At 63.0% G+C, this 57,671-nt stretch carries 48 protein-coding genes (2 of these 48 cut by a window edge); 31 read left to right on the forward strand and 17 right to left on the reverse strand.

All coding sequences use genetic code 11. From position 1 onward, the window contains the following. The 4 genes from radC to nadB form a co-directional block, all read left to right on the forward strand. On the forward strand, positions 1 to 731 hold the 3' portion of the coding sequence (gene radC, locus BPHYT_RS15625; protein ID WP_012434113.1) for a RadC family protein. Its footprint begins 49 nt before the window's first position; only the last 731 of its 780 coding nucleotides appear in the window; its start codon lies off the left edge, out of view; its stop codon occupies positions 729 to 731. A gap of 239 nt (positions 732 to 970) precedes the next feature. Then, positions 971 to 1,204, forward strand: coding sequence for a 50S ribosomal protein L28 (rpmB, locus tag BPHYT_RS15630; protein WP_012434114.1), 234 nt, complete (start codon positions 971 to 973; stop codon positions 1,202 to 1,204). A gap of 10 nt (positions 1,205 to 1,214) precedes the next feature. After that, a complete protein-coding gene (rpmG, locus tag BPHYT_RS15635) occupies positions 1,215 to 1,382 on the forward strand; it encodes a 50S ribosomal protein L33 (protein WP_007180630.1) in 168 nt (55 codons plus the stop codon). A 249-nt stretch (positions 1,383 to 1,631) separates the two neighbouring features. Continuing rightward, a complete protein-coding gene (gene nadB / locus BPHYT_RS15640; RefSeq protein WP_012434115.1) occupies positions 1,632 to 3,230 on the forward strand; it encodes an L-aspartate oxidase in 1,599 nt (532 codons plus the stop codon). Positions 3,231 to 3,321: 91 nt separating this feature from the next. On the opposite strand, the gene nadC is transcribed toward nadB, so the two are convergent. The 6 genes from nadC to purN all read right to left on the reverse strand — a co-directional run bounded on the left by nadC (position 3,322) and on the right by purN (position 10,230). After that, on the reverse strand, positions 3,322 to 4,221 hold the full coding sequence (nadC, locus tag BPHYT_RS15645) for a carboxylating nicotinate-nucleotide diphosphorylase (protein WP_012434116.1): 900 nt from the start codon (positions 4,219 to 4,221) through the stop codon (positions 3,322 to 3,324). Then, entirely contained in the window at positions 4,221 to 5,360 is a 1,140-nt protein-coding gene (nadA, locus tag BPHYT_RS15650) for a quinolinate synthase NadA (protein WP_012434117.1), read from the reverse strand. Before nadA ends, nadC begins: the two co-directional genes overlap by 1 nt. Before the next feature lie 130 nt (positions 5,361 to 5,490). Then, positions 5,491 to 6,687 carry a DesA family fatty acid desaturase gene (locus BPHYT_RS15655; RefSeq protein ID WP_012434118.1) on the reverse strand — a complete coding sequence of 399 codons (1,197 nt, stop codon included), beginning with the start codon at positions 6,685 to 6,687 and terminating at the stop codon, positions 5,491 to 5,493. A 202-nt stretch (positions 6,688 to 6,889) separates the two neighbouring features. After that, positions 6,890 to 8,245: a mechanosensitive ion channel family protein gene (locus tag BPHYT_RS15660; protein WP_012434119.1), complete on the reverse strand. Its 1,356-nt coding sequence runs from the start codon at positions 8,243 to 8,245 to the stop codon at positions 6,890 to 6,892. A 75-nt stretch (positions 8,246 to 8,320) separates the two neighbouring features. Beyond that, positions 8,321 to 9,580: an RsmB/NOP family class I SAM-dependent RNA methyltransferase gene (locus BPHYT_RS15665; RefSeq protein ID WP_012434120.1), complete on the reverse strand. Its 1,260-nt coding sequence runs from the start codon at positions 9,578 to 9,580 to the stop codon at positions 8,321 to 8,323. Further along, positions 9,577 to 10,230, reverse strand: coding sequence for a phosphoribosylglycinamide formyltransferase (purN, locus tag BPHYT_RS15670; RefSeq protein WP_012434121.1), 654 nt, complete (start codon positions 10,228 to 10,230; stop codon positions 9,577 to 9,579). Before purN ends, BPHYT_RS15665 begins: the two co-directional genes overlap by 4 nt. A 117-nt stretch (positions 10,231 to 10,347) precedes the next feature. Between purN and BPHYT_RS15675 the strand changes: the two genes are divergently transcribed. The 7 genes from BPHYT_RS15675 (at position 10,348) to BPHYT_RS15705 (ending at position 20,662) form a co-directional block, all read left to right on the forward strand. Next, on the forward strand, positions 10,348 to 11,343 hold the full coding sequence (locus tag BPHYT_RS15675) for a bifunctional riboflavin kinase/FAD synthetase (protein WP_012434122.1): 996 nt from the start codon (positions 10,348 to 10,350) through the stop codon (positions 11,341 to 11,343). A gap of 172 nt (positions 11,344 to 11,515) precedes the next feature. After that, a complete protein-coding gene (ileS, locus tag BPHYT_RS15680) occupies positions 11,516 to 14,353 on the forward strand; it encodes an isoleucine--tRNA ligase (protein ID WP_012434123.1) in 2,838 nt (945 codons plus the stop codon). Then, positions 14,353 to 14,871, forward strand: a complete 519-nt coding sequence (gene lspA, locus BPHYT_RS15685; RefSeq protein WP_012434124.1) for a signal peptidase II — start codon at positions 14,353 to 14,355, stop codon at positions 14,869 to 14,871. The genes ileS and lspA overlap by 1 nt, the downstream gene beginning before the upstream one ends. Before the next feature lie 111 nt (positions 14,872 to 14,982). Next, positions 14,983 to 16,197: a bifunctional phosphopantothenoylcysteine decarboxylase/phosphopantothenate--cysteine ligase CoaBC gene (coaBC, locus tag BPHYT_RS15690; RefSeq protein WP_012434125.1), complete on the forward strand. Its 1,215-nt coding sequence runs from the start codon at positions 14,983 to 14,985 to the stop codon at positions 16,195 to 16,197. Between the two features lie 75 nt (positions 16,198 to 16,272). Further along, entirely contained in the window at positions 16,273 to 17,292 is a 1,020-nt protein-coding gene (locus BPHYT_RS15695; RefSeq protein WP_012434126.1) for an LLM class flavin-dependent oxidoreductase, read from the forward strand. A 13-nt stretch (positions 17,293 to 17,305) separates the two neighbouring features. Beyond that, positions 17,306 to 17,752 (forward strand): dUTP diphosphatase, encoded by a 447-nt coding sequence (gene dut, locus BPHYT_RS15700; RefSeq protein ID WP_012434127.1) that lies wholly within the window; start codon positions 17,306 to 17,308, stop codon positions 17,750 to 17,752. A gap of 399 nt (positions 17,753 to 18,151) precedes the next feature. After that, complete coding sequence (locus BPHYT_RS15705) at positions 18,152 to 20,662, forward strand: hypothetical protein (protein ID WP_012434128.1); 2,511 nt, start codon at positions 18,152 to 18,154, stop codon at positions 20,660 to 20,662. A 66-nt stretch (positions 20,663 to 20,728) separates the two neighbouring features. Here the strand turns inward: BPHYT_RS15705 and clpA are convergent, their stop codons facing one another. Continuing rightward, positions 20,729 to 23,026: an ATP-dependent Clp protease ATP-binding subunit ClpA gene (clpA, locus tag BPHYT_RS15710; RefSeq protein ID WP_012434129.1), complete on the reverse strand. Its 2,298-nt coding sequence runs from the start codon at positions 23,024 to 23,026 to the stop codon at positions 20,729 to 20,731. Then, positions 23,023 to 23,337 carry an ATP-dependent Clp protease adapter ClpS gene (gene clpS, locus BPHYT_RS15715; RefSeq protein ID WP_012434130.1) on the reverse strand — a complete coding sequence of 105 codons (315 nt, stop codon included), beginning with the start codon at positions 23,335 to 23,337 and terminating at the stop codon, positions 23,023 to 23,025. The genes clpA and clpS overlap by 4 nt, the downstream gene beginning before the upstream one ends. Positions 23,338 to 23,885: 548 nt before the next feature. Here clpS and BPHYT_RS15720 point away from each other — a divergent pair. Continuing rightward, positions 23,886 to 24,092, forward strand: coding sequence for a cold-shock protein (locus BPHYT_RS15720; protein WP_007180614.1), 207 nt, complete (start codon positions 23,886 to 23,888; stop codon positions 24,090 to 24,092). Positions 24,093 to 24,289: 197 nt separating this feature from the next. On the opposite strand, the gene BPHYT_RS15725 is transcribed toward BPHYT_RS15720, so the two are convergent. Beyond that, a complete protein-coding gene (locus BPHYT_RS15725; RefSeq protein ID WP_012434131.1) occupies positions 24,290 to 25,105 on the reverse strand; it encodes a hypothetical protein in 816 nt (271 codons plus the stop codon). 301 nt (positions 25,106 to 25,406) lie between these two features. Further along, positions 25,407 to 26,663 (reverse strand): NADP-dependent isocitrate dehydrogenase, encoded by a 1,257-nt coding sequence (gene icd, locus BPHYT_RS15730; RefSeq protein WP_012434132.1) that lies wholly within the window; start codon positions 26,661 to 26,663, stop codon positions 25,407 to 25,409. Positions 26,664 to 26,978: 315 nt separating this feature from the next. On the opposite strand from icd, the gene BPHYT_RS15735 reads away from it, so the two are divergent. From BPHYT_RS15735 to BPHYT_RS15790, 12 genes are all read left to right on the forward strand, one after another. Beyond that, the gene (locus BPHYT_RS15735; protein WP_012434133.1) at positions 26,979 to 27,548 is read left to right on the forward strand and encodes a pseudouridine synthase; all 570 of its coding nucleotides are present in this window, start codon (positions 26,979 to 26,981) and stop codon (positions 27,546 to 27,548) included. Between the two features lie 456 nt (positions 27,549 to 28,004). Next, complete coding sequence (locus tag BPHYT_RS15740) at positions 28,005 to 28,199, forward strand: hypothetical protein (RefSeq protein ID WP_041758551.1); 195 nt, start codon at positions 28,005 to 28,007, stop codon at positions 28,197 to 28,199. Between the two features lie 145 nt (positions 28,200 to 28,344). Continuing rightward, entirely contained in the window at positions 28,345 to 28,863 is a 519-nt protein-coding gene (locus tag BPHYT_RS15745) for a DUF192 domain-containing protein (RefSeq protein WP_012434134.1), read from the forward strand. 330 nt (positions 28,864 to 29,193) lie between these two features. Next, positions 29,194 to 31,299 carry an elongation factor G gene (gene fusA / locus BPHYT_RS15750; protein WP_012434135.1) on the forward strand — a complete coding sequence of 702 codons (2,106 nt, stop codon included), beginning with the start codon at positions 29,194 to 29,196 and terminating at the stop codon, positions 31,297 to 31,299. A gap of 176 nt (positions 31,300 to 31,475) precedes the next feature. Next, positions 31,476 to 31,991: a cupin domain-containing protein gene (locus BPHYT_RS15755; RefSeq protein WP_012434136.1), complete on the forward strand. Its 516-nt coding sequence runs from the start codon at positions 31,476 to 31,478 to the stop codon at positions 31,989 to 31,991. Between the two features lie 18 nt (positions 31,992 to 32,009). Then, a complete protein-coding gene (locus BPHYT_RS15760) occupies positions 32,010 to 33,029 on the forward strand; it encodes a HoxN/HupN/NixA family nickel/cobalt transporter (protein WP_012434137.1) in 1,020 nt (339 codons plus the stop codon). Positions 33,030 to 33,345: 316 nt separating this feature from the next. Beyond that, the gene (locus tag BPHYT_RS15765) at positions 33,346 to 35,010 is read left to right on the forward strand and encodes an ABC transporter substrate-binding protein (protein WP_012434138.1); all 1,665 of its coding nucleotides are present in this window, start codon (positions 33,346 to 33,348) and stop codon (positions 35,008 to 35,010) included. Between the two features lie 44 nt (positions 35,011 to 35,054). After that, entirely contained in the window at positions 35,055 to 36,065 is a 1,011-nt protein-coding gene (locus tag BPHYT_RS15770) for an ABC transporter permease (RefSeq protein WP_012434139.1), read from the forward strand. Beyond that, on the forward strand, positions 36,062 to 36,928 hold the full coding sequence (locus BPHYT_RS15775) for an ABC transporter permease (protein WP_012434140.1): 867 nt from the start codon (positions 36,062 to 36,064) through the stop codon (positions 36,926 to 36,928). The genes BPHYT_RS15770 and BPHYT_RS15775 overlap by 4 nt, the downstream gene beginning before the upstream one ends. Next, positions 36,925 to 39,108 (forward strand): ABC transporter ATP-binding protein, encoded by a 2,184-nt coding sequence (locus tag BPHYT_RS15780; protein WP_012434141.1) that lies wholly within the window; start codon positions 36,925 to 36,927, stop codon positions 39,106 to 39,108. Before BPHYT_RS15775 ends, BPHYT_RS15780 begins: the two co-directional genes overlap by 4 nt. A gap of 441 nt (positions 39,109 to 39,549) precedes the next feature. Beyond that, positions 39,550 to 40,410 carry a hypothetical protein gene (locus BPHYT_RS38705; RefSeq protein ID WP_012434142.1) on the forward strand — a complete coding sequence of 287 codons (861 nt, stop codon included), beginning with the start codon at positions 39,550 to 39,552 and terminating at the stop codon, positions 40,408 to 40,410. Positions 40,411 to 40,757: 347 nt separating this feature from the next. Then, positions 40,758 to 41,237, forward strand: coding sequence for a Rap1a/Tai family immunity protein (locus BPHYT_RS15790; RefSeq protein ID WP_012434143.1), 480 nt, complete (start codon positions 40,758 to 40,760; stop codon positions 41,235 to 41,237). 15 nt (positions 41,238 to 41,252) lie between these two features. Here the strand turns inward: BPHYT_RS15790 and BPHYT_RS15795 are convergent, their stop codons facing one another. Beyond that, positions 41,253 to 42,098, reverse strand: a complete 846-nt coding sequence (locus tag BPHYT_RS15795) for an aldo/keto reductase (RefSeq protein WP_012434144.1) — start codon at positions 42,096 to 42,098, stop codon at positions 41,253 to 41,255. A 191-nt stretch (positions 42,099 to 42,289) separates the two neighbouring features. Between BPHYT_RS15795 and BPHYT_RS15800 the strand changes: the two genes are divergently transcribed. Beyond that, entirely contained in the window at positions 42,290 to 43,036 is a 747-nt protein-coding gene (locus BPHYT_RS15800; RefSeq protein ID WP_012434145.1) for a GntR family transcriptional regulator, read from the forward strand. A 91-nt stretch (positions 43,037 to 43,127) separates the two neighbouring features. On the opposite strand, the gene BPHYT_RS15805 is transcribed toward BPHYT_RS15800, so the two are convergent. Continuing rightward, positions 43,128 to 44,519, reverse strand: a complete 1,392-nt coding sequence (locus BPHYT_RS15805; protein WP_041759030.1) for a CoA transferase — start codon at positions 44,517 to 44,519, stop codon at positions 43,128 to 43,130. Positions 44,520 to 44,644: 125 nt separating this feature from the next. Between BPHYT_RS15805 and BPHYT_RS15810 the strand changes: the two genes are divergently transcribed. Next, a complete protein-coding gene (locus BPHYT_RS15810; protein WP_012434147.1) occupies positions 44,645 to 45,886 on the forward strand; it encodes a citrate/2-methylcitrate synthase in 1,242 nt (413 codons plus the stop codon). Between the two features lie 37 nt (positions 45,887 to 45,923). Here BPHYT_RS15810 and BPHYT_RS15815 read toward each other — a convergent pair whose 3' ends face one another. Then, positions 45,924 to 46,229, reverse strand: a complete 306-nt coding sequence (locus BPHYT_RS15815; protein WP_012434148.1) for a DUF2917 domain-containing protein — start codon at positions 46,227 to 46,229, stop codon at positions 45,924 to 45,926. A 189-nt stretch (positions 46,230 to 46,418) separates the two neighbouring features. Between BPHYT_RS15815 and BPHYT_RS15820 the strand changes: the two genes are divergently transcribed. From BPHYT_RS15820 to BPHYT_RS15830, 3 genes are all read left to right on the forward strand, one after another. Then, a complete protein-coding gene (locus BPHYT_RS15820) occupies positions 46,419 to 47,837 on the forward strand; it encodes an aminotransferase-like domain-containing protein (RefSeq protein WP_012434149.1) in 1,419 nt (472 codons plus the stop codon). A gap of 148 nt (positions 47,838 to 47,985) precedes the next feature. Further along, the gene (gene mdtD, locus BPHYT_RS15825) at positions 47,986 to 49,371 is read left to right on the forward strand and encodes a multidrug transporter subunit MdtD (RefSeq protein WP_238535660.1); all 1,386 of its coding nucleotides are present in this window, start codon (positions 47,986 to 47,988) and stop codon (positions 49,369 to 49,371) included. Between the two features lie 252 nt (positions 49,372 to 49,623). Beyond that, on the forward strand, positions 49,624 to 50,898 hold the full coding sequence (locus tag BPHYT_RS15830) for an EAL domain-containing protein (protein ID WP_041759031.1): 1,275 nt from the start codon (positions 49,624 to 49,626) through the stop codon (positions 50,896 to 50,898). Here the strand turns inward: BPHYT_RS15830 and BPHYT_RS15835 are convergent. After that, positions 50,854 to 51,840 (reverse strand): sigma-70 family RNA polymerase sigma factor, encoded by a 987-nt coding sequence (locus BPHYT_RS15835; protein ID WP_012434152.1) that lies wholly within the window; start codon positions 51,838 to 51,840, stop codon positions 50,854 to 50,856. The two genes, BPHYT_RS15830 and BPHYT_RS15835, sit on opposite strands and share 45 nt — an antisense overlap. A 295-nt stretch (positions 51,841 to 52,135) precedes the next feature. Here BPHYT_RS15835 and clpP point away from each other — a divergent pair, with 295 nt between their 5' ends. Then, a complete protein-coding gene (gene clpP, locus BPHYT_RS15840) occupies positions 52,136 to 52,783 on the forward strand; it encodes an ATP-dependent Clp endopeptidase proteolytic subunit ClpP (protein WP_012434153.1) in 648 nt (215 codons plus the stop codon). A 243-nt stretch (positions 52,784 to 53,026) separates the two neighbouring features. Continuing rightward, the gene (locus tag BPHYT_RS15845; RefSeq protein ID WP_012434154.1) at positions 53,027 to 54,463 is read left to right on the forward strand and encodes an NYN domain-containing protein; all 1,437 of its coding nucleotides are present in this window, start codon (positions 53,027 to 53,029) and stop codon (positions 54,461 to 54,463) included. Between the two features lie 109 nt (positions 54,464 to 54,572). Here the strand turns inward: BPHYT_RS15845 and BPHYT_RS15850 are convergent, their stop codons facing one another. The 3 genes from BPHYT_RS15850 to BPHYT_RS15860 all read right to left on the reverse strand — a co-directional run. Further along, positions 54,573 to 56,363, reverse strand: coding sequence for a hypothetical protein (locus BPHYT_RS15850; protein ID WP_012434155.1), 1,791 nt, complete (start codon positions 56,361 to 56,363; stop codon positions 54,573 to 54,575). A 260-nt stretch (positions 56,364 to 56,623) separates the two neighbouring features. Further along, the gene (locus BPHYT_RS15855; protein ID WP_041759032.1) at positions 56,624 to 57,199 is read right to left on the reverse strand and encodes a YMGG-like glycine zipper-containing protein; all 576 of its coding nucleotides are present in this window, start codon (positions 57,197 to 57,199) and stop codon (positions 56,624 to 56,626) included. A gap of 391 nt (positions 57,200 to 57,590) precedes the next feature. Then, positions 57,591 to 57,671, reverse strand: partial view of a superoxide dismutase gene (locus tag BPHYT_RS15860; protein WP_012434157.1) — the end only. Its footprint extends 498 nt past the window's final position; the window shows 81 of its 579 coding nt (coding positions 499-579); the start codon falls outside the window, past its right edge; the stop codon is at positions 57,591 to 57,593.

The raw sequence follows: 57,671 nt of genomic DNA on the forward strand, positions 1-57,671 counted from the left end.
CCGGCGAGTCGCCGCCGTCCAACGCGACGGCTTGCGGCGAACTTGCGCCCTCGCCGCTGTTGCGGGGCAAATGGCTTAAAGACGACATGCCGCGCGAGCGGTTGCTGAGGCAAGGGCCCGGCGTGCTGTCGGATACCGAGATGATCGTGTTGATACTTGGGTCCGGCCTGCCCGGTCACGACGTCTTCAGCGTCGCGCGCGAGTTGCTGGACCGCTTCGGCTCGCTGCGCGCCATGCTCGACGCGACCTACACGGATTTCGACGGCCTGCGCGGCATCGGCCCGGCGAAAAAAGCGCAACTGCTCGCCATCATGGAAATGGCGCGACGTTCGTTAGTCGACAAGCTGCGTTCGCGCTCGCTGCTGAATTCACCTGAAGCCGTGGAAAATTACCTGCGTTTGCGGATCGGCGGCCGTCCACTGGAGGTTTTCGTATCGCTCTTCCTCGACGCGCGGCATCGATTGATACACTGCGAGGAAAGCGCGCAAGGCACACTCACGCGCATGGCCGTGTATCCGCGCGAAATCGTGCGGCGCGCACTGAGCCTGAATGCGGCCAGCCTGATCGTCGCGCACAATCACCCGTCTGGCGCGGTCCAGCCGAGCGCAAGCGACTGCCGTCTGACGCATACGCTGCGCGACGCCCTGACACTGATCGACGTGCAACTGGTCGATCATCTGGTGGTCGGCGTCGACAGCGTTTACTCGTTTGCGCGCGCCGGCTGGCCGTGAGACGGCACGAACCGGAGTCGCGCAGACATTGCGCCGGGTCTGGCATCGCAAATAAGGTTTGATTTTGCGGCTTTTTTTCCGCTATAATTCCGGTTTGCCTATTTCCAACCCCCTGTTCCGAAGCCACCAAGGCGTTCCGGAAAGGAAACGTGTCTAGAGTTGTCACAAGCTCAGCGCGAGTCTTTTCGGGAAACTTTCACGGCGTTCGAACTCAGAATTAGCGTATTAGGAGTGCTCTCATGGCACGCGTATGCCAAGTAACTGGGAAAGCGCCGATGAGCGGCAACAACGTTTCCCACGCGAACAACAAAACCAAGCGCCGGTTCCTGCCGAACCTGCAAAGCCGCCGTATCTGGGTGGAAAGCGAAAACCGTTTCGTGCGTCTGCGCATTTCGAACGCCGGTCTGCGCTTGATTGACAAGAACGGCATCGACTCCGTGCTCGCAGATCTGCGCGCACGCGGCGAAGCCTAAGGAGTAAATCATGGCAAAAGGCGCACGCGACAAGATCAAGTTGGAATCGACCGCAGGCACGGGTCACTTCTATACGACGACGAAGAACAAACGCAACATGCCGGAAAAGATGCTGATCAAGAAGTTTGATCCGGTCGTCCGTAAGCACGTTGAGTACAAGGAAACCAAGATTAAATAAATCTTGGCTCCAGCCTGACGAAGGCAAAAGACATGCAAAAAAAGCCTCGCATTCGTGCGAGGCTTTTTTGCTTTCAGCGCGTGTTTGTTTTTCGCTCCAGCGTTTCTGTTGCTACCTATTCGCCAACGCGAACAGTCTTATGTCGTTCAGCCAGCTTTCCCTCATCCGTCGCGGCGCGTATCCTTTCTCGTTTTAGCGGCGAGCGAATGCACGCCGTCATCGCAAAACGAAAAGACGGAGATGTAGGCAATGGAATTCGATGTGGCGATTGTCGGTAGCGGTCTGGCTGGGTTGAGCGTCGCGCTCAATCTGGCGGAGACTCGTCGTGTTGCGGTGGTCGCCAAGCGATCCATGACCGAAGGCGCAAGCGACTGGGCGCAAGGCGGCATCGCAGCAGTTCTCGATTCGGCAGACAGCATCGAAAATCACGTACGCGATACGCTGATCGCCGGCGGCGGTCTTTGCGACGAGGCGGCCACGCGCTTCATCGTCGAACATGGGCGTGCGGCGATCGAATGGTTGATCGCGCAAGGCGTGCCGTTCACCAAAGACGACGCCGCCGAGCTTGGCTTCCACCTCACACGCGAAGGCGGTCACAGTCATCGCCGGATCATTCACGCGGCGGACGCAACGGGCCATGCCGTGGTGGCCACGCTCAGTGAGCGAGTGCGCCGTCACCCGAACATTACGCTGCTCGAAGATCACTACGCCATCGACCTGATCACGTCCGACCGCCTCGGTTTGCCCGGTCGACGTTGTCACGGCCTGTACGCGCTAGATCTGCAAAGCGGGCGCACGGTGACGATCGAGGCACCGCATACCGTGCTCGCCACCGGCGGCGCCGGCAAGGTCTATCTTTACACTACGAATCCCGACACCGCGACCGGCGACGGCATCGCGATGGCGTGGCGGGCCGGTTGCCGCGTGTCGAATATGGAGTTCATCCAGTTCCATCCGACCTGTCTGTTCCATCCGTATGCGAAGTCATTTCTGATCTCGGAAGCAGTGCGCGGCGAAGGCGGCATTCTCAAACTGCCGGACGGCACGCGCTTCATGCCGAATCACGACGAACGCGCCGAACTCGCGCCGCGCGACATCGTCGCGCGGGCGATCGACTTCGAAATCAAGAAGCGCGGCATCGACTGTGTGTATCTCGACATTAGCCATCAACCGCCTGAATTCCTGCGCGAACACTTCCCGACGATTCTGGCGCGCTGCCAGGAATTCGGCATCGACATCACCAAAGAAGGGATTCCGGTCGTGCCTGCCGCGCACTACACGTGCGGCGGCGTCGTCACCGATCTGGCGGGCCGCACGGATCTCGCAGGCCTCTATGCGGTCGGCGAAACGTCATGCACGGGCCTGCATGGTGCGAACCGGTTGGCCAGCAATTCGTTGCTCGAGTGCCTGGTGATTGGGCGCTCCGCGGCGCAGGCCATCGAAGAAGAAGGGTTTAGCGCCTCCGTCCACGCCCCGCTGCCGGACTGGGATGAAAGCCGCGTGTCCGATCCCGACGAAGAAGTCGTGGTCGCGCACAACTGGGACGAACTGCGCCGCCTGATGTGGAATTACGTCGGTATCGTACGGACCGACAAGCGGCTCGCGCGAGCGAAGCACCGGCTCGCCCTGCTGCGCGACGAGATCCACGAGTACTACGCGAACTTCAAGGTGAGCCGCGATCTGCTCGAATTGCGCAATCTGGTCGACGTGGCTTCGCTGATCGTCGAAGGCGCCCGTTCGCGGCGCGAGAGCCGCGGCCTGCACTTCAGCCGCGACTGGCCGACGACCTTGCCCAAGGCGCTGCCGACCGTGCTCTCGCCGGAGCATGTGCGCAACCGCAACGTGTGATCGAGACAGGTGAAAACGAAAAGGCCATCGCCGAAATGATCCGGCGATGGCCTTTCGTCCGATTGGACGTGACTGATTGCGGGCTTGAGCGTCAGACGATTCGCATCGAGTAATCCGTTGCGCGCACGTCTTTCGTCAGCGCACCGATCGACACGCGATCGACGCCCGTTTCCGCAATCGTGCGCACCGTGTCGAAGTTCACACCGCCCGACACTTCCAGCACTGCTCGCCCCGCTGTGATGCGCACCGCGTCGCGCATGGCATCGAATGAGAAATTGTCCAACAGAACGGATTGCGCGCGATGAGCCAGCGCCGTTTCCAACTGATCGAGCGTCTCGACTTCGATCTGGATGGACACGCCCGCATTCAGCGCCAGCGCTGCGTCCATTGCCGCGCCCACACCACCGGCCGCGGCAATGTGGTTTTCCTTGATGAGAATGCCGTCGTATAGCGCAAGCCGTTGGTTCGCCCCGCCACCCACGCGCACCGCGTACTTCTGCGCGAGCCGCAAGCCCGGCAAGGTTTTGCGCGTGTCGAGAATGCGTGTTCGCGTATGCGCGACGGCATCGACATAGCGACGCGTCGCGCTCGCCACGCCCGACAGCAATTGCAGGAAGTTCAGCGCGTTGCGTTCCGCGGTCAATAAGGCGCGAACGGGGCCGCGCATTTCACAGACCGTTGTGTCGGCCGTCATCCGCTCGCCCTCGCGATAACGCCACTTAACTTCGATACGCGGATCGACCTGGCGCATGACCGCTTCGAACCACGGCACGCCGCACAGCACCGCATCTTCGCGCACGATGATGCGTGCCTCGCGCACATCGTCCGCCGGAACGAGGCGACCAGTCTGGTCGCCTGCGCCGATGTCTTCGGCCAGTGCGTCGGTTACGTTGCGCGTCAGCGCGGCGTCGAATGCCGTGCCGTATTGGGCGTAAATTTCAGCGAACAGCGGCGACACCGCTTCCAGCTTGTTGCCTTCTGGCGCGCCCATTAAGCCGCCCCCACGTTCGAATAGAGTTGCGTGTCGCGCGCGAGATCGCCGCTTGCCTGCACGCGCTTCTTGTGACGTGCCGCGAAGTCCAGCATCCGGTCGATCGGCAGGCGCGCACGCTCGCCGATTGCACGATCGACGAAAATTTCGTTGTGCCCGCGCTCGAGCACATCGGCCAGGTTCGCGAGACCGTTCATCGCCATCCACGGACAATGCGCGCAGCTCTTGCAGGTTGCGCTGTTGCCGGCCGTCGGCGCGGCTATCAAGGTTTTGCCGGGCGCCGCGAGCTGCATCTTGTGCAGAATGCCGAGATCGGTCGCCACGATGAAATGCGTCGCGTCGAGTTTTTGCGCCGCGTCGATCAATTGCGTGGTCGACCCCACCACGTCCGCTTGCGCGACCACATTAGCCGGCGACTCCGGATGCACCAACACTTTCGCGCCGGGATATTCGGCGCGCAGCAGATCGAGTTCGATACCTTTGAACTCGTCGTGCACCAGACACGAACCTTGCCACAGCAGCATGTCCGCGCCGGTTTTGTTCTGGATATAGCTGCCGAGGTGCCGGTCCGGCGCCCAGATGATCTTTTCGCCGCGCGCGTGCAGATCGGCAACGATCTCCAGGCCGATCGACGACGTCACCATCCAGTCCGCGCGCGCCTTCACCGCCGCACTCGTGTTCGCGTACACGACCACCGTGCGGTCCGGGTGCGCGTCGCAGAAAGCCGAGAACTCATCGACCGGGCAGCCGAGATCGAGCGAACAGGTCGCATCGAGATCCGGCATCAGAATGCGCTTGTCCGGGCTGAGGATTTTTGCCGTCTCTCCCATGAAGCGCACGCCCGCGACGACTAGCGTTTGCGCCGCGTGATCGCGCCCGAAGCGCGCCATTTCCAGCGAGTCGGCCACGCAGCCGCCGGTCTCGTCGGCCAGTTCCTGCAATTCCGCATCGACATAATAGTGCGCAACGAGCACCGCTTTCTCGCGTTCGAGCAATGCGCGGATACGTGCCTTCAGCGCCACCTTCTCTTCCGCCGACGGCATGTCGGGCACCTTCGCCCACGCCTGCCCGATGCCGCAGGTCGTGCCCTGGGCCTGTGGCCGGTCGTATTCGACGGTCCTGATCGCCTGCTGATCCATGATCTCCTCTGCCTTCGCTCTGCCGCCGCGGACTGTCAATCGAATGTCGTTGCAGTTTCCGCGGCCCAAAAAGCAAAACCCCGCCAACGCGGGGTTTTGTGACGTACAGAGATTTTAATGGATTTCGCGGTCAGGCATAACGACGCAGTCGCATCGCAAACTCTTGCAGCGCTTTAATACCGCTCTGCTCAGCGCGATGACACCAATCTTGCAACTGGATCAGCAACTGGTCGCGCGATGCATTCGAGCGCTCCCACATGGCAGCGAGCTCATTGCGCATGTCGATGTAAGTCTTGAGCTTCTGACTGTTCGCGAAGATTTGCGGCAGCTGGCGTTTCTGCGGCTCGTCGAGACCCGCCTCTTCCTTGTGGAACCAGCTACGCGCGCCGCGCATGACCTGGTACTTCTCGCGCGCGCCGACTTCCTTCAAATGCGCCAGTTCCTGACGATAGGCGCGCTTGAGCGCCTTACCGTAACGCGCCATCACTTCGTAGCGGTTGGCCAGCACGGCTTGCAGCGTGTCCTGATCGAGCACCAGCTTGCCGGTGGTCAGACGCGGCGTGGGCGCCACCTTCTTCACCTTGGCCAGACGGAATGCCGACATGATCCGGATGTACATCCAGCCGATATCGAACTCGTACCACTTGTTTGACAGCTTGGCCGACGTTGCATACGTGTGATGATTGTTATGCAGCTCTTCACCGCCGATGATGATGCCCCACGGGAAGATGTTGGTGCTCGCATCCGACGAGTTGAAGTTGCGATAGCCCCAGAAGTGCGCCAGGCCGTTGACCACGCCGGCGGCCCAGAACGGGATCCACACCATTTGCACGGCCCAGATGGTCAGACCGACGACGCCGAACAACGCGACGTTCAGCACCATCATCAGGCTCACGCCGAGGATCGGGTACTTGGTGTAGACGTTGCGCTCCATCCAGTCGTTCGGCGTGCCGTGACTGAACTTGCGCATGGTTTCTTCGTTTTTCGCTTCGACGCGATACAGTTCCGCGCCTTCGAGCAGCACCTTCCAGATGCCGCGCGTCTGCGGGCTGTGCGGATCTTCTTCGGTCTCGCACTTGGCGTGGTGCTTACGGTGAATCGCGGCCCACTGGCCGGTCAACATGCCCGTGGTCATCCACAGCCAGAAACGGAAAAAATGACTGACGACCGGATGCAGCTCCAGCGCACGGTGCGCCTGGCAGCGATGCAGATAGACCGTCACGCCGATGATCGTGATGTGCGTCGCGATCGCCGTGTACAGCACAAGTTGCCACCACGAGAAGTGCAGCAGACCGTGGGCAAGGAAGTCGAGCAAAGAATTCAACAAGGCAATTTACCTGTGGAACGAGAGACACGAGACATACGCAAAATGCGCATGTCAAGAAAGTGAAAGCATACAGCGGGATTGGACGACATTCTACTTGAAGCGTTCCAAGTGTTTGTAACAAATAGGGATTTTTTGTGCGGGATCATCAGCGGGACCGCGCCGAATGCCTGAGTGAGACCTGTTGGCGCGCTCAAAGTGCCCGTCAGCGGGCGCTGTCGGACGGCTTGACTGCCGATGCGGTCATTGTTACCGGTTGCGGCATCACCTCGCTGACGTTGCCGACGATCCGCACTTCGCGTTGCGCGAATGGAATCGTGATGTCGTGTTCGGAGAACAAACGCCAGATATTGCGGTTCACAGCCGAGCGCACGCCCGAAGTGCCGGTGGCCGCGTCCTCGATCCAGAAGCCCAGTTCGAGGTTGATACCGTCCGCGCCGAAACCCGCAAGATAAGCTGTCGGCGCCGGTTCCTGCAGCACCCGCGGTACGCCCTGCGCGGCTTCGGCAAGCAACGTCATGGCCTGCTCGACGTCGGACGTATAGGCGACCTGTACGGCCGCCTTCGCGTGACCACGCGTCAGATAAGACGACTGGTTCTGCACCACGTCCGTAATCAGTTTTTCGTTCGGAATCAGCGTTTCGATGCCGTCCAGCCCGCGTACAACCGTGTAGCGCGTACGAATCTGCGTGACCATGCCCTGCAGGCCGCCCACGCTGATCGTGTCGCCGATACGCAGCGAGCGGTCGATCAGGATGATGAAGCCTGACACATAGTTGCTCGCGATCTTCTGCAGGCCGAAGCCGAGCCCGACACCCAGCGCGCCGCCGAACACGCCCAGCACGGTGATATCGATGCCGACCAGCGACAGGCTGATCAGCACCGCCGCCAGCACGAACGCCGCCCGGCCGACCCGCGCCACCACGACCTTCAGGTTGGCGTCGAGCGTCTTCGAGCGCATCAGGCGGTCTTCGAAGGTGGAGCCGAGCCACATTGCGACGATCATCGTCACGCACACCCATAGCAGACCCGAAATAAGCGAGAGCAGCGTCAGATGCGCGTTGGCGACGCTGAAATGCACGCCGGCCATCCACGCGATCACGTCGTCCTGAATGCCCATCACCGTGAGCACCATGCCGACCCAGACCACCAGCGAGACGATTTTCTCGACGAGGAAAAGCAGCGGATGAGTCTCGCCGTCGTGGCTGAAAACCCGTCGCGCGAGGAAAAACACGATGTAAATCAAGCCGATGCCGAAGAGCGGCACCAAAGCCAGGTCGAGCAGCGCCGTGTGCATGAACTGGCCGGTGATCGACCGCGCAAGCCACACGAGGACCGCGCCGACCAGCGGAAAGAACGCGCGATTCAGGCTTTCCGCGCCGAAACGCAGCGTCTGGTAACGCGTCTGCCGGCGCAGATCCAGCGCGCGGCGCAACACGCGCGCGAGCAGCCACGCGATCGCGAGCGTCGCGACCAGCACGCCGACCTGCCACAGCATCACGGGCTGGCCGAAGTCGCGCGTGAGGTCGCTGAACATATGTGGGAAGAGGCGGTTTTGCATGATGTCGCCGCAATCGCCGGCGCACGGACAGATTCGTGAATCAAACCCGCGCGCGCCGGCAACAGCCTGTTGCGCTTAGCTCTGGCGTTCCAGCACGGCGGCGAAGAAGCCGTCGGTTGCGTGGCGATGCGGCCACAGCGAAAGGTAATCGCCCATTTCCAGATCGATGCGCTGCTCGGCCAGCACGTCGCGCGCGGGCACCAGAGCGAAATCGGGATGGTCGGCGAGGAATTGCTGCACCACCGCTTCGTTTTCCGCCTCCAGAATCGAGCAGGTGGCGTAGACGAGACGGCCGCCCTTCTTCACCAGTCGCGCCGCGCTGGCGAGAATCGACGCCTGCTTCGGCGCCAGTTCGGCGACCGATTCCGGCGACTGGCGCCACTTCAGGTCCGGGTTACGGCGCAGCGTGCCCAAGCCGCTGCACGGCGCGTCGACCAGCACGCGGTCGATCTTGCCGGCAAGCCGCTTGATCTTGGCGTCGTGTTCACTGTCGATCAGCACCGGGTTCACGTTCGACAAACCGCTGCGCGCAAGCCGCGGCTTCAGCTTGGCGAGACGCCGCTCGGAGATGTCGAAGGCGTACAACCGGCCGGTGGAGCGCATTGCGGCGCCCAGCGCCAGCGTCTTGCCGCCCGCGCCCGCGCAGAAGTCGACGATCATCTCGCCGCGCTTGGGCGCGACCAGCGAGCACAGCAACTGGCTGCCTTCGTCCTGCACTTCGACCCAGCCGTGCTGGAACGCGTCGAGCTTGGTGAGCGGCGGCTTGCCGACCACACGCACGCCGAACGGCGCGAACGGCGTCGCGCCGCCCTCGATACCGGCCTTCGACAGCGCGTTCAGCACGTCGTCGCGGCTCGCCTTGATCGGGTTCGCGCGCAGATCCAGCGGCGCCGGGTAATTCAGCGCCGCGGCCAGTTGCGCCAGTTCCGCGGCGTCGAAACGCTTTGAGAGCGCCTGATAGATCCAGTCAGGCAGATTCAGGCGAATCCGCAACGGCAAGCTTTCCGGGTCGATCTTCGACACGTGTTCGAGCCAGCTCAACTCCTGTTCCGACACGAACGGCTTGAGCGCGTTACGCCCCGCCGTCTGCATCAAGCCGAGCAACGCCATGCGGCGCGCCGGGCTGCCGGCGCCGCCTTCGGCCAGATGGGCGAATTCCATCCGGCGGCGCAGCACCGCGAAAACGGCCTCGGCAATCACACCGCGCTCGCCGTGCCCGAGCTTCGGATGCGCGCGGAAGAAACGGCTGGTGGTGGCATCGGCCGGGCCGGTAAGTTTTAGGACTTCGGCCAGCAAAGTCTCAGTTTGTCCAATCAGAAAACCATGCAATCTCATGCGCCCTCTCCGGCGGTGTGACCGGCAAAGAGCCATTGCGGCTCCGGCGGCGTAAGCGTGACACGCAGGCCATCCAGAGCAAGACGCCCTTCGACGAACCAGCGCACCGCGCGTGGATAAATAATGTGTTCGGTTGCCAGCACGCGTTCGGCGAGCATGGCGGGGGTGTCGCCTGTTTCGACGGGAACCGCCGCTTGCGCGACGATCGGCCCGTGATCGAGCTGCGAGGTGACAAAATGCACGGACGCGCCGTGCAGCCGCACGCCCGCGTCGAGCGCCTGCTGATGGGTTTTCAGGCCCGGAAAGCTCGGCAGCAGGGACGGATGCACGTTCAGCATGCGCCCGGCGTAATGATCGACGAAACCGGCTGTCAGCACCCGCATGAATCCAGCGAGCACCACCAGGTCGGGCGCGAAACTATCGATTTCTTTGGCGAGCGCGGCGTCGAAGCTGTCGCGGTCAGGAAACTGGCGGTGGTCGACCACCGCCGTGGCAATGCCGTGCGACGCCGCGAACGCAAGGCCCGCGGCGTCGGGACGGTTGGCAATCACGGCGGCGACTCGCGCCGGCCAGGCCTCGTTCGAGCACGCTCGAACGATGGCTTCCATGTTGCTTCCCCGTCCGGAAATCAGGATGACGAGTTTTTTCATCCGCGGATTTTATCATTCGGGAACACCGAAACCGCGACGCGCCGCCGTCCACTGCGCTGAACGTTTATAATCGCTTGTTTTGCGGCACCCCGCCCGCTCCACCTCAAACCCGCTATCGTGAGAGTCTTCCGCGGTCTTCCCAATGCTGAAAGCCGTGCGCCCTGCGCACTGACCATCGGCAACTTCGACGGTGTCCACCGCGGCCATCAGGCTTTGCTCGCCCACGTGCGCGCGGCTGCCGACGCGCGCGGCCTGCCCGTCTGCGTGATGACCTTCGAGCCGCACCCGCGCGAGTTCTTCAATCCGGCCGGCGCGCCGCCGCGCATCGCCATGCTGCGCGACAAGCTCGAGGCGCTGCGCACCAACGGCGTCGACCGGGTGGTGGTCGAGCACTTCAATCACACGTTCGCGAGCCAGTCGCCGGACACGTTCGTCGAACGGATCATCGTCAACGGGCTGCATGCGCGCTGGGTGATGATCGGCGACGACTTCCGCTACGGCGCGAAACGCGCGGGCGATTTCGACTCGCTCAAGGCCGCGGGGCAGCAATACGGTTTCGAAGTCGAGCAGATGGCCACGGTGGCCGATCCGTCGGGCGCGCGCATTTCCAGCTCGGGCGTGCGCGCCGCGCTGGTGGCGGGCGACCTGGACTCGGCACGCGCCGCGCTGGGCCGCGACTATCTGATCAGCGGCCACGTCGTGCACGGCATGAAGCTCGGCCGCGATCTCGGTTTCCCCACGCTCAATCTGGCGATTGCCCACAAGCGGCCTGCGCTCTCGGGAATTTTCGTGGTGCGCGTGCACGGCGTAGCGGACGAACCGTTGCCCGGCGTCGCGAGCCTCGGTCTGCGTCCTACGGTAGACGACTCCGGCCGCGTGCTGCTCGAAGTTCACCTGCTCGACTGGCACGGCGACGCGTATGGCAAACTCGTGCGCGTCGAATTCCTGAAGAAGCTGCGCGACGAGGAAAAGTACGTCGACCTCGAAACGCTGACCGCCGCCATCGCGCGCGACGTCGCCAACGCCCGCGCGTGGTTCGCGGCAGTTGGCGCCGGCACGCCGGGTAGCCGTTCCACGGGCTTCGCCACCTCGGCCACTGATCGAATTAGATAGCCGCCGTGGTCCATGCAAGCGTGCTGAACGCCGCGTGTGTGGACCCTCGCCGCGCGCATCGAAGGGCGTCCGTGGATCACGCGACATGCCTGCCGGGCGCGCCCAACGCCCTCGCGCATCGTGCGCATTCCGCGCGCTACCGCGCATAGAAAGAATTCACCGCGACCTCATCATGAGCAATAAGAAAGCCGATTCGAAACCGCAGTCACGCTACCCGGTCAACCTGCTCGACACGCCGTTCCCGATGCGCGGCGACCTGCCCAAGCGCGAGCCGCAATGGGTCAAGGAATGGCAGGAGCGCAAGGTCTACGAAACGATCCGCGCCGCCTCCAAGGGCCGCAAGAAGTTCATCCTGCACGACGGCCCGCCGTATGCGAACGGTGACATCCACCTCGGCCACGCGGTGAACAAGATCCTCAAGGACATGATCGTCAAGGCGCGCAATCTGGCGGGCTTCGACGCGGTCTATGTGCCGGGCTGGGATTGCCACGGCATGCCGATCGAAATCCAGATCGAAAAGCAATTCGGCAAGTCGCTGCCGGCCGCTGAAGTCATGCAGAAGGCGCGCGCCTACGCGACCGAACAGATCGAGAAGCAGAAGGTCGGCTTCCGGCGTCTTGGCGTGCTCGGCGACTGGGACAATCCGTACAAGACCATGAACTTCACGAACGAAGCCGGCGAAATCCGCGCGCTCGCGAAGATCATGGAGAAAGGCTACGTGTTCCGCGGCCTGAAGCCGGTGAACTGGTGCTTCGACTGCGGCTCGGCGCTCGCCGAAGCGGAAGTCGAATACAAGGACAAGACCGATCCGACCATCGACGTGCTGTTCAGCTTCGCCGAGCCGGAAAAGACGGCGCAGGCGTTCGGTTTGAGTGCGCTGCCGCGCGAGGAAGGCGGCATCGTGATCTGGACCACCACGCCGTGGACCATCCCCGCCAACCAGGCGCTGAACCTGCATCCGGAAATCGTCTATGCGCTGGTCGACACGCCGCGCGGCCTGCTGATCCTCGCTGAAGAGCGCGTTGAAGCGTGCCTGAAGCTGTACGGCCTCGAAGGCACGATCGTCGCCACCGCGCCGGGCGCGAAGCTCGTCAACGTGCGCTTCAACCACCCGCTCGCGTCCGCGCATCCGGGCTACAAGCGCACGGCGCCGGTCTTTCTCGGCGACTACGTGACGACCGAAACGGGCACGGGCATCGTGCACTCGTCGCCGGCGTACGGCGTGGAAGACTTCGTGTCGTGCAAGGCGCACGGCATGGCCGACTCGGACATCATCAATCCGGTGATGGGCGACGGCCGCTATATCGAATCGCTCGCGCTGTTCGGCGGCCTGTCGATCTGGGCGGCCAACCCGCAGATCGTCGAAGCGCTGCAAGGCGCCGGCTCGCTGATGCGCACCGAGAAGTACACGCACAGCTACATGCACTGCTGGCGCCACAAGACGCCGATCATCTACCGCGCGACCTCGCAATGGTTCGCCGGCATGGACGTGAAGCCTAACGATACCGACAAGACGCTGCGCGAAACCGCGCTTGAAGGCATCGAGAACACCGCCTTCTATCCGGCGTGGGGCAAGCAGCGCCTGTTCAGCATGATCGCCAACCGCCCGGACTGGACGCTGTCGCGCCAACGCCAATGGGGCGTGCCGATGGCGTTCTTCGTGCACAAGGAAACCGGCGAACTGCATCCGCGTACGCTGGAGTTGCTTGAAGAAGTCGCGCAACGCGTGGAAAAGGCCGGCATCGAAGCATGGCAAACGCTCGACCCGCGTGAATTGCTCGGCGACGACGCCAACATGTACGAAAAGAACCGCGACACGCTCGACGTCTGGTTCGACTCAGGCACCACGCATTGGCACGTGCTGCGCGGCTCACACAAAGACGAGCTGCAATTCCCTGCCGACCTGTATCTGGAAGGCTCGGACCAGCATCGCGGCTGGTTCCACTCGTCGCTGTTGACCGCCTCGATGCTCGACGGCCGTCCGCCGTACAACGCGCTGCTCACGCACGGCTTCACCGTGGACGGCGAAGGCCGCAAGATGAGCAAGTCGCTCGGCAACGGTATCGACCCACATGAAGTGGCGAACCGCCTCGGCGCGGAAATCATCCGCCTGTGGATCGCGTCGACCGATTATTCGGGTGAACTGGCGATCTCGGAAGAAATCCTGAAGCGTGTGACGGAAGGCTATCGCCGTATCCGCAACACGCTGCGCTTCCTGCTCGCGAATCTGTCGGACTTCGACTTCGCGCAACACGCGCGTCCGGTCGAAGACTGGCTCGAGATCGATCGCTATGCGGTGGCGCTGTCGACGAATCTGCAGAACGATATCCTCTCGCACTACGACAAGTACGAATTCCACCCGGTGGTCGCCAAGCTGCAGACGTTCTGCTCGGAAGACCTCGGCGGCTTCTATCTGGACGTGCTGAAGGACCGTCTGTACACCACGGCTGCGGACTCCGTCGCGCGCCGCTCGGCGCAGACCGCGCTGTATCACATCGCGCACGGCCTGCTGCGTCTGATGGCGCCGTTCCTGTCGTTCACCGCCGAAGAAGCGTGGAAGATCTTCCAGCCGAATAGCGAAACGATCTTCACCGAGACGTATCACGCGTTCCCGGCCGTGCCGGACGCCGGCGCGCTGCTCGACAAATGGACGCTCCTGCGCGCCGCGCGCAGCGACGTGACCAAGGCGCTGGAAGAAGCGCGCGTCGCGAACCTGATCGGTTCGTCTTTGCAGGCGGAAGTGGAAATCCGCGCGAGCGGCGCGCGCTACGACGCGCTCACAAGCCTCGGCGACGATCTGAAGTTCGTGCTGATCACGTCGGCTGCAACGGTCGTGAAGGTGGATAGCGAAGCCGAGGAAGCGGTCGAAGTCATTGCTTCGAAGTATCTGAAGTGCGAACGCTGCTGGCACTATCGCGCGGACGTCGGCGCGAACGCCGAACACCCCACGCTGTGCGACCGCTGCTTCAGCAATCTGTTCGGCAACGGTGAAATCAGGAGCGCGGCATAATGGCCAGAACCATGTCGAAAACCGCGCCAAAAACATCTGCTGCAAACGGGTCGCTGGCGCCCTGGCTGGGCGTCGCACTGATCGTCATCCTGTTCGATCAGTTGACGAAAATCGCGGTGCAGAAAGTGTTCGCCTACGGTGTCGCGCATGAGGTCACGTCGTTTTTCAACCTGATCCTCGTGTACAACCGCGGCGCGGCATTCAGCTTCCTCGCCATGGCGGGCGGCTGGCAACGCTGGGCGTTCACCGCGCTCGGCGTGGTGGCCGCGCTCGTGATCTGCTATCTGCTCAAGCGTCACGGCGGGCAGAAAATGTTCTGCACGGCGCTCGCGCTGATTCTCGGCGGCGCGCTCGGCAACGTGATCGACCGGCTCGCGTATGGCCACGTGATCGACTTCCTCGATTTCCACCTGCGCACGTGGCACTGGCCGGCGTTCAATCTCGCCGACAGCGCGATTACGGTCGGCGCGGTGCTGCTGGTGCTCGACGAGTTGCGCCGCGTGCGCGGTTCGCGCTAACGGCCCACGCTGACTGCGCGCTGACGTTAGCGCGCAAGTATGCTTTGAAAGACGCGGCGGCGGGGACGCAATGCCTCGCTGCCCGCCATCACGCTTTGTCGGAGGCTTTCGTTGGCAACCGCAGAACTCGCAGGAAAACACCTCGTCCTCGGCATGACGGGCGGCATTGCCTGCTACAAGATCGCCGAACTCACGCGTCTGTTGACCAAGGCCGGCGCGACCGTGCAGGTCGTCATGACCGAAGCGGCCACGCAGTTCATCACCCCCGTCACCATGCAGGCGCTCTCGGGCCGCCCGGTCTACACGAGCCAGTGGGACGGGCGCGTGCCGAACAACATGGCGCACATCGATCTGTCGCGTGAAGCGGATGCGATCGTGATCGCGCCCGCCTCGACCGACTTCCTCGCCAAACTCGCGCACGGCATGGCCGACGATTTGCTGTCCACGTTGTGTGTCGCCCGCGATTGTCCGCTGCTGGTGGTGCCGGCCATGAACCGGCAGATGTGGCAGAACCCGGCCACGCAACGCAACGTCGCGCAAGTGCGCGCGGACGGCATCGAAGTACTCGGGCCCGATTCCGGCCCGCAAGCGTGCGGCGAAGTCGGCGACGGCCGCATGCTCGAAGCGGCCGCCACTTACGAAGCGATCGCCTCGTTCTTCGCGCCGAAAATTCTCGCCGGCAAGCGTGTGCTGCTGACCGCCGGGCCAACGTTCGAACCGCTCGACCCGGTACGCGGCATCACCAACCGCTCCAGCGGCAAGATGGGCTTTGCGCTGGCGCGCGCCGCGCAGCAGGCGGGCGCCGAGGTGCATTTGATCGCCGGTCCCGTCGCGCTCGAAACGCCGTGGGGCGTTTTCCGTCAGGACGTGCAGACCGCGCAGCAGATGCATGACGCGGTGATGCGCTCGGTCGCGGACGCCGACATATTCATCGGCGTGGCCGCAGTGGCCGACTGGCGTGTCGATCACGCCAGCGAGCACAAGATCAAGAAGACTGCGGAGCGTGCGCTGCCCACGTTTTCCTTCGTTGAAAATCCGGACATTCTGGCCTCGGTGGCGAAGCTGCCGCATCCGCCGTTCACGGTCGGCTTTGCCGCCGAAAGCGGCGATCTGGAAGTTCACGGCGAAGAAAAACGCGTGCGCAAAAACGTGCCGCTTCTGATCGGCAATCTCGGCCCGCTGACCTTCGGCCTCGACGATAACGAAGTGATCCTGTTCGAAGCAGGCGGCGCGACGAAGCTGCCACGCGCCGACAAGCAGACGCTCGCGCGCGCGCTGATCGCGGAGATCGCGAAGCGTCTGCCCGACACAAGTCTGATTCGCTGAGCGATTCCGGCAGCCGCTTGAATGCGGTCGCCGTGGGTCGCGTTGGCGAAGGGAATCATCTGGAGCGGTACTGACATGACGCGACTCTCCGTACTCGATCAAACGCCCGTGATTGCCGGGCACTCGGTGGCGGATGCGATTGCCGCCACGGTCGAACTCGCGCAACTCGCCGACGACCTCGGCTACACGCGTTACTGGTGCGCCGAGCATCACGGCTTGCGCGGCGTGTCGAACCCTTGCCCCGAGGTGATGCTGGCGCGCCTCGGCAGCGTGACCCGACACATCCGACTCGGTTCCGGCGGCGTGATGTTGCCGTACTACAGCCCGTTCAAGGTCGCCGAGCAATTTATGATGCTCGAAGCGCTGTTCCCCAATCGCATCGACCTGGGCGTGGGACGCGCGCCCGGCGGCGACATGCGCACGGCGCAAGCCGTCGCTGCCGGAGCCTATAATCGCGGCGATATTTTTCCGCAGCAAGTGGCCGATCTGCTTGGGCTGATACACGGCACCTTGCCCGCCGATCACATTGCGAGCGGCGTGCTGCTGCAGCCGCAAATCGATACGCGTCCACAGGTTTGGATGCTCGGGTCGAGCGAATTCGGCGGCTTGCTGGCGGCGCAGCTCGGCATTCCCTTCGCGTTTGCGCACTTCATCAACGCGCATTTCGGGCATCAGGTCGCGCAGGCGTATCGCGAGCGCTTTAAGGCCGGCCAGGACATTCAACAAGCGTATCTGGCGGCCGCCGTATTCGTGATTTGCGCCGACACCGAACAGGAAGCGGCCGATCTGGAAAAAGCCGTCGATCTGCGCCGCGTGCAAATGGCCTACGGCCTGAACGAACCGATCCCGACGATCGAACAGGGCGTCGCGCAGGAATACGGCGAGCGCGAGCGTCTGGTGATCGACCGCGAAAAGCCGCGCAGCATCATCGGCACCCCGGAAACGGTCACTGAGCGCTTGCATGCCTTGCAGCAACAGTTCGACGCCGACGAACTGATCGTGCTCACCGTAGCGGGCAGCTACCGCGCCCGTCTGCGCTCCTATGAACTTCTCGCCGAAGCGTTCCAGCTCGAACGCCCGGCCTCCACTTCTTAACCTTCGAACCTGCATGAAACTCGACCTGAAGATTCTCGACGCGCGCATGCGCGATCAGCTCCCGGCTTACGCCACCACCGGCAGCGCGGGCCTCGACCTGCGCGCGTGCCTCGACGAAGCGTTGACGTTGAAGCCCGGCGAAACCGCTCTGGTGCCGACGGGTCTGGCGATTCACGTCGGCGATGCGGGCTATGCCGCGCTGATTCTGCCGCGCTCGGGCCTGGGACATAAGCATGGAATCGTGCTGGGTAATCTGGTCGGCCTGATCGATTCCGATTACCAAGGTCAACTGATGATTTCGACATGGAACCGTGGCGAGACCACGTTCGTGTTGAATCCGATGGAACGTCTTGCGCAACTGGTAATCGTGCCGGTCGTGCAAGCGGAGTTCAATATCGTCGACGATTTTGAAACCAGCGATCGCGGCGCCGGTGGCTTTGGCAGCACAGGCAAGCATTAAGTCCGTCACGTTTGCCTAAAACCGTGCTGAATAAGCTTAAATCAGCACGGTTCTCTCCCCCTCACATATCCCTCGCGCCTTTCGCGAGCGGCAGATTAAATTCGGACTTGTCCCATTTTGACATGACCACCCTCCACCTATAAATCAATCAACACCACTAACGATTCAGTCGGCCTAAAAAATTAATCGACATTCGGCCGTCGTATTGCTCGCCTTTCCCACTCTTATCCACGCAAACGCAGGAGGCTAAAGACCGAAATCACATTCTTATATCAGACCTGTTATTTAGGCATACGTATTAGTTTTAACGTATTGCTGATAATCACCCGTCCGGACAGAACTCTTTTTTAGCCCATGCGGGCGCTCGATGTTCGCCGGTCTACGCTGAATGGAGCTTGTATGAAGATCAAATATGATGCGATCGTTGGTTCAGGCGCTAACGAATGGTATGGCACGATCATCGTTTCCAACCTGCGCTATGAAGACGGTAGCGCGGTCGCCGTCAACCAGTTCCTCGAGTTCAACTTTCGCTCGCCGGCCAATCTGGACGCCACGGCTATCCAGCCGTCGTTCAGCACATGGGTCATCGACGCCATCACCGCGGACGCAACGCAGATCGGCGACGGCACCTTCGATGTCACTGCCATGATCCGCTACACGACCAGCTATACGATGCAGCCGGCCGACCAGATTACGATCGGCGTGAACGGCGATCTCTTGACCGACCCGCAAACCTGGCTCGATTCATTTGTGTTCGCCGCCGACCAGGCGCCGGCCATCAGCGGGACGGTGTCCGTAACTTGTGCGCCCGCGCCGGATCCGGCGCTAGCCGGCATTGCGCCCGTGCTCACCCTCACGCGAGGGGACGCGGGCGTCATGATGCCGCTTGGCTATGGGGCCACTGACAGCATCGCCGTCGACCAGGGGACCTACGCGGTGACGGGCGACAGTGTCAACACAAGCGATCAGACGGTCATAGCGCCGCTCGTGATCGACCGCAACACGATCGACGTCGTGGCCGGCGCGACGGCCACGCTCGGGGTGACATTCGCTCCCGTCGAATACTATTGCGCACTTGATATTTCGATCGGGTCGCTGTCAGGGTTGTCGACCGAAACGCTCAACGTCACATTGACCGACAGCACGACAGGCGAAACGCTGGCCGTATTCGCCACGACGACCAACCACGTCACTTCCTTGCGCAAGCTGCCGCCATCGGGCATGGCACGTGTGTCGATTCAGAACGTCGCACTCGACAATGTCGACTATTCGTTCAACGTTCCGCTTGTCACGCTGACGAACGCATTGCAGACCGTAGCCATCGACAATTCCATGGTGAAGACGGAAAACGTCGACACCACGGGCTATACCAGGGTCGCGATCAATGTCACCGCCGACGATCCACTCGACCGGCAGCTCCCGTTGCGTCTGATTGGCGGCAGCATGAACTATCTGCAGAACGTCACGGCAACGTCGCAACAGACCGCTTTCTCGGCCCTGGTTCAACCGGGCGACTACACCGTAGTGGCCAACGATTTCCTCGACACCAGCGTCGTCTACGCCGTCGAAACGCCATCGCTTTTGAGCGTGCCAGCCAGCGGCGGCGCTGAACTCGACGTGACGATCGAGGCATCGGCCAATCTCAGTGTGCGCGGCTTTCCCGCCTACCTGTGCTTCGGCGGCTGTGCCAACCTGACGCCGTCCAATCAGGTGGACTTCGCTGCGGCACGCGCGACCTCGGTCTTCGACTATGCCGGCACCGACGGCGCCGGCGATTCAACCGTCTATCTGACCGACGACCCGCAAACCCGAGCGACCATCACGCTCGCGCGCACCGTCGAAACCCAACTGGGCAACATTCAACCCGTCTTGCCGGTCATGGTGTCGTACACATGCAATCTTTCGCTCGGCGACACGCCCACCATCCTCGCCAACGCCGACGCTCACGCGCACAGTTTTTCCAACTACATCCTGGCGCTCAACATCGCGATGGAGGCCGTCGACACCGAGCACCCCGTCCCCGCGGGCTTTATCGTGAACCCAGACTTTCTGGGCGCTTGCCAGCAAGCCAACTACGGAGCGACCTACCCGATGCCCGTGCGCGGACCGCTACAGCAAGCACTCGACCGCTGGTCGATCACGGCCGCCATTCCTGCCGACGTCAGCGAGACCATTGCGGGCTATGTGCTCGCGGTGAACTGGCTGACGCGCACGGTGGCGCCCAGCGTGACCTTCGGCTGGCAGATCAATCTTTGGGGTGTCGGCTTCTCGGAATGGATCTACGCGGACGACATCGATCCCGCCGAGATGGCTCAACAGACTGCGGACTATGTGACGAGCCTCGGCGTCTACAACGCACCCTACGCGCCCGACTTCCTGGCGATCGATCGCTACGAAGCCGACGACTTCACGCAACGCGCCTACGTGAACGGCTACTGCTACGGCCCACGCGAATGGGACCGCTACTTCGATTTCTGCAAGGCAGTCAGCCGCGCGCTCAAATTGCCGGTGATGCCATGGCAGATGCCCGCGAGCCGCATTCCGAACACGACCGACCCGGTCGCGACGAATTTCGACTCTCAACATTGGGGCACGGGCGGGAGTTGTCTGCTCGGCGATCCTGCAATCGGCTCCGACTACCACAACGTGCATCCCGCCATTCTCGCGCTGCAGTTCCCGGAAGCGTTCCAGCAGAGCATGGGTGCTACGGCCGAGGACATGTTCATCCGCTCCGAACCATTCGACGTGTCGAGCCCTCTGTACGCCGACTTCCCGTTGCGAGGCATCTTCACCGTGCTGCTCGGCGGTGGCGCAACGACGGGCATCGTTTCCGCAATCGGTAATCCTGAGCCCTGGGCAAGACAGAAACTGAACGCCTACATGAACAAGCCGATCACGTTCGATCAATAACGTCGGCTCAAAAAAAACGGCGTGGACCTGGCCCACGCCGTTTTTTGTCAATACTACCGCGTACGCTTACTCGATTTCCACCGCTTCCGGATTCGGATTGCGCGGCGCCGGATGTTCGTCGAAGGTCAATTGCACCTTGTCTTCGGCATCCACGTCGACCGACACGCGGCCGCCGTTCATCAGCTTGCCGAACAGCAGTTCGTCGGCCAGTGCACGACGGATCGTGTCCTGGATCAAACGCTGCATCGGCCGGGCGCCCATCAACGGATCGAAACCGTGCTTGGCGAGATGCTTGCGCAGCGCGTCGGTGAAGAGCGCATCGACCTTCTTCTCGTGCAACTGATCTTCCAGCTGCATGAGGAACTTGTCGACCACGCGCATGATGATTTCTTCATCGAGCGAACGGAAGCTGATCGTTGCGTCCAGACGGTTACGGAACTCAGGCGTGAACATGCGCTTGATGTCGACCATTTCGTCGCCGGTTTCCCGACGATTCGTGAAGCCGATCACCGACTTGCCCATTGCCTCGGCGCCCGCATTCGTCGTCATGATGATGATGACGTTGCGGAAATCCGCCTTGCGGCCGTTGTTGTCCGTCAGCGTGCCATGGTCCATGACCTGCAGCAGCACGTTGTAGATGTCCGGATGCGCTTTCTCGATTTCGTCGAGCAGCAGCACGCAATGCGGCTTCTTCGTGACAGCTTCGGTCAGCAGACCGCCCTGGTCGAAACCGACATAGCCCGGCGGCGCACCGATCAAACGGCTGACCGCATGACGTTCCATGTATTCCGACATGTCGAAGCGGATCAGCTCGATACCCAGCGTGAACGCCAGTTGCTTCGCCACTTCGGTCTTGCCGACACCGGTCGGACCGGAGAACAGGAACGCGCCGATCGGCTTGTCCAGCTTGCCGAGACCCGCACGCGCCATCTTGATCGCGGCGGACAGCGCGTCGATTGCTGGGTCTTGCCCGAACACCACGCTCTTCAGATCGCGATCCAGCGTTTGCAGCTTGCTGCGATCGTCTTGCGACACACTTTGCGGCGGGACGCGAGCGATCTTCGAGATGATTTCCTCGATCTCGTTCTTGCCGATGGTCTTCTTCTGCTTCGACTTCGGCAGGATGCGTTGCGCCGCGCCCGCTTCGTCGATCACGTCGATCGCCTTGTCCGGCAAATGACGATCCGTGATGAAGCGTGCCGACAACTCAGCCGCCGCCGACAGCGCGCCCGACGAATACTTCACGCCGTGATGCTCTTCGAAACGCGACTTCAGGCCACGCAGGATCGCCACCGTCTGTTCGACGGTCGGCTCGGTCACGTCGACCTTCTGGAAACGGCGCGACAACGCCGCGTCTTTTTCGAAGATGCCGCGATATTCCGTGAACGTGGTCGCGCCGATGCACTTCAGCGTGCCCGACGACAACGCTGGCTTGAGCAGGTTCGACGCGTCCAGCGTGCCGCCCGACGCAGCGCCTGCGCCGATCAGCGTATGAATTTCGTCGATGAACAGAATCGCGTGCGGACGTTCCTTCAATTCCTTGAGGACCGTCTTCAGACGCTGTTCGAAGTCGCCGCGATATTTAGTGCCGGCGAGCAGCGCGCCCATGTCGAGCGAATACACCTGGGCATCCGCGAGAATGTCCGGCACTTCGCCGCGCGTAATGCGCCAAGCGAGACCTTCGGCGATCGCCGTCTTGCCGACGCCCGCCTCGCCGACTAGCAGCGGATTGTTCTTACGGCGGCGGCACAGTACCTGGACCACACGCTCGACTTCCGACTCGCGTCCGATCAGCGGATCGATGCGGCCGTCTTTCGCCATCTGGTTCAGATTCTGGGTGAACTGCGCGAGCGGGGTTTCCTTCTGCGCGGCGGCTTCGTCGGACTCGGCATTCGCGTCGCTCGCTTTCGCGGCGTCCGTGCTGCTCGTCTTGGCGATGCCGTGCGAGATGAAATTCACCACGTCCAGACGCGTCACGCCCTGCTGTTGCAGGTAGTACACCGCATGCGAATCCTTCTCGCCGAAGATCGCCACCAGCACGTTCGCGCCGGTCACTTCCTTCTTGCCATTCGAGGTGGACTGAACATGCATGATCGCGCGCTGGATCACACGCTGGAAACCCAGCGTGGGCTGCGTGTCGACGTCGTCCGTGCCAGGCACGGTCGGCGTGTTGTCATGAATGAAGTTGCGCAGGTTCTGGCGCAGATCCTCGATATTGGCCGCGCATGCACGCAACACCTCCGCGGCCGTTGGGTTGTCCAACAGTGCCAGCAAAAGATGTTCGACCGTTATGAACTCGTGCCGCGCCTGGCGTGCTTCCATGAACGCCATGTGCAGGCTGACTTCCAGTTCCTGGGCAATCATGCTTCCTCCATCACACACTGCAGCGGATGCCCGGCCTGCCGTGCGTGGGTAACGACTTGCTCGACTTTGGTCGACGCGATGTCCCGCGTATAGACCCCACAAACTCCCCTGCCCTCGCGATGCACCTTCAACATTACCTGTGTTGCGGTTTCACGATCTTTATTGAAATATTCCTGCACGACCATCACGACAAATTCCATTGGCGTGAAGTCGTCATTCAGCAGCACCACCTTGTACATGGATGGCGGCTTGAGCTTTTTCTCCTGCCGCTCCAGTACGGTGCCGTCCTGCTTGTCCGGGATAATCGCCATACACCCATTCTAAACAACTAGGACAGGCCCGCAATCCTGTCAAAACCCGGCAACCTGCCGGTGAGCCCGTTCGCTACCGCCTGATGGGGATTACCCGCCATGGGTGCGTTAAATCGACGAGCCGATTGCGGAGCCGGCCCCTATCCTGTGATGCCTTGCGGTCGTGTTGCACCGCAGTCGGATCGAGTATCGCACAACCTGCCTTAACTGGCTGACGGCTCGCCCGGCCCCAACTTGAGCGGTGCGCGCCGCAGAACAGCATGTGAGTCGATTATGCGACTTTTCAAGACGGCCCGCTTGCGCAACCGCACATAACGAAAGCGGGAAAAACCCTGGAAATGGCCTGTTTGCAACGTCACAACTGCGTCTCAAAATTTTCTTGACACCCGAATAAAGAGCCTCAACAATCAAGCTGGCACTTTTTTCACTGCGCCATAATTTCGAAAAAATGCCGATGGTGAGCTTGTGAGGAGGGAGCGGCTGCATCGCGCGGTCGTCGAGCTTTTCGAGGGCTCGTGGTAGTGACATGAGTTACAGGGGAAGTTGGAATGGCAACTGGTACGGTCAAATGGTTCAATGACGCAAAAGGTTTCGGATTCATCACGCCTGACGAAGGTGGTGAGGATCTGTTTGCACACTTCTCGGCCATCCAGATGAATGGGTTCAAGACCCTGAAGGAAGGCCAAAAGGTGACCTTCGAGGTCGTGCAAGGCCCGAAAGGCAAACAGGCATCGAACATCCAGGCACCTGCCTGATACTGCTCGATACCCGTCCTTTGAAACCCGGCTTCGTGCCGGGTTTCTTTTTTTGGACGTCAGTATCTAGTCGTGCTGATTGAACGTGCGTCCCACATATCGGGCGGAACTCCGGTTCAATGCCGGCTTCCGGTTTTGCGATGATGGCCGTGCACCGTTTTCGCTCCAGACGTCGGCGGGCAGCACGGGCGCCACGCCTATGCGGCGGTATGGCGCATCATCGTGCGCTGCAGTTCCAGGCTTCGGGCGACATCGCCTTCATACACGGCAATGCCCTGGTGTGTCAGGTTCGAACGGGCGTCGATCGCCGGCGTGATGCCGATGCTCGCCACCAGTCGGCAGAACCAGTAGTCCTCGGACAGGTACACCCGCGTCTCGGGATCGATGCCGGTGTCGAAAAACGCATAGAAAAAGTCAGCCGCCTTGCCCTCGTCGAATTCCGGGCGGCCGACAAAGCGCGAGCGGCAATGCAACTCCGGATACTCCCGAATCAGCTTGAGAAACACTTCACGCCGGATCAGCATGAAGCCCGTCGGCGCATCGAGCGCGTCGAGGAATCCGTCCGCGTCCGGTTCGAGCGTGTCGGAGCGCGCCACGGCCGGATACGACGCGTGCATGGTCCGGAAGTCCGCGCGCGTCGAACCGGCCGGCAGCGGCTGCGCGAGACCCGCGGCGGGCCAGCCATCGTTCTTCATCGGATAGACGCCGGCCACGACCGGACGGTTCGCCCGCAGAAGGCGCACGACATCCTCGCCCTTGAAACCGATATCGCTATCGATCCACATGAGATGCGTAAAGCGATCGTCGGCGAGAAACTCCGCGACCATGGTGTTGCGGGCGCGCGTGATGAGACTGTCGAAACTGTTGAAGTTCACGCGCACGCCGAAGCCGTATTGCTGCGCCAGATCGTGGAGATCCAGAAGCCCGAGCGCGTAGCCGGTGGTGACGACGGCGCCATAGCTCGGCGCGGCGACATAGACATTCGCGACGATGGGTGTGAGGTTCGTATTCATCGTTATTGTGTTTGCATGCAGTGACGCGGCCGAGGCTCGGATCAGGTTGTACGAGCCTCGCGCCGGGCGAGCGGCGCTCGCTGCGGCGTAACTTAACCGACGCCGCAACGCAGGCATCTCAATAACGGTTCGCAATGCCTATCACGCTCGTGCGGCCGCGCCGGCGAAGCGATAGCGCGTTTTTTTTCGGTGTCGCGATGCGTCCGAACTAGCGACATTCCGCACGCCCAAAACAAACAACCCCGGCCGCTTCTCAGCGCCGGGGTTGCGGATACGGCCTGCGTCAGTTCAACGCAATCAGTCACATGTTTTCGATCAGCACCTGGCCAAAGCCCGAGCACGACACCTGCGTCGCGCCTTCCATCAGGCGCGCGAAGTCGTAGGTAACGCGCTTTTGCAGAATCGATTTTTCCATCGACTTGATGATCAGGTCCGCTGCCTCGGTCCAGCCGAGATGGCGCAGCATCATTTCCGCCGAGAGAATCTCCGAACCCGGATTCACGTAGTCCTTGCCGGCGTACTTCGGTGCCGTGCCGTGCGTGGCTTCGAACATCGCGACCGAATCCGACATGTTCGCGCCCGGCGCGATGCCGATACCGCCGACCTGCGCGGCCAACGCATCCGACACATAGTCGCCATTCAGGTTGAGCGTGGCGATCACGTCGTACTCCGCCGGACGCAGCAGGATCTGCTGCAGGAACGCGTCGGCGATCACATCCTTCAGGACGATGTCGCCACCGGTCTTGGGATTCTTGATCTTCATCCACGGGCCGCCGTCGATCAGTTCCGCGGCGAACTCTTTTTGCGCCAGCGCATAACCGTAGTCGCGGAACGCGCCTTCGGTGAACTTCATGATGTTGCCCTTGTGCACCAGCGTGACCGAGCGGCGTTCGTTGTCGATCGCGTATTGAATCGCTTTGCGCACCAGACGCTCCGTGCCTTCACGCGACACCGGCTTGATGCCGATCCCCGAAGTATCCGGAAAGCGGATTTTCTTCACGCCCATTTCTTCGCGCAGGAACTTGATGACCTTCTTCGCCTGTTCCGATTCGGCCGGCCATTCGATACCGGCGTAGATGTCTTCCGAGTTCTCGCGGAAGATCACCATGTTGGTCTTCTCCGGCTCACGCACCGGCGAAGGCACGCCCTTGAAATACTGCACCGGACGCAAACACACGTACAGGTCCAGCTCCTGGCGCAGCGCGACGTTCAGCGAGCGGATGCCGCCGCCGACCGGCGTGGTGAGCGGCCCCTTGATCGACACGACGTATTCCTTGAGCACCTGCAGCGTCTCTTCCGGCAGCCACACGTCCGGGCCATACACCTTGGTCGATTTCTCGCCGGCGTAGATTTCCATCCAGTGGATTTTCTTTTTGCCGGCGTACGCTTTTTCGACCGCGGCGTCCACGACCTTGATCATGACCGGCGTGATGTCGAGGCCGGTGCCGTCGCCTTCGATATACGGAATGATCGGCTGATCGGACACGTTGAGCGAGAAATCGGCGTTGACGGTGATCTTGTCACCACCGGTCGGAACCTTGATGTGCTGATACGGCATGATCGGACTCCAGTGAAGGCTGTGCTGAAAGCTGATGGGGAGACTGCGAAATGGGGCGCTCCTCGCTACGCGCAATGCCGGACGACTGCAAGCGGCCTGGCCGCTATTCTAGCCCACGCGGCGGCCGCTCCGAGGCGGCAACGGCTCGGGGTTTTCCAACATGGACGAATGCGGAACGGTGAGGCACAAGTCTTATGTCTTATATAAGACTAAAGGTATCTGGCCGCGCATTTTGCTTTATTATCCTGCCATTTACGGTCAGCCCGGTGCCCTTGGCGCATTCGCAGGCCTCGCTACGCCCTTCTTCTTTTTCCTATGCACCTTCTCGCTCTGAACAAACCGTTCGGCACCATCTGTCAGTTCTCGCCCCACGAGACGCGCGCGTCGCTGGCCGACTGGGTCAAGGTGCCCGACGTGTACCCCGCGGGCCGGCTCGACTCCGACAGCGAAGGCCTGCTGCTTCTCACCGACGACGGCGCATTGCAAGCGCGTATCGCCGAGCCGCGTCACAAGCTGGTCAAACGTTACTGGGCGCAAGTGGAAGGCGCCGTCGATGCGGCCACGCTGAAAAAGCTTGCGCGCGGCGTCGATCTCGGCGACTACGTGACGCGGCCTTGCCGCGCGGAATATGTCGAGCCGACGGACGCGCTCTGGACACGCACGCCGCCGATCCGTTTCCGCGCCGCGATACCGACCACATGGATCGAGCTATCGATCACCGAAGGCAAGAACCGCCAGGTGCGTCGCATGACTGCCGCGGTGGGGTTCCCGACGCTGCGCTTAGTACGTGTCGGCATCGGCGCGCTCGACATTTTTTCGCTGGGGCTGCAACCGGGAGAGAGCGTCGAATTGTCACCGAAGGCGCCGTGGGAAGGCATCGCCTGATCATCCGCACACACGCGTCGATTGACGACCGAATCCATAACACGCCGGCGATTCACGTCGCCAAAAAGTTAAGCTAACTCGTTGTATCCGCAAACAAAAGAGCGCGTGAAACTAGTGTGAAAACGCGTGAAACAAATACATGCGCGCGTACGCCGCAGTCTCTCATTCGCGCCAACGCAAGCGCATATAACTTTTCCACAAAATTCACGTCAACCGGCGCGCGAGCTCAGGCGTTATTCGACGCAGATGCCGCCTAAAGCTGTCCGGCATTCAGCCTTAAGGGCCTTTGTGCAAGCCGCTTTTGCGGTAGGTGCGGGCAGTCTGAGCGCTAAAGCAGACGCGTCGAAAAATTTGTCGATGCGGATGTCAACCGAAAGGTGGATGGCACGTTTACCGACATGACTCTACATATAACCGGGTCATTTGGTTAATTAACTAAAGCTGAGGATTCACAAAATGAACAAACTGATCGCCGCTCTGGTCGCTGGTCTCTTCGCAACGGCAGCATTCGCACAAGCTTCGGCACCGGCAGCAGCTTCGGCAGCTCCGATGGCAGCAGCTTCGTCGGCAAAGAAGACCACGAAGCACGCTCACAAGAAGTCGCACAAGAAGGCAGCAGCAGCAGCTGCAGCTTCGGGCGCTTCGGAGTAAGTTTGTTGTAAAAACGCAGTCAAGAACTAGCTTCATTGCCGTTCTTACGGCGTTGAAAGGCAGATCACCGCAAGGCGATCTGCCTTTTTGTTTTTGACGCGCTCGCGTAACATTCGCGGGTTAATTTCCAGCAAGGAGTCATGCCGTGCGATTTTCCATGCGCTCGTTGATTGCGCGTTTCGCTGTTGCCGTTGCACTGCCGCTCGCCGCACTGTCCGCATCGATCACATTGGTCGCTACCACCGCTGCACCTGCGCATGCGCAGCAGATGCCGGCCGGCGCCAAACAGCCTGGCGAGTTTCCCCGCGCGAAGCTGACCGCGGGCATGTTCGTGATCGACGCCGCCGTCGCCGCGAACGACGCGGATCGCGAGCAGGGCCTGATGTATCGCACGAATCTCGCACCGAACGAAGGCATGCTGTTTGTCTTCGGCGAAAATGCCGTGCATTGCTTCTGGATGAAGAACACGCTGATCCCGCTGTCGATCGCGTTCATGCGCGCCGACGGCACGGTCACCGACATCGACGAGATGCAGGCCGAGACCACCAACAATCACTGCCCGAAGAACAACGGCGTGTATGCGTTGGAGATGAGCAAAGGCTGGTTCACGTCGAAGGGCATCAAACCGGGGATGAAGATTCAGGGTCTGCCGGCCGCGCAATAAGTCGCCAGGTCGCGGGCCGGCACTGCCGCTTCGCTCCACCGCTTGCCAGGAGCCGTCGTCTCGTTTCGAGGCGACGGCTCTTTTCTTTTCTGCGCCGCCGCATCTGACCGCGCGATATGCGCGCCTCGCGATGCAACGACCCAACGACGCGCGCGGCGCCGGCAGCCGAAGCCTTGCCAGCACGCCTTCCCGTCCGGCTGGCAAGATTCCTGCAAAAGACGGGCCGACGCGCTATCCTAGTAATCTTAGTAAAGCAGCACCCAGGCTCCCCGGGCAGCACAGACTGCCGCCCGGCAAGCGTTTCAGGCGCGCCATTCCAAGGAGGTTCACGTGCCCCGCAAGACTCCCATCGAGCGCTACCGGAATATCGGCATCAGCGCTCACATCGATGCCGGCAAAACCACCACCACTGAACGCATCCTGTTCTACACCGGCGTGACCCACAAGATCGGCGAGGTTCACGACGGTGCGGCAACGATGGACTGGATGGAACAGGAGCAGGAGCGCGGCATCACCATCACGTCGGCGGCCACCACCGCTTTCTGGAAGGGCATGGCCGGCAACTATCCGGAACACCGGATCAACATCATCGACACCCCCGGACACGTCGACTTCACGATTGAAGTGGAGCGCTCCATGCGCGTGCTCGACGGCGCGTGCATGGTGTACGACTCGGTCGGCGGCGTGCAGCCGCAGTCGGAAACCGTGTGGCGTCAGGCGAACAAATACAAGGTGCCGCGCATTGCGTTCGTCAACAAGATGGACCGCGTGGGCGCGGATTTCTTCCGCGTGCAGCGGCAAATCGGTGATCGCCTGAAGGGCAACGCCGTGCCGATCCAGATTCCGGTCGGCGCGGAAGATCATTTCCAGGGCGTGGTCGATCTGGTCAAGATGAAGGCGATTTACTGGGACGAAGAAAACCAGGGCATCAAGTTCGAATACCGTGATATTCCGCCGGAACTCGCGGCGACCGCGAAGGAATGGCACGACAAAATGGTCGAGGCCGCGGCTGAGGCGAACGAGGAATTGCTCGACAAATACCTCGGTGGCGAGACGCTGACCGAAGAGGAAATCAAGTACGGCATTCGCACGCGCTGCATCGCCAACGAAATCGTGCCGATGCTGTGCGGCAGCGCGTTCAAGAACAAGGGCGTGCAAGCCATGCTCGACGCGGTGATCGACTATCTGCCCTCGCCGGTCGACGTGCCCGCCATTACCGGCCACGATGAATACGACAAGGAAATCGAGCGCCATCCGACCGACACCGATCCGTTCTCGGCGCTCGCCTTCAAGATCATGACCGACCCGTTCGTCGGCCAGTTGATCTTCTTCCGCGTCTATTCCGGCGTGGTGAATTCGGGAGACACGGTCTACAACGCGGTCAAGGAAAAGAAGGAACGCCTTGGCCGGATCTTGCAGATGCACGCGAACGAGCGCAAGGAAATCAAGGAAGTCTACGCGGGCGACATCGCCGCGGCCGTCGGCCTGAAAGAAGCGACCACGGGCGATACGCTGTGCGATCCGAACAACGTGATCATCCTCGAAAGAATGATCTTCCCGGAGCCGGTGATCTCGCAGGCTGTCGAGCCGAAGACCAAGGTCGACCAGGAAAAGATGGGCATCGCGCTGAACCGTCTTGCCCAGGAAGATCCGTCGTTCCGCGTGCAGACGGATGAAGAATCCGGCCAGACGATCATCTCGGGCATGGGCGAGTTGCACCTGGAAATTCTGGTCGATCGCATGAAGCGCGAGTTCGGCGTCGAGGCAACCGTCGGCAAGCCGCAAGTCGCGTATCGCGAGACGGTGCGCAACAAGGTCGAAGATGTGGAAGGCAAGTTCGTCAAGCAGTCGGGTGGCCGCGGTCAGTACGGCCACGCGGTGATCACGCTGGAGCCGGCGCCGCAAGGCAAGGGTTACGAATTCGTCGATGCGATCAAGGGCGGCGTGATTCCACGCGAATACATTCCGGCAGTCGACAAGGGCATCGTCGAAACGCTGAAGGCCGGCGTGCTGGCCGGTTATCCGGTGGTGGATGTGAAGGTGACGCTGACCTTCGGTTCGTACCACGACGTCGACTCGAACGAAAACGCGTTCCGCATGGCCGGCTCGATGGCCTTCAAGGAAGCGATGCGCAAAGCCAAGCCTGTGCTGCTCGAACCGATGATGGCCGTCGAGGTGGAAACGCCGGAAGACTTCATGGGCAACGTGATGGGCGACCTGTCCAGCCGTCGCGGCATGGTGCAAGGCATGGAAGACATCGCCGGCGGCGGCGGCAAGCTGGTGCGCGCCGAAGTGCCGCTCGCGGAGATGTTCGGCTACTCCACGTCGCTGCGCTCCGCGACGCAGGGCCGCGCGACCTATACGATGGAGTTCAAGCATTACGCGGAAACGCCGAGCAACGTCGCTGAAGCCGTGATCAACGCGAAGCACAAGTAAGCACCACGCTGAAGGCAGCACACGCCAACGGCAAGAAGCCCGTCCCCTGTGGACGGGCTTTTTTTCATCCGCTGCGCCGCACACAGGGCTTCTTCACACGCACGTTTTTGAACATGCAAAAATGCCGGACGGCGCCGTGCCGAACGCCGGGACTCTCGCCCTCGAGGAGACACATCATGAGCCAGGATCACGAACACCCGCATTACAAGGACGTGCCGCCGGCTGCGCCGGTCGATTGGCGCGAGCACGGCGTGAAGGTCATCAAAGGCGATCAGCTCGATACCAACACCGCGCAGACGCCGGGCATGAATCGCGCGGCCGCGATCAACGCCGCGCGCGTCGGCGCGCAGAAAATCTGGGCCGGCACCGTCACGATCCATCCGAATGCGAAGACCGGCGCGCATCATCACGGCGCGCTCGAAAGCGTGATCTACGTGGTGCGCGGCCAGGCGCGCATGCGCTGGGGCGAGCATCTGGAGTTCACCGCCGAAGCCGGCCCCGGCGATTTCATTTTCGTGCCGCCGTATGTGCCGCATCAGGAAATCAACGCGAGTACGGACGACCCGCTCGAATGCGTGCTGGTGCGCAGCGACAACGAAGCGGTGGTGGTCAATCTAAACATCGACGCGGTGGAACAGCCCGAAACGGTGTTCTGGGTCGATCCGATTCACAAGCATCCGCACGATCACTAACTTTTGCCCACGCGACTCATGACGCCGACCGCTTCCCTGCGCCCACGCCTATTCACGCTGTACGCCGTGCTGATCGCCGCCAATCTCGGCGCGTGGGCGTGGGCGCTGATCGCGTTTCGCCACTACCCGCTGCTGCTCGGCACCGCGCTGCTCGCGTACGGCTTTGGCTTGCGTCATGCGGTCGACGCCGATCACATCGCGGCGATCGACGCCGTCACGCGCAAGCTCATGCAAACCGGCAAGCGTCCGCTCGGCGTCGGGCTATCGTTTTCGCTGGGGCATTCGACAATCGTGATTCTCGCGACAATCGGCATCGCGTGGACCGCGCATTCGCTGCACGGCCGTTTCGAGACGTTCAAAGCCGTCGGCGGCACGATCGGCACGCTTGTCTCCGCGAGCTTTCTGCTGATGCTGGCCGCCGTCAACCTCGTGATTCTGCGCGACGTGTGGCGCCGCTATCGGCACGTCCAACGCGGTGGCGAACTGCCCGCTCACACGCCGGACTCGATTGCGCCCGCCGGTCTGTTGTCGCGCGCGCTGCGACCGCTCTTCAGGCTCGTGACGAAAAGCTGGCACATGTACCCCGTCGGCGTGCTGTTCGGACTCGGCTTCGACACCGCGACCGAAATCGGCCTGCTGGCGATTGCCGCGTCCGAAGCCGGCAAAGGTCTGCCGCTCTATTCGATCCTCGTATTCCCCGCGCTCTTTACCGCCGGCATGACATTGGTGGATTCGACCGACAACGTGCTGATGGTCCACGCCTACGGCTGGGCCATGGACGACCCGAAACGCAAGCTCTACTACAACGCGAGCATCACGTTCGTCTCCGCGGTGGTGGCGATCGTGATCGGCGGCGTCGAGGCGCTCGGTCTGCTGTCGGACAAACTCGGCTTGAACGGCGGCGTATGGAATGCGGTGGCCAGCGTGAACGAGCGCTTCGGTGCGTTGGGCTATGGCATCGTCGCGATGTTCATGGCGTGCTGGATCGGCTCGGTGCTGTTCCACCGCTGGCGGCGCCCGGACGCGGTCGCGCGGTAAATCCAACACCCTGGCGCGCGCCGCGGTCGGTAAGGTTTCCATTCGCGGGATTGGCCGTTGCGCTGCCGCAGCGGCGGACGTCGCGGACATGCCTCGCATCACGCCCGCGCCGAACGTTGTGGTGACGATACACAGCCGCCCTTTTATCCGCCCAACGTGAACCCGCAAGCGCCGCAAGCGCTCCGAATCCACGAGCAATCGCTTACACTGAACCCGCTTCGCCTCGACGCTTTCGTCATCGCAATACCGTCGCCTGTCGCGCGCATCTGGCGCGGCCCTTCAGAACCGGCAACAGAACGGACTGGACACTCCATCGATGAAGACTCCCGCGGACCGATTTCTCGCACTCGACGCAGCCCGCCTCACCGCCGACGCCTACGGCAACCACGCCATCGACGAATTCCGCGCCGGCCGCATCACGCGCCGCGATCTGCTGCGCTATGCCAGCGTGATCGGTTTGTCGCTGGTGGGCGGCGGCGTGCTGAATGCACCGCGAGCACGGGCACAAGGCACCGCAGGCGCGTCGAATCAGACGATCCGCGTGGCTCACCTGACGCCGGCGGGCGCGGTCGATCCGCTCACGGTGACCGACGCCGCCAGTCTTGCGCTGCTGAACCAGACCGGCGAATTCCTGATCGACGACGACGGCGAAAAGCTCGTGCTGAAGCCGGCGCTCGCCTTGTCGTGGAAACCGAACGACAAGGGCGATGTGTGGACCTTCAAGCTGCGTCCGAACGTCAAGTTCCACGACGGTCAGCCGTTCACCGCCAAAGACGTGGCCGCCACCTTCGACCGCCTCGCGGATCCGGCCAGCGGCTCCGCCGCGCTGTCCGTGCTCAAGGGCGTGCTGTCGAAAGGCGGCGCGAAAGTGGTCGACGACCACACGGTCGCGTTTCATCTGGATGCGCCGAACGGCAATTTCCCCTACTACGTTTCCTCGGACAATTACAACGCCGTGATCCTGCCCGCGAACTATGCGGGCGGTTATGAGAAGAGCTTCATCGGCACAGGCCCGTTCAAGCTCGAAAAGTATCAGGCGAAGGTGGGCGCGTCGTTCGTGCGCAATCCCGATTACTGGGGCGACAAAGCGTTACCGCAACGCGTACAGTTCTCCTTCTACGCCGACGAGCAGGCGCAATTGCTCGCGCTGCAAGGCCATCAGGCCGACGTGATGGGCACCTTCACCGTGCAGGGCGGCGCCGGCATTCTGAACAATCCGGATTACAAAGCCGTGGGCGTGAAGTCGAGCGCGCATCGGCAGATTCACATGCGCAACGACAGTCCGCTGTTCAAGGACAAGCGCGTGCGCCAGGCGCTGGCGTTGTCGCTGGATCGCGACGTGCTGGTGCGCGGCCTCTTCAAAGGACGCGCGCAACTCGGCAACGACAGTCCGTTCGCGCCGGTGTTTCCGTCGTCGGATGCGGGCGTGCCGCAGCGCAAGATCGACGTCGCGAAAGCGAAGCAGTTGCTCGCGCAAGCGGGCGTGCCGAACGGATTCGACGTGACGCTGACCACCGAAAAATACATGGAGATTCCCGATCTCGCGGTAGTCGTGCAAAACGCGGCGAAGGCAATCGGCGTGCGCATCAATCTGAAGGTCGAGAGCCAGTCGCTGTATTACGGCGCGGGCACGCCGGGCAAATCGGATTGGCTCGACTCGCCGCTCGGCATTACCGACTACGGTCATCGCGGCGTGCCGAACGTGTTCCTGAATGCGCCGCTCACCAGCACCGGCACGTGGAACGCCGCGCACTTCAAGAATCCGCAATACGATCAACTGGTCGAGCAGTTCGTCGCCGCCATCGATCTCGGCTCGCAGAAGAAAATCTCCGGGCAGATCCAGACGCTCTTGCTCGACGAAACGCCCATCATCATTCCCTTCTTCTACGATCAACTGATCGCCATGCGCAAGGGTGTGAACGGCGTGCGCTTCACCGCACTCGCGCAACTCTATTTCGACCGCGCGGTGTTGAGCGCGTGATGTCGAATGCCTGAGCGCCGGCGCGTTTGCGACAGGAGAGCACGATGTCGACCACGGTGAGCCCTTCCGCTTCTTCTGCGCCGAGCGGCAACGCGGGCCGTGTCGTGCGTTTTCTGGCGACGCGTGTGGGCTTGTCGCTAATCACGCTGTGGCTGCTGTCGGTGATCGTGTTCGCGGGCGGACAACTTCTGCCCGGCGACATCGGCCGCGCGGTGCTCGGCCCGCTGGCCGATGCGCGCGCGGTTGCCGCGCTCAATCATCAGCTCGGCGCGGACCGTCCGCTGATGACGCAATACGTCGACTGGATCTCGCATTTCGTGCGTGGCGATATGGGGCTGTCCTACGCGTATCGCGAGCCGGTGCGGCCGTTTATCGCCGAGGCGCTCGCGCATTCCGCCAAGCTCGGCTTGCTGGCGTTCATCGTGGTCGTGCCGCTCGGCATTGCGGGCGGCGTGTGGTCGGCCATGCACGCGGGACGCTGGCTCGATCGCACGATCAGCATCGCGGGACTATCGGCGACAGTCGTGCCGGAATTCGTTTCGTCGATCGTGCTGATTCTGGTGTTCGGCGTGTGGTTGCGCTGGCTGCCGATCGAAGCGTCGTATCCGCCCGAAGCGGGCGCGCTCGAACAATTGCGTCATCTGGTGCTGCCGGTCCTGCCGCTCGTGCTTGTGTTCTTCGGCTATATCGCTCGCATGGCGCGTGCGGGGACCGTCGAGGCGCTCGATGCCGACTACACGCGCACCGCGATTCTCAAAGGCTTGCCGCGTCATATCGTGATCTGGCGGCATGTGCTGCGCAATGCATTGCTGCCCACCATCACGGTCGCCGCCACGCAACTCGGCTATATGATCGGCGGCCTCGTGGTGGTCGAGACGCTGTTCCACTATCAAGGTATCGGCTCGCTGATCTACAACGCGGCCAAGGCCAAGGACTTTCCGATGCTCGAAGCAGGCGTGCTGACCATCGGCGTGGTCTACACCGTCGCCAATCTCGTCGCCGATGCGCTGCATGTGCTGCTCAATCCGCGGCTGCGGGTGAGGAGCGCCGAATGAGCACCATCGTTCCGCCGACGCCGCGCGCGGCTGCCGAGCCACGCTTCGACGAGTTGCGCCTGCTGCTGCGCTCGCCGACTTTCGTGGTGGGCATGGTGATCGTCACATGGTGGATCGTCTGTGCGATTGCCGGGCAATGGATCGTGCGCATCGATCCGTACGCCTCCGATCCGCTCAATTCGCTAACGCCGCCCGACAGCACGCATTGGTTCGGCACCGATCAACTCGGGCGCGACGTGTTCTCGCGCGTGATCGTCGGTGCGCGCGACATTCTCACCATCGCGCCGCTTGCGACCTTGCTCGGCACGATCGCGGGTACCACGCTGGGCTTGATCGTCGGCTACTTCGAAGGCTGGGTGGACAACGTGGTCGGACGCGCGATCGACGCTGTGCTCGCGCTGCCGCTCGTGATCGTCGCGCTGCTCGCGCTCGCCGCGGTCGGTGCGTCGAACTTCACCGTCATCCTCGTGATCGGCATCACGTTCACACCGATTACCGCGCGCACCGTACGCGCCGCCGTGTTCGCCGAGCGGCATCTCGACTACGTCGCCGCGGCGCAGCTGCGCGGCGAACGCGCACCCTACATCATGTTCGCCGAGATTCTGCCGAACGTGTTGCCGCCGATCATCGTCGAAGCGACGGTGCGGCTCGGCTACGCGATCTTCGCGGTCGCCACGCTGTCGTTTCTCGGCTTCGGCATTCAGCCGCCGTCGGCGGATTGGGGCCTCGCACTCTCCGAGTCGTACACGCTGATGGCGGGCGGCGCATGGTGGACCGTGGTGTTCGCGGCCGGCGCGATCGCGAGTCTCGTGGTCGGTGTGAATCTGATCGCCGACAGCGTGCAAGGCGTGCTCGACCGATGAACGGCCCGCCGCCCTCCTCGTTCCCCGCCTTCGACGTCTCGAAGAGCGACCGCACGGACGCGCTGACCGTCGTCGGCCTGACGGTCACGTACCGGATACGCGGACGCGATCGCGAAGTGCTGCAGGACATTTCGTTTCGCGTGCGGCGCGGCGAAGCATACGGTCTCGTGGGCGAGTCCGGCTGCGGCAAATCGACGGTCGCGATGGCGGCGCTGCGCTATCTGCCGCGCAATGGCAAGGTGAAGGCAGGCAAGATCATCATCGCCGGCGAGGACGTGCAGAAGCTTAACGCCGACGCGTTGCGCAACATGCGCGCGAACGCGATTTCGATGGTCTATCAGGATCCGGGGCGTGCGCTGAATCCGTCGCTGACGATCGCGCGGCAAGTCTCCGAAGCGTTCGAAGCCGCCGGTGTCGCGCGCGACGAAGCCTTGCGGCGCACGCTCGAGATGCTGCAGCGCGTACGCATTGCCGCGCCCGAGCGGGTGATGGAGAGTTATCCACATCAATTGTCGGGCGGCATGCAACAGCGCGTGGTGATCGCCATGGCGCTCGCCTCGAACCCCGCACTGCTGATTCTCGACGAACCGACCACCGGGCTCGATGCGACCGTCGAAGCGGAAGTGCTCGACCTCGTCGCGCAGTTGCGCAAAGAGCTCGGCACGGCGGTGCTCTTCATCAGTCACAACCTCGCGGTGATCGGGCGCATGTGCGAACGCGTCGGCGTGCTTTACGCGGGCAAACTGGTCGAAGAAGGCGCGACGCAAGATGTCTTCACGCGGCCGCGTCATCCGTATACGGTCGGGCTGTTGCGCTGTTTGCCCACAACTGGGCGCAGCAAGGACAGCGAACGGCTCGATACGATCGCGGGCAGTTTGCCCTCGCCCGGTTCGGTCACGCAGGGCTGCATCTACGCGGACCGCTGCCGCCTCGCCGACGACCGCTGCCGCCGCGAAGCGCCGCCGCCGTATCGCGTGAGCGCCGCGCGCGGCGACCAGATGTCGCGCTGTCATTACCACGAGCGCGCGATCGACTTGCCGCGTGCGAGCGCGGAAGCTTTGCCCGAGCGCAGTGATGCGCCGGTCGACGGCAAGCCCCCTGCTCTCGTGCTGCGGGCAGAAAGACTCTCGAAGACCTTTCACGTGTCCGGCGCTGCGCTGCGTGCGGTCGACAACGTCTCGATCGATCTCGCGAGCGGCGAAACGCTTGGCCTCGTCGGCGAATCGGGCAGCGGCAAAACGACGCTCGCCAAGCTCATGCTCGGCCTGCTCACGCCGGATGCGGGCAGCGTGCTCGAACTCGACGGCGCGCCGCTCGCCGCGCGCGTCACGCGGCGCAACACCGAGCAGGTCAAGTCGCTGCAGATCGTTTTTCAGAATCCGGACTCCGCGCTCAATCGCGCGCATTCGGTGAAACGGCTGATCGGCCGCGCGCTGTCGCGTCTCACCGCATTGCGCGGGCCGGCCATCGACGAACGGCTTGCCGCGTTGACGGACGCCGTGCGCCTGCCGCAGCGCTATCTCGGCTCACGCACGCGGCAACTGTCCGGCGGGCTCAAACAGCGGGTGGCGATTGCGCGCGCGTTTGCCGGCGAACCGCGCGTGGTGGTCTGCGACGAACCGACTTCCGCGCTCGACGTCTCCGTGCAGGCCGCGATCCTGAACCTGCTCGCTGATCTGCAACGTGAGCGCGGAGTCAGTTACGTTTTCATCTCGCACGATCTTCACGTCGTGCGCTATCTGGCGGATCGTATCGCGGTGCTGTATCTGGGGAGGCTGCTGGAAATCGGACCGGCAGCGGCCGTGTTCGAAGGACCGCATCATCCTTATACAGAAGCATTGCTGTCCTCGGTGCCGACACTCGACGGCCAAGGCGGCGCGACCCGTATCCACCTGTCCGGCGATTTGCCGAGTGCGGCATCGCCGCCGTCCGGCTGCGTGTTTCATACACGCTGCCCGCGCAAGCTCGGCGCGATCTGCGAGCAGCAGGACCCGCCGTTCGTCGATGCCGGCGAAGGCGAGGCGGCGATGCCGTCCGCGCATCGAATCCGCTGCCACATCCCCGTTGACGAATTGCGCGCGCTGCAAACTGCTTCGCGCGGCGATGCGGGACAAGTCGCGGGCAAGGTGCTTGGCGACGGATCAGAAAACGCGCCCGAGAACGCGGGGCGTGACGAGTAACACGGCGTAGCGCGGCATCGAGCCCGCGCGTTTCATCGCCGAAACGTTTTCCTGCGTTTTTTCAGTGTGCGCGTCGCACATCCCTATCTCGCTCCTGTTATGTCAAGGCTTTCCGGCCAGTGGCATGGATATCGCTAACTACTGATCAGACGGTCGAAGCCAGAGAGGTTCATCGCATCGGCAAGATGCGTCTCAGTGCGCGCAACCGCGACGCAACGCGATGCATGGCGATGGACGGCAAAACGATAACTAGGCAAGCGTGCGTCAGCGTTTGCCCATACACCGGCCAGGCAGCCGGGAAGATGACGATGCGTGATTGATCGACATCGGCAAGACAATTTCGGGGGGCGACGAGGCCCGCGTGCAGACAGGCCCACCGCTGCAGACTCAGCGTGAGAGATGGCGGCAGCGAGGTGTCGTCGTTCCCTCGGGAGAGACGTGATGAAGACCATAATATTCAATCAGTACTACTGCGGGGTGATTCGAAGTGCCGCGATCGTAGCGGGTGTCGTTGTGCTGGCGACTCAGGTCGCGTATCCGGCCTCGGCGGATGTGATCCCCAAATGGATCGTGCTCGCGGACGCGTCGCTGCCCGCCAGCGCAGTGCATGAAACAGCGCAGCTTGCACAGAGCGACAGCGCGGCGCCGGGTGATTTGGCGACCGGCGCGGCAGCCGGCGAACCGAGCTCAGCCGACGACGCCGCACTGGTCTTTCAACCGCGCGACTGCAGCCGCGCCAACGTTAGTGGATGCGCGCCTCACGGCGGCGGTAGCGGGAGTAACGGCGCAGCGAGTTCGGGCAATAGCGGCGCCGGTTCGAATAGCGGCGCAGGCAGCGCGGGGGGTTCGGGGAGCGGCAACTCCGGTGCAAGCGGAAGCGGCAAGGGGGGTGGTGGCAGCAGTGGTGGTGGCAGCAGTGGCGGCGGAAGCAGCGGCGGCGGAAGCAGCGGCGGCGGAAGCAGCGGTGGCGGAAGCAGCGGCGGTGGCAGCAGCGGCGGTGGCAGCAGCGGCGGTGGCAGCAGCGGCGGTGGCAGCGGCGGTGGCGGAAGCAGCGGTGGCGGAAGCAGCGGCGGGAGCGGCGGCTGCGGTTGCGGAGGCTCCAGCGGTGGCGGTGGCGCCGGCGCCGGTGGCGGTAAAGGTGGTGGCTTTGGCGGTGGTTTCGGCGGCGGTAAAGGTGGAGGTTTTGGCGGCGGCTTCGGTGGCGGTTTCGGCGGCGGCTTTGGCGGAGGCTTCGGCGGCGGTCACGGAGGCAAGGGTGGCGGCGGTAACGGTGGTGGCAATGGTGGAGGGAACGGGCACTAGCAATCGCCCGGTCTTCGGTTGGGGTGCCCCCGCATCCTGCCCGCGCCAGCGTCACATTCCGATTTACCGTCCGCTATCCGCCGGCATCGGCGGTGATGTCTCGATCCCCCGGTCGAGCGTCACCGCCCGAGACCGGTCGGTTCGAGCGATGCATATAAGCAGGCCGATAACCCGCGGTGGCGCGAATCTGGACCGCGCGTCAGGACCGCACACTCGAGCCGCGCACGCCGACGTGCCCGCAGGCGGCAAGAACTCGAACAATCGGCCGCCCGTGTGCGCGCGCCTGGAACCAAACCGACGCGATCGCCTCATATCAGATTCAACGTTCGATATGAGGGCACCACAACATGCAACGAAACGTCCTACCCTCCACGGCACGCGTGGCCACCGGTCTGTTGATCGCCGCCGCGCTCGGCCTTGCATCGCTCGCTAATGCGCAAACACCGGCTCAAACGCCCCAACCAGCACAGCCGCTCTCACCGACGCTGTCGCAAGCCGCCCCGCCGGTCGATCCCACCTTCTCCGCCTATTCGCTCGCGCAAACCTGCAAGCAGAAAACCGACAATGTCGCGCAAGGTCAATGCGTCGGCGCGATTCGCGGGATCATCCACGGCTATCAGTACGGCGTGCTGTTCCTCGGGCAGCGCAGCGCGTTGCCCGCCAATGAAACGCAGCGCGTGTCGCTGTGCCTGCGCAATGTGCAGGTGTCGTCGATCGTCGACGAATTCGTTGCGGACGCCGCGCAGGTCAACGAAGATTCGCTCAAGCACACGCCTGCAGAAGTCGCGGTGCTCGGCTCCGTTCACATGCACCACAGCTGCAACTGACAAAGCGCGCCGCGCTTACAGCATTTCGAGCGGCCGCTTGCCGCGCGGCGGTTTGAAGTGGGCGTCGATAGCGGCCAGTTCATCGGCGCCGAGTTGCAATTGCGACGCGCGATGGTTGTCGCGCACGTGCTCGACGCGCGCCGCCTTCGGAATCGCGCACACGCCGGGCTGGCGCAGCACCCACGCGAGCGCGATCTGAAACACCGAGACGCCGCGCGCGTCGGCGATATCGTCGAGCGGCGAGCGCCTGGGCAGGCGCGCGTGATCGACCGGGCTGTACGCCATGCCCGGCATCTTGCGCGCGGCGAGCCACGGCAGCAGATCGAACTCCGGCCCGCGGCGCGCCACGTTGTAGAGAATCTGATTGGTCGCGCAGGCATCGCCGCCCGGCGTGGCGACGAGTTCTTCCATGTCCTCGGTGTCGAAGTTGCTGACGCCCCAATGGCGGATCTTGCCCGCCCGGCGCAACGCTTCGAAACCCTCGACCGTTTCCGCGAGCGGCACCGAGCCGCGCCAGTGCAGCAGATAGAGATCGAGCTGATCGGTCTTCAGACGCTTGAGGCTCTGCTCGCAGGCCGCGATCACGCCGCGCCGGCTGGCGTTGTGCGGATACACCTTGCTGACCCGGAACACCTTGTCGCGCAATCCGGCCAGCGCTTCACCGAGTAGCGATTCGGTCGCGCCGTCGCCGTACATTTCCGCCGTATCGATCAGCGTCATGCCGAGCTCGATGCCGCAACGCAGCGCGTCGATCTCGGCGGCACGCCGCGCCGGCAGTTCTCCCATCTCCCAGGTGCCCTGCCCCAGTTTCGGAATGCGTTCGCCGTCGGGCAGGCTCACGCTTGCGATTTCGCTCGTCATGCTGACTCCTCGAAGTGGCTCAGTGGTCGGCAATGTCGCTGCGCAAGCGAATGCGCGGCGCGTGCCACGAAAATTCATAGCGACGAGTTTAGCCGTTCAACGGACATTCGATCGGACACCAGGCAAAAGCCCGCTATAACACAGCGCGCCGATGTCATAGAATTGCCGCTTGCCCTTCTTGCGTGAGCTCCATGACCTCTGCCTCGGAAGACCGCTGGCGCGACCTGCGCCCGGACCCGGAAAACGACACGCCGCTATATCTGCAACTGGCTCGCAAGCTTGGCGCGGCCATCCACGAGAACCGCTGGAACGCGGGCGAGGCGCTGCCTTCGGAGCGTGTGCTCTCCGAGGCGCTCGGCGTATCGCGCATCACGTCACGCAAGGCGATTGCCTTGCTGGTCGAGCAGGGTTTGATTCGACGCACCCAGGGCGCGGGCAGTTTCATCACACCACGCTACGAAGATCCGCTGTCGCGTCTGTCGAGCTTTAGCGAAATGCTGCGGCGGCGTGGATTCACGCCGAGTTCGAAGTGGCTGTCGCGCGAAATTTTGCCGGCTAATCGCGACGAGGTGATTCAGCTCGGTTTATCGCCGGCGGCGGCGGTGACGCGATTGCGCCGCTTGCGCATGGCCGACGGCATTGTAATGGCGGTCGAGAATTCCACCTTCCCCGCCGCAGTGATTCCCGATCCTCAGGCGATTGGCGATTCGCTCTACACGTACCTGGAGAATCGTGGACTGACGATTGTCCGCGCGTTGCAGCATTTTCGCGCGGTGAATGCGAGCGAGGAAATCGCGCAGCAAATGAGCATCGCGCCGAACGAGGCGTTGCTGTTGATCACGCGTGTGGGCTACACCGCCGATCAGCGCGCGATCGAGTTGACCGACACGTACTGCCGTAACGATTACTACGACTTCGTGGCGGAGTTGAGGAAGTAGCTGGCCGTTTGCACTGTGTGCACTTTGCGCGGCGCGTGCGTTCGTTATGTGTCGGCACACGCCTCGCCGCGAGCCAACTGACCTGAAGTCCTCACGCCCACTTAGCCTCATGGGCGCCTATTCGGGCCGGCGGCAGCGCGAAGTATGCAGGCGTCTCGTCCAGAACCTCAGCCGGCTGCACGCCTAGCACGCGTCCAAACTCCGACTCCACGGTCGTGAGGCAATCGCGCACATCGTCGAGCGTGACGTCGTGCGCTTGCCAGCCATCGGCGATCTGCCCTAGCGATTGCAACCACCGGCCGGTTTGCGCGAGCGAGACGCGGACATGCCAGCTTCCGCCTTCGGTAGCCCGCCGCGCCAATGCGACCATCGCGCCGAATGCCGCGAGATACCCGGTCGCATGATCCAGCGCCTGACAAGGCAAATGCTTGGGCTCGTTCCACCCCGCCGCCTGCCGCTCAGTGAAGGCAATCCCGCTCGCCGACTGCACCAGGCTATCGAACCCGCGTCGTTGTGCCCACGGCCCCTGATGCCCATAAGCCGACACTGAGACATAGACGATCCCCGGCCGCGCACGCGCCAGTTCCTCCGGACCGAAACCGCGCGCGGCCAGCGCTCCCGGGCGATAGGCCTGCAGAAATACATCGGCGTCGGCGGCGAGGCCGCGCAACACCTCACGCCCCGCCGCGTCGCGCAGATCGACAAGAGCCGAGCGCTTGCCACGCCCGTTGTCGATCACCAGAGGCGCGATGTTCGGCAGATGCGGCCCGTTGATCATCAGCACGTCGGCACCATGCTGCGCGAGCGCCCGCCCGGCCACTGGACCGGCAATGATGCGCGACAAATCCAGCACCCGCACGCCCGTCAGCGTCCGATCCGCGTCGGACGCACGCGGCGGCTCGGCCGGCGCGTCGCCGATGCGCTCGATCTCGAAGAGCGGCAAGCCCCTGATCGCTTTCGCCTGATCGAGCGCGGCCCACTCGTCGGGCGTGCGAATCAACGCCGCGCAGAGGCCGGCGTCAGCGAGGGTTTGATCGAGCGTCGCGCCGTCCCAGTTGCGAATCGCGGCGGCCACGGCAGCAGGATCGTTCTCGCAGCCGAGCACCTGCAATACGCCCCGAAGATGATGCGCGAAGTTCGTATGCAGTTGAATCCAGCGGCCATCGCGTGTCTCGTAGAAACCCGTGACCGGATCGCGCAAGGCGGGCGGCGGCCCATCGTCGACACGCAGATAGCGCTCGCTGCGAAACGAGGCCAGCGCGCGCCGCATCTCCACCGTCACGTGCTGCCGGTGCCCGGTGCGCAAACGCTGATATTCGGCCGCGGCAAGACCGGTCGCGGCGATGCTCGCCGAGGCCAGGCTGCCGACCCGGTAGACCGACGGCAAGCCCGGATCAGCGCCCGTCAGCGTCACGGAATGCAGCGCGGTCGGATCACATCCGGCCAGCGTCCAGATATGTTTGAGAGCGAGTTCAGGTGTCATGTCGTCCATAGCGAAACAGGAAGAAGTGAACCGAGTCTAGAATTCCGCCTCGTCGCAATCAATCTTGATTATGATAATCAATATATATTGATTTCTTCGGTTTCCGCACTTTTCCATGCCGACCCATGCCGACCTCCAACTCCCTGACCGCTGCTGAAGCCGCCGCCACGCTCGGCATCAGCTTGCCCACACTCTATGCTTATGTGAGCCGCGGCATGCTGAGCTCGTCGCCGGATGCGCAAGGCAAGCATCGTCTCTACGACGCCGGCGAAGTGCGGCGCCTCGCGCGCCGCAAGGAAGACGGCAAGCGCGCGGGCAAGGTCGCTCAAAAGGTGCTGGACTGGGGCGTGCCGGTGCTCGAATCGTCCATCACGCTGGTGGCCGATGGACGCTTGCTGTATCGCGGGCACGATGCGATGGAACTGGCGCAAAGCGCGTCGCTCGAGGACATCGCGGCGCTGCTGTGGGAATGCAGCACACGGCGCATTGCCGATGCGCCGGCCGTGCCGTTCGCCACCGCTCAATGGGCCGCGTGGCTCAAGCTGTGGGGCGACAGCACGCCGCTCGATCGCGCGCTCGTCCTGCTGCCGGCCGCAGCGGCGCAAATGCCGCGAGTGTGGGCACTCGGCCGCGATGCGCAACTCGACACGGCCTGCGCCGTCATGCGCCTGCTGGCCGCCGCGATGATCTCGGCGGCGTCGTCGAACGAGCCGCTGCATCGGCAACTGGCTTTAGCGTGGCACGTGCGTAACCGCCAGCAGGCTGGCTTGCTGCGCGCGGCGCTGGTGGCCTGCGCGGATCATGAGTTGAATGCCTCGACCTTCACGGTGCGTTGCATTACATCGACGGGGACGCATCTGTTCGGCGCGGTGGCGGGTGGTCTCGCCGCGTTGTCGGGCCCGCGTCACGGCGGCGAAACGGTGCGCATCGCCGCGCTGCTCGAAGAAGCCGCGCGCGCGCCCGATCTCGACCGCTATCTGGCTAATCGCCTCGCCCGCGTCGAACACGGCGCGCACGGGCCGGTGCTGTCGGGCTTCGGTCATCCGCTTTATCCGGACGGCGACCCGCGGGCGCGGCTGTTGTTAGCCATGCTCGCTGACTGCGCGCCGGCGCGTTCGCCTTTCGCCGAGGTGATGGGATTGGCGCGCACGGTGCGCGATACAACCGGCGCGGAGCCGACCGTGGACTTCGCGCTTGCCGCCATCGAGCGTGTGCTGGCGTTGCCGGCGGGCTCGGCCTTCACGCTGTTCGCGGTCGGCCGGGTGGTCGGCTGGATTGCGCACGCCATGGAACAGACGCGCGACGGCCGCTTGATCCGGCCGCGCGCGCGTTACATCGGTGAATATGAGGCTGCCGGGCCGGACTGAGCCGCCGCGGACCCGGCTCGATAGACCTCGCGAATCGTCAGGCTGCGCCGAGCCAGCGCGGCAGCCAGTTCAAGACCGGCGAGCCCGCCATCGGCTTCGTTGCGGTGCGCTCGGAGCCGCTTGCCAGCGCGAAGCGCGCGCCGGACTGACCCGCGCTGATCCACGCCACCGCCCGGCGCGGCAGTTCGATCGACTGGCCGGTCGCGAGCCAGTGATCCTCGCCGTCGCCCTCGATAGTCAGCCAGATCTCGCCAGAGATGACCTTGAAGATCGACGGACGCGCGACACGCCAGGCCGTCGCGGGCTCGTCATGTTCCAATTCGAAAATCCGGACTTCACGCATCGCGCTCTCCTTCAAAGAACTTTTCTGTTGTACCGATTATTGACGTGCGATGATCGGTTACCCATGCACAGTTCCGAACACTTCTATCGGAACTGTTCAGTTGAAAAACCGGACAGTTGACGCGGACAACGGATTCTTGGCCCAGAACTCGGGCGCATCAGGCCTGCGGTTCGGTGAAGGAGGATCGCCTTGAAACTCGAAATCCAGCTCGATCGGGACAACGGCGTGCCGCTGACCGAACAGATCGTCACCGGCGTCACGGCGTGGATCCGCTCGCGCATCGCCCACCCCGGCTCGAAGCTTCCGTCGATTCGCCAGTTTTCCGCCGACTACGGTGTGAGCCGCTTTCCGGTGATCGAGGCGTACGACCGGCTGGTGTCGCTCGGCTACGTCGACTCGCGCCACGGCTCCGGTTTTTATGTCGCCGATCGCCAACCGGCGGGCACGCAGTGCCAGGGCACTTCGGATCCGCGCCGCGCCGAGGACGAGTCGGACCATCTGTTGCAGCAGTTCAACCATCCGGGCGAGACGCTCAAGCTCGGCAGCGGCTTTATTCCTGAAGCGTGGCGCGACACGGACAGCATTGCGCAGGCAATCCGCCACGTGTCGCGCACCGATCTCGCGAGCATGGTCGATTACGCCACCCCGCTCGGCAACCTGACGTTGCGCGAACATCTGCAGAGCCGCATCGGCCAGTTGGGGATTCAGGCTGACACGTCGCAAATCCTCATCACCAACGGCGCAAGCCAGGCGCTCGATCTGCTGATGCGCTACATGCTCAAGGCAGGCGACACGATCTTTGTCGAAGACCCCGGTTACTACAACCTCCACGGTCTGCTGAAGCTGCACGGCGTGAAACTGGTCGGCATTCCGCGCACACGCAACGGTCCCGATCTGGACGTGATGCAGGAGCAGTTGAAGTCGCATCGGCCCAAGCTGCTGTTCATCAACACCGTGTTCCACAATCCGACGGGCACCAACGTGGCGCCGCCGGTGGCCTTCCGGCTACTGCAGCTCGCGCGCGAGCACGGCTTCTCGATCATCGAAGACGATATCTACGCCGATTTTCAGACCGACCTCACCGATCGGCTCGCCACGCTCGACCAGCTCGAACACGTGATCTACGTGGGCGGACTGTCGAAGACGTTGTCGTCGTCGCTGCGGATTGGCTGTGTGGTGGCGAGCCACGCGATCATCAAGGATCTGGTCGACATCAAGATGCTGACGAGCATCGGCGGCTCGCGTTTTGCCGAAGCGGTCGCCGTGGCGATGCTGGAGCGCGGCGCGTATCGCAAGTATCTGGAGCGTCTGCGTCGGCGTATGCGCGACGCGCTCGGCTCGACCATCCAAACGCTCGAAGACGCGGGCTGGGAAATTTTCGACAAGCCCGTGGGCGGAAAATTCGTGTGGGCTCGCGTGCCGCATGTCGCCAATGCGGAACGGCTGGTGGAGTGCGGCGTGCCGCTGGGGGTGACCGTCGTGCCGGGCAATCACTTCCGGCCGAATATGGAAGTGAGCCCGTGGACCCGAATTCATATCGCATTCGGTAACGACCCGCGTGCGCAGGCGTTCTTTCACGCGGCGGCGGCGCTGCCGGCGTCGGAGTGAGTTGAATGAGCGCCAGCCCGCGCTTTTCCCTAGAATAGCGAGTCCCAGCCCGTCCCTGCGCGCCTAGCCGCCCTCCATGTCCACGCCGACTCCGCCCGCCGCCGCTTCCACTACGTCCAGTCCACCTTCGCCCCGCTCGCTCACCGTGATGCCGTGGGTCGTCGCCACTGGCTTCTTCATGCAGACGCTCGACTCGACCATCGTCAACACCGCGCTCCCCGCGATGGCGACGAGCCTCGGCGAGTTGCCGTTGCGCATGCAATCAGTAGTGATCGCCTATTCGCTGACGATGGCCGTCATGATCCCGGTGTCCGGCTGGCTCGCCGACAAGCTCGGCACACGCCGCGTGTTCTTCAGCGCGATCCTCGTGTTCGCGATCGCCTCGTTGCTGTGCGCGAACGCGCATACGCTGAATCAGCTGGTGGCCTTCCGCATCATGCAGGGCGTGGGCGGGGCAATGCTGCTGCCGGTGGGACGGCTCGCCGTGCTGCGTACCTTTCCGGCCGAACGCTATTTGCCCGCGCTCTCGTTTGTGGCGATCCCGGGTCTCATCGGCCCGCTGATCGGCCCCACGCTCGGCGGCTGGCTCGTGAAGATCGCCTCGTGGCACTGGATCTTTCTGATCAACGTGCCGGTCGGGATCGTGGGTTGCATTGCCACGCTCATCTTCATGCCGGATAGCCGGAACGAACATGTCGGCAAATTCGACATGAAAGGCTACCTGTTGCTGATTGTCGGCATGGTGGCGATTTCGTTCGCGCTCGACGGGCGTACCGAGTTCGGCATCCAGCACGCCACGGTTCTGGTGCTGCTGATCCTGAGCCTCGCCTGCTTTGTCGCCTATGGTTTGCACGCCGTGCGCGAGCCCTCGCCGATTTTCTCGCTCGACCTCTTCAAGATCCATACCTTCAGCGTCGGCCTGCTCGGCAATCTGTTCGCGCGGATCGGCAGCGGCGCGATGCCCTATCTGATTCCGCTGCTGTTGCAGGTGAGTCTCGGCTATAGCGCCTTCGAAGCCGGCATGATGATGCTGCCGGTGGCGGCTGCGGGCATGGCGTCCAAACGCCTTGTGACGCACCTGATCATCAAGCACAGCTATCGACGCGTACTGATCGTCAACACGGTGCTGGTCGGCCTGACCATGGCGAGCTTCGCGCTTACCACCGCCAACCAGCCGCTGTGGCTGCGCCTCGTGCAACTGGCGTTCTTTGGCGGCGTCAACTCGATCCAGTTCACCGCGATGAACACGTTGACGCTCAAGGACCTGGGCACGGGCGGCGCGAGCAGCGGCAACAGCCTGTTTTCGCTGGTCCAGATGCTGTCGATGAGTCTCGGCGTGACCGTTGCCGGCGCTCTGCTCGCGACCTTCACCGGCCTGCTGCCGCGCGTGACGGCCGCCAACTCGCTGCCCGCGTTCCACGCGACGTTTCTGTGTGTCGGCATTATCACGGCAGGCTCCTCGTGGATCTTCGCGCAACTGTCGCCGGACATCCGCACGCCCGCGAAGAAGACCGATCCGTCCGAACGAACCTGATGCGCGGCCGGCTGACAGCCGGACCCGCGGCCGACCCGCAACGGGGCGCGGGCCGCACCAGCAAAGTGCGGACCGTCGTCTTCACGCCCGTACTGGCGCACAATCGTCTTATCTGTGTGTGACCATCGGCCATGCGTGCTGTGTTTCCGCACGCGCATAGTTCTTGCTCCCGTATCCTGTAAACTCACATTTTGCGCGTGCGAACCAGTGCCGAGCATGCAGGCGCGCAGCCACCTCCACACGACTGACATGATGAGCATGATCGACCTCGATCCTCCCGGCTTCCAGCCGCCGCGCCCAATGGCCGGCGACGAAGGCTCCCGGCGCACCGTTCTGTACGGCGGCTACACCGTTTTCAGCGTGTTCCAGCCAGTTTTCTCCGTATCGCACCGGCGCGCGATCGGTTATCACGCGTCGCTGCGCGCCCACGATGAACACGCGCTGCAAGTGCCGTCCCACGAGGTTTTCACGCAAGCCGCGCGACGCGGCGACCTGCTCGAACTCGGACGGCTCGCCGAATCGCTGCATCTCGGCAACTTCAACGCGTTCGACAGTCACGACGAATGGCTCTTCCTGAGTCTGCACCCCGCCGCGCTGATGGACACCAGTTACGGCGACGCGCTGCTCGCAGGCCTTAAGGCGCTCGGCCTGCCGCCGCAGCGCGTGGTGCTCGAAGTGTCCGAACAGGCGGGCGGCGAAACGACGCGCTTTGCCGAAATCGTCGACGCGTTGCGTAAGTCCGGCTTCCTGATCGCGCTCGACGGCTTTGGCGCGAAACATTCGAACATTGACCGCGTGTGGAATCTGCGGCCGGACATCGTCACGCTCGACCGCTGCATTCTCGCGCAAGCCAGCGAGCATTCGCACATTGAGCGTGTGTTGCCGGGCCTCGTCTCGCTGCTGCACGAGTCCGGCCAGCTGGTGCTGATGGGCGGCCTGAGCACCGAACGCGATGCACTGATCGCGCTCGAATGCAACGTGGACTTCGTGCAAGGCGCCTTCTTCGCGGGCCCGAGCGTCGAACCGGTCAAGCCGCAAGCGGCGGCCGGTTTGATGGACTCGCTCTCCGCGGCGCTGCGCGAACGGGTCACCGCGCGTGAACACGCACAATCGGCGCGGCTCGCACCGTATGTCACGGCCCTCGAAACGGCTGCCGCACAACTGGTGGCCGGCGAGTCCGTTGCGCAAGCCACTGCGCCGCTCCTGATGCTCGGCGAGACGGCACGCTGCTTCGTGCTCGACGGCTCGGGCCGGCAGATCGGCGACAACGTGCTCCCGCCGGGGCGCGCCTCGCAACGCGCCAAGCGTTTCCGCCCGCTTCTGCATTCGGAAGGCGCCAGTTGGGAACGCCGGCCGTACTTTATTCAGGCGATGCGCACGCCCGGCCACGTGCATCTCACCCCGCCTTATCTGTCCATCAACGAAGCGCATCTGTGCGTGACTGCCTCGATCGCCGCGCACACACCGACGGGCACGCAAGTGCTATGCGTAGACATCAACTGGGAAGTCGCCGCCCACCGCAACTGAGCTCATAGCGCGCTGCTGGATCCGCGCAAGCAGTTGCCTGACCGCCGCACGGCCCAGCATGCTGTTGGTGGCCTGCAGACGCGCCGTGCTCGTCACCACGCGCATGGAGACGATCTTCGTCGAGCCATCTCCCAAGTTGTTCGTGGAGACGTCGAGCACCCCGACGACGTCTCCCTCGAAGAGCAAGGCGATACACAATGTGCCCGCCACCGACACTGTCTCCGCGTTGCTCGCGTGCTCGACGAGCGACGTTACCGCGTCCATCCACCCTGCCGCCGCCGGTTCGCACCTGCTCACAGCTGCGCACACAGGCGCGTCGCTGACCACTTCTGGCGCGTCACTGAAGAGCTGCAATAGACCGACCCGATCTTGCGCCTCCAGCACCGTGCGCAAGCGCTCCACGATCCGCGCATGCGCGGCGGGATCCGGCGGCTCGATCGGCGCACCCGCGCGTTGCACGCGCGCCTTGGCCCGATGGACGATCTGCCGGCAGGCCGCCGGCGTTCGCTCCAGTATGGCGGCGATTTCCGCGTAGTCGCAATCAAAGGCTTCGTGCAGCACGAACGCGGCCCGTTCGTCCGGCTTCAGGCGCTCGAGCAGCAGCATCACGCCATAGGACATCTCCGCCGCGCGCAAGGCCAGTTCTTCCGCCGATGGCGCCACCTCGTCGAGCCACAACTCCGGCAACCAGCCGGCGGCCTGCGAGGCGCGTTCGCGCTGCACACGCCGTAACCTGTCGATCGCCACCCGCGTGGTGATCGTGGTGAGCCAGGCGGCGGGTACCTGCAGTTCCTGCGTGTCCGCGAGGTGCCATTTCAATCCCACGTCCTGCACCACGTCTTCCGCTTCGGCGCGGCTGCCGAGCATCCGGTACGCCAGCGCAAGCAGGCGTGCGCGCGCGGCCTCGAAGCTGGATGCCTTGTCGATTCCTTGTTCCGTCATATGTAGACCTCCAGATCGTGCGTGGTGAAAAGCGCGCTGCCCTGCCTGCGAAGTGAACTGGGCGCACCGACATCCTGATTCTTTTTGTCTTGACGGCTGGGCATCCGACGATGTGACAGCTCCGCAAAAAAATATTTCTGTCACGTCGCGCTTCGTCGCGTCGTCATAGGGACAACAACCCGCGCAAAGAATGCGCAGGTTCCGGATCGGCGAAGGCACGGTCAGAGGCGTCGTGCCATGAGGCCATGCGCTCCGCTCAAACCGCGGTCACCCAGGCCGCATACGCGAGGTCAATATGCATTCCAACTATCCAAACATTACGGGCCTCGGCCTCGTGCCCACCGTGATCGAGCAGTCGGGCCGCGGCGAGCGCGCCTACGACATCTATTCGCGTTTGCTGCGCGAGCGCATCGTGTTCCTGGTCGGGCCCGTGAACGAGCAATCGGCCAGTCTGATTGTCGCGCAGTTGCTGTTTCTCGAGTCCGAGAATCCCGACAAGGATATTTGTTTTTACATCAATTCGCCGGGCGGTTCGGTGTATGACGGCCTCGCGATCTACGACACCATGCAGTTCATCAAACCGGAGGTGTCGACTCTGTGCACCGGCTTTGCCGCAAGCATGGGCACCTTTCTGCTGACCGCGGGTCAGCGTGGCAAACGGTATGCGCTGCCCAACGCGCGCATCATGATTCACCAGCCGTCAGGCGGCAGCCAGGGCACGGCGGCGGACGTCGAGATTCAGGCGAAGGAGGTGCTCTATTTGCGAGAGCGGCTGAACGCCATGATGGCGGAGCGCACCGGGCGCAGCATCGAGGCAATCGCTCGCGACACCGACCGCGACAATTTCATGTCAGCGCAGTCCGCGAAGACGTACGGTCTCGTCGACGAGGTGCTGGAGACACGCGCTGCGCTGAATGTCGCGCCGTATCACATGGATAAGTAGCGCGGTGGGCCGCATGGTGAACTCACTGCTAACCAACGCCGTAGGGCTGCGATCCTGAAACTGCTCAGGCACGGTGTCGACCGGCCTGAAAAACCTTGGAGAACGTCACAAGAAGCGCGCGCCGTCGCGGTTTCGTGCGGTGCGCATCGGTGCGCCCTGAACACAAAAGCTGATCACCTCCGCTGGAATCGCTATCATGGTCGCGATTCGTCGAGTTCGACGATCGCTTCAAGGGAGAAAACCATGGCGTCATCCAACGAAACCGTCAGCATGGCGCTATTCTGCGACTTCGAAAACGTCGCACTCGGCGTGCGCGACGCGAAGTACGACAAGTTCGATATCAAGCTGGTGCTCGAACGTCTGCTGCTCAAGGGCAGCATCGTCGTGAAGAAAGCGTATTGCGACTGGGATCGCTACAAGAGTTTCAAAGGCGCGATGCACGAGGCCAATTTCGAATTGATCGAGATTCCCCACGTGCGCCAATCGGGCAAAAATTCCGCCGATATCCGGCTCGTGGTCGACGCGCTCGACCTCTGCTACACGAAATCGCACGTCAATACGTTCGTGATCATCAGCGGCGACTCGGATTTTTCGCCGCTGGTGTCGAAGCTGCGTGAGAACGCGAAGCAGGTGATCGGCGTTGGCGTGCAGCAATCCACGTCGGATCTGCTGATCGCGAACTGCGACGAGTTCTTCTTTTATGACGACCTCGTGCGCGAGAGTCAGCGCACGGTCGCCAAGCGCGAGTCGTCGCGCCCGCAACAGTCCGCCCAGCCGGCGGCCAAGCGTGCGCCCGACGAGGAGAAGACCCGCAATAAGGAAGACCTCGAAAAACGCCGCACCAAGGCGGTCGAGATCGCGGTGCAAACGTTCGACGCGCTCGCCTCCGAACGCGGCGACAGCGGCAAGATCTGGGCGTCGGTGCTGAAGAACGCAATCAAGCGCCGCAAGCCGGATTTCAACGAGACGTACTACGGCTTTCGCGCTTTCGGCAATCTGCTCGAAGAAGCGCATGCTCGCGGGCTGCTCGAGTTCGGCCGCGACGAGAAGTCCGGCGCGTATGTCTATCGGAGCACGGCTGCGAACGTGGCCGGCGACAACACGGGCGAGCCCGCTGAAATCGTCGAATCGGCGGAACAGTTGTATGAGGCGCAGGTCGCGGAAACGGTGATCGCCGAGTCTGGCGGCAAACACGAGTCGCGCCGTCGGGGGCGAGGCAATCGCAAAGCAGGACGCGGCCAACAGGAGACCGTTCACGAAGAGCGTACGGCCGTCGAACAGAGCGGCAGCGCTCAACCTGGAACGGACGAAGCGCACGCGCAAACGCCGGAAAATGCCCAGTTCATTTTTGAGCTGCCGGAAGCACCTTGGTCGGAACCGGAAACCGTGACGGCCGAAGAACTGGACACTTCCGAAAGCCCGCCAGACGAGCGGGATACAAGCGCGAGGCAGCCCAAGCGCCGCAATGAACGCGCGCCACGCAAGACGGCTGCAAAGAAAGCGAAGAAGGCCGCGCCGCGAAGCATCGACGACATTCCGGAGATCGCAGCGCCTGCTGAGGCGCCGGCCGCGACTGCCGCAGCGGAAGAAGCGCCCGCGCCCGCAAAAAAGGCCGCGCGCAAAACTGCGGCGCGCAGTCGTCGTCCGCGTAAGACCGCCGCGACGAGCGACGCGGAGTGAGTGTCATGCATTCGGCGTGACGTGTAGCGGCGCCGATGTGGGTGCCGCTACACAAACTCTCGCTACACAAGCTCTGCGGCAAACACACGGCATTCGCGATCCCTTTCGCTCACAACAGCCCGAACACCGCGACGCCATTGGTCGCGCCGACATACACCTTGCCGCGCGCGATCATCGGCGTGATGAATTTGTTGCCCGCGCCCCATTGATCTCGCGTGCCGGCTTGATTGCTGTTGTACAACTCGACCGCAAGATTGCCGGCGTTATAGGCATGCAAAGCGCCGGTCGTGCCGTTTTCCGCCGCCCAGACAATCCCGTTGCTCGTGCCGTTCGCCGACACGGCCGGCGTCGCCCCCGGATACGGGAACGTGCTCGGGCTCCTCGACGCGGCAGTCGTCGCAAGGAATGCCCCCGAGATCGGCAGCGCCTTCAGGTTGTCGTTCAGGCCGCCGTAATAGACCACGCCGTTGTAGTAAGCCGGCGATCCCCAAATGCCTCCCGCCAGCGTACCGATCAGCTCCTGCCAGATATTGTTCGACGTCGGGTTGAATTTGCCCATCGAATCGCGATCGACAACGTAGATATGGTTGTCCTTGCCGGCCGCCACCGCCAGATGCTTGACCACGCCACTCGCCGTGGTCTGGTCCGGCAACACCATCGCGCCGCCCGAGCCGAAGTCGTTGTCGGTGGCCGCTTGCGTGACCACGTCCGACATCGCGAAATAGTCGGTGACCTGCAGGTTGCCCAACGAAAGCTTCATCATGGAGTCGCCATAGTCGCCGTCCGCGGGAAAACCCGCCGCATTCAGCGTGGTGCCGAACGTGCCGTTGCCGTCCACGACATAGAGCGACGTGCCGTCCGACGCCATACCCGAGCCGGCCATCCAGATCGAGCCCTGGCTGCCGTTCGGCGTGATGTTGAGCACGCTCGTCTGTTTCAGCGTGTCGGCGCTATAGGCCATCATCCAGCCCGTGTACGAGCCTCCCATGCAGTGCGCGGTCCAACCCATATAGATGTTGCCGCCGACCAGCGTGAGTGCCGCGCGCTCCGTGTGCAGCGACGGGTTGAAGGTAATCACGCCGTTGACGCTGCCCGCGCCGTTGCCCGGATAAGTCGCCGCGATTTCCGTCGGGCCGCCGAGCACTTCGGCGCCGGTCGCCAGATCGAGCGCGTGCAGCCGGTGATGGTAGCCGCCGCCACTGTCCTTCGTCATCGCAACGGCATACAGCACGCCGTTCGTGCCGCGATTGCGGTCGATGACCGGCGTCGACGTAATGCCGATTTCGGGGGTGATGTCCTGGCAGCCGTGGTCGTCGCTGGGCACTTCGCCGCTGCCGATCAGCGAGACCTTCCAGAGCTGCGCGAACGAGTTGGCGTCGTAGGCGTAGACGCTATCGTGTTCGGTGACCACGTACACCACGTCGTGCGCCGTGCCGCCGATCGGCAGGCCGGTGACGAAGAGAGGCTGGCCGTCGACTTTACCGTCCGCGGCAAGAAACGCGACTTTGCCGAAGCTCGCCGAATTGACGTTCGCCAGCGTGAGCGTGGTCTCGGCGAGCATCTGACCGGTGCGGCCGAGATCGTTGTGATGCATGAGGACGTCGGTGGCGTAAGCCGTCACTGCCGACGGCGTATTGCCCGTGCCGTTCGTCCCAGTGCCTGTGCCAGTGCCTGTGCCTGTGCCGGTGGTCGAACCGCTGCCCGTGCCCGAACCCGTACCGCCCGACGTGCCACTTCCGCTTCCGCTCGCCGACCCGGACGACACGCCGGAGGTGCCGCCCGAACCACCACCGCCACACGACGCAAAACACGAGGCGACGGCGATCAGCGCCACTATCGTGCCCCGACGGGTCCATGCGCCTAGCCCGGAAGTCTCAACGCCAGCTTGCGAGATTCGCATGTTCGCCTCGTCTCCTGAACGACGCGACGGTCAGCTCCGCACAACGAACGGTGCGCGCCTTGACTCGCGTCGCGAGCCGTAAGAGAGGAGTCCGCCACGCGCGTCTCCCGCTCGCTGAATACATTCATCGCCCATACGGCTAAATAACCGTACGCCGTTTGCAAAGGCGTTTATCGCCATCGTGTCGCCTCTCTCCGCCATGCGAGGCAATACATGACGGCGACGCGATTCAGTGAACGCAGACGCTCGGCGGCATTCGATCAGTAGTACGGATAGGGGGTATACATTACCGGCGGCGGCCCGTAATAACGCGGCGGCGGAGCAACATATACCGGTTGCGGCGCGTACACAGGCTGCGGCGCATAGACCGGCATCTGCGGCTGCGAAATCGTGTTGCCCTTCGACGTCATGCACTGCGCGTACGCCGCATCGTACTGCGCCTGAAGGCTGCCGCCGGCATACTGCGCGCCGTTCGCGCCGGCGGCGCCGCCGACCAGCAAACCGCTGCCCGCGCCAATGGCCGCACCCGCGCCGGCATTGCCCGCCGCCGCGCCAATCAGCGCCCCAACGGCGGCACCGCCTAGCGTGCCAAGAGCCGCGCTATTGACGCTGTTCGTGGTCGCGGCCTGCGAGGCGCCGGTCGCGTTGGTCGAGCGATAAGCGTAGTCGCGGCAGGTGTAGTCGTCTTGCTGGAACTGATTGAGCGGCTCGCCGCTGCGCGGCAGCGCGACGATGGAAGGCGCGCTCGGGGGCACCACCGCGCAACCGCCGAGGAGCGCCAGTGCGACCGCTGCCACAGGCAGTGCGACGCGTATCGATTTAGGACTTGAGATCATGGTGGCGCACATTTCTTCATAGGGGAAACATACGTTAGGCCAATTTGCGACCGCTTTGTTTACGAGATAGTTACCGTATTTTTTCCGCCGGCATCCGGACGCGCCATCGGCAGGCTGAATGCCGGTTGGAAGCTGCGGTGCCGTTACCAACTGTGACAAAGATTCACGCGTTGTGTCGCGTGAAAAGCAATCCTATGCATTTCCGGCGCGAGAAGCATCGAAACCGTTCGAGACTCTTCGACGCACTTTTGCACGACTGCAAGCACGCCAGGAAAAAGAAAAGCCCTCGCATTCGAGGGCTTTTCTTCCTGCACCTGCTGCGGAGCCTGACACTCGACGCCGTGACCGGATCACCCAGCCTCAAGCGCCACGTTCAAACTCACCGGCAATCTCACGCGAAGTTCTTCGACGCGAAATCCCAGTTGGCGATGTTCCAGTACGCTTCGACGAACTTCGGACGCGCATTGCGGTA

The organism is Paraburkholderia phytofirmans PsJN, from assembly GCF_000020125.1.
Lineage (GTDB): Bacteria > Pseudomonadota > Gammaproteobacteria > Burkholderiales > Burkholderiaceae > Paraburkholderia > Paraburkholderia phytofirmans.

What these genes read in the sequence shown, in the direction of transcription:
- icd (WP_012434132.1), bottom strand. Translation starts at nt 26,663, where the DNA reads ATGCCGTATCAGCACATCAAGGTTCCGACCGGTGGTGACAAGATCACC.
- nadC (WP_012434116.1), bottom strand. Translation starts at nt 4,221, where the DNA reads ATGGGCGCGCCAGAAGGCAACAAGCTGGAAGCGGTGTCGCCGCTGTTC.
- BPHYT_RS15855 (WP_041759032.1), bottom strand. Translation starts at nt 57,199, where the DNA reads ATGATCTCAAGTCCTAAATCGATACGCGTCGCACTGCCTGTGGCAGCG.
- BPHYT_RS15835 (WP_012434152.1), bottom strand. Translation starts at nt 51,840, where the DNA reads ATGACGGAACAAGGAATCGACAAGGCATCCAGCTTCGAGGCCGCGCGC.
- clpA (WP_012434129.1), bottom strand. Translation starts at nt 23,026, where the DNA reads ATGATTGCCCAGGAACTGGAAGTCAGCCTGCACATGGCGTTCATGGAA.
- BPHYT_RS38705 (WP_012434142.1), top strand. Translation starts at nt 39,550, where the DNA reads ATGAAGACCATAATATTCAATCAGTACTACTGCGGGGTGATTCGAAGT.
- BPHYT_RS15660 (WP_012434119.1), bottom strand. Translation starts at nt 8,245, where the DNA reads ATGCAAAACCGCCTCTTCCCACATATGTTCAGCGACCTCACGCGCGAC.
- BPHYT_RS15845 (WP_012434154.1), top strand. Translation starts at nt 53,027, where the DNA reads ATGGCGTCATCCAACGAAACCGTCAGCATGGCGCTATTCTGCGACTTC.
- BPHYT_RS15695 (WP_012434126.1), top strand. Translation starts at nt 16,273, where the DNA reads ATGACGCGACTCTCCGTACTCGATCAAACGCCCGTGATTGCCGGGCAC.
- BPHYT_RS15790 (WP_012434143.1), top strand. Translation starts at nt 40,758, where the DNA reads ATGCAACGAAACGTCCTACCCTCCACGGCACGCGTGGCCACCGGTCTG.
- rpmB (WP_012434114.1), top strand. Translation starts at nt 971, where the DNA reads ATGGCACGCGTATGCCAAGTAACTGGGAAAGCGCCGATGAGCGGCAAC.
- BPHYT_RS15705 (WP_012434128.1), top strand. Translation starts at nt 18,152, where the DNA reads ATGAAGATCAAATATGATGCGATCGTTGGTTCAGGCGCTAACGAATGG.
- BPHYT_RS15770 (WP_012434139.1), top strand. Translation starts at nt 35,055, where the DNA reads ATGTCGACCACGGTGAGCCCTTCCGCTTCTTCTGCGCCGAGCGGCAAC.
- dut (WP_012434127.1), top strand. Translation starts at nt 17,306, where the DNA reads ATGAAACTCGACCTGAAGATTCTCGACGCGCGCATGCGCGATCAGCTC.
- nadA (WP_012434117.1), bottom strand. Translation starts at nt 5,360, where the DNA reads ATGGATCAGCAGGCGATCAGGACCGTCGAATACGACCGGCCACAGGCC.
- BPHYT_RS15775 (WP_012434140.1), top strand. Translation starts at nt 36,062, where the DNA reads ATGAGCACCATCGTTCCGCCGACGCCGCGCGCGGCTGCCGAGCCACGC.
- BPHYT_RS15755 (WP_012434136.1), top strand. Translation starts at nt 31,476, where the DNA reads ATGAGCCAGGATCACGAACACCCGCATTACAAGGACGTGCCGCCGGCT.
- BPHYT_RS15795 (WP_012434144.1), bottom strand. Translation starts at nt 42,098, where the DNA reads ATGACGAGCGAAATCGCAAGCGTGAGCCTGCCCGACGGCGAACGCATT.
- BPHYT_RS15850 (WP_012434155.1), bottom strand. Translation starts at nt 56,363, where the DNA reads ATGCGAATCTCGCAAGCTGGCGTTGAGACTTCCGGGCTAGGCGCATGG.
- rpmG (WP_007180630.1), top strand. Translation starts at nt 1,215, where the DNA reads ATGGCAAAAGGCGCACGCGACAAGATCAAGTTGGAATCGACCGCAGGC.
- BPHYT_RS15815 (WP_012434148.1), bottom strand. Translation starts at nt 46,229, where the DNA reads ATGCGTGAAGTCCGGATTTTCGAATTGGAACATGACGAGCCCGCGACG.
- nadB (WP_012434115.1), top strand. Translation starts at nt 1,632, where the DNA reads ATGGAATTCGATGTGGCGATTGTCGGTAGCGGTCTGGCTGGGTTGAGC.
- ileS (WP_012434123.1), top strand. Translation starts at nt 11,516, where the DNA reads ATGAGCAATAAGAAAGCCGATTCGAAACCGCAGTCACGCTACCCGGTC.
- BPHYT_RS15740 (WP_041758551.1), top strand. Translation starts at nt 28,005, where the DNA reads ATGAACAAACTGATCGCCGCTCTGGTCGCTGGTCTCTTCGCAACGGCA.
- BPHYT_RS15830 (WP_041759031.1), top strand. Translation starts at nt 49,624, where the DNA reads ATGAGCATGATCGACCTCGATCCTCCCGGCTTCCAGCCGCCGCGCCCA.
- BPHYT_RS15810 (WP_012434147.1), top strand. Translation starts at nt 44,645, where the DNA reads ATGCCGACCTCCAACTCCCTGACCGCTGCTGAAGCCGCCGCCACGCTC.
- clpP (WP_012434153.1), top strand. Translation starts at nt 52,136, where the DNA reads ATGCATTCCAACTATCCAAACATTACGGGCCTCGGCCTCGTGCCCACC.
- BPHYT_RS15780 (WP_012434141.1), top strand. Translation starts at nt 36,925, where the DNA reads ATGAACGGCCCGCCGCCCTCCTCGTTCCCCGCCTTCGACGTCTCGAAG.
- BPHYT_RS15725 (WP_012434131.1), bottom strand. Translation starts at nt 25,105, where the DNA reads ATGAATACGAACCTCACACCCATCGTCGCGAATGTCTATGTCGCCGCG.
- mdtD (WP_238535660.1), top strand. Translation starts at nt 47,986, where the DNA reads ATGCCGTGGGTCGTCGCCACTGGCTTCTTCATGCAGACGCTCGACTCG.
- purN (WP_012434121.1), bottom strand. Translation starts at nt 10,230, where the DNA reads ATGAAAAAACTCGTCATCCTGATTTCCGGACGGGGAAGCAACATGGAA.
- BPHYT_RS15765 (WP_012434138.1), top strand. Translation starts at nt 33,346, where the DNA reads ATGAAGACTCCCGCGGACCGATTTCTCGCACTCGACGCAGCCCGCCTC.
- clpS (WP_012434130.1), bottom strand. Translation starts at nt 23,337, where the DNA reads ATGGCGATTATCCCGGACAAGCAGGACGGCACCGTACTGGAGCGGCAG.
- BPHYT_RS15800 (WP_012434145.1), top strand. Translation starts at nt 42,290, where the DNA reads ATGACCTCTGCCTCGGAAGACCGCTGGCGCGACCTGCGCCCGGACCCG.
- BPHYT_RS15720 (WP_007180614.1), top strand. Translation starts at nt 23,886, where the DNA reads ATGGCAACTGGTACGGTCAAATGGTTCAATGACGCAAAAGGTTTCGGA.
- lspA (WP_012434124.1), top strand. Translation starts at nt 14,353, where the DNA reads ATGGCCAGAACCATGTCGAAAACCGCGCCAAAAACATCTGCTGCAAAC.
- BPHYT_RS15760 (WP_012434137.1), top strand. Translation starts at nt 32,010, where the DNA reads ATGACGCCGACCGCTTCCCTGCGCCCACGCCTATTCACGCTGTACGCC.
- BPHYT_RS15805 (WP_041759030.1), bottom strand. Translation starts at nt 44,519, where the DNA reads ATGACACCTGAACTCGCTCTCAAACATATCTGGACGCTGGCCGGATGT.
- BPHYT_RS15665 (WP_012434120.1), bottom strand. Translation starts at nt 9,580, where the DNA reads ATGAGATTGCATGGTTTTCTGATTGGACAAACTGAGACTTTGCTGGCC.
- BPHYT_RS15735 (WP_012434133.1), top strand. Translation starts at nt 26,979, where the DNA reads ATGCACCTTCTCGCTCTGAACAAACCGTTCGGCACCATCTGTCAGTTC.